At 70.8% G+C, this 56,338-nt stretch carries 52 protein-coding genes and 1 tRNA gene (2 of these 53 only partly in view); 34 read left to right on the top strand and 19 right to left on the bottom strand.

The genetic code is table 11. The features are described 5' to 3' along the window. A protein-coding gene (locus tag F0Q34_RS11655; protein ID WP_149812380.1) for a GntR family transcriptional regulator crosses the window boundary here: on the bottom strand, positions 1–384 show its 5' portion. Its footprint begins 315 nt before the window's first position; only the first 384 of its 699 coding nucleotides appear in the window; the start codon lies at positions 382–384; the stop codon falls past the left edge of the window. Positions 385–488: 104 nt separating this feature from the next. On the opposite strand from F0Q34_RS11655, the gene F0Q34_RS11650 reads away from it, so the two are divergent. The 5 genes from F0Q34_RS11650 to F0Q34_RS11630 all read left to right on the top strand — a co-directional run bounded on the left by F0Q34_RS11650 (position 489) and on the right by F0Q34_RS11630 (position 7,160). Beyond that, entirely contained in the window at positions 489–1,727 is a 1,239-nt protein-coding gene (locus F0Q34_RS11650) for an ABC transporter substrate-binding protein (RefSeq protein ID WP_149812379.1), read from the top strand. A gap of 165 nt (positions 1,728–1,892) precedes the next feature. Then, a complete protein-coding gene (locus tag F0Q34_RS11645; RefSeq protein ID WP_241665455.1) occupies positions 1,893–2,759 on the top strand; it encodes a branched-chain amino acid ABC transporter permease in 867 nt (288 codons plus the stop codon). Positions 2,760–2,764: 5 nt separating this feature from the next. Next, positions 2,765–5,275 (top strand): branched-chain amino acid ABC transporter ATP-binding protein/permease, encoded by a 2,511-nt coding sequence (locus F0Q34_RS11640; protein ID WP_149812377.1) that lies wholly within the window; start codon positions 2,765–2,767, stop codon positions 5,273–5,275. Between the two features lie 27 nt (positions 5,276–5,302). Next, a complete protein-coding gene (locus tag F0Q34_RS11635; protein WP_149812376.1) occupies positions 5,303–6,229 on the top strand; it encodes a 3-hydroxyacyl-CoA dehydrogenase in 927 nt (308 codons plus the stop codon). 4 nt (positions 6,230–6,233) lie between these two features. Beyond that, positions 6,234–7,160, top strand: coding sequence for a BKACE family enzyme (locus F0Q34_RS11630; RefSeq protein WP_149812375.1), 927 nt, complete (start codon positions 6,234–6,236; stop codon positions 7,158–7,160). Between the two features lie 46 nt (positions 7,161–7,206). On the opposite strand, the gene F0Q34_RS11625 is transcribed toward F0Q34_RS11630, so the two are convergent. From F0Q34_RS11625 to F0Q34_RS11610, 4 genes are all read right to left on the bottom strand, one after another. Continuing rightward, entirely contained in the window at positions 7,207–7,920 is a 714-nt protein-coding gene (locus F0Q34_RS11625; RefSeq protein ID WP_149812374.1) for a DsbA family protein, read from the bottom strand. Between the two features lie 83 nt (positions 7,921–8,003). After that, complete coding sequence (locus tag F0Q34_RS11620) at positions 8,004–9,395, bottom strand: FAD/NAD(P)-dependent oxidoreductase (protein WP_241665445.1); 1,392 nt, start codon at positions 9,393–9,395, stop codon at positions 8,004–8,006. Further along, positions 9,385–9,702, bottom strand: coding sequence for a (2Fe-2S)-binding protein (locus tag F0Q34_RS11615; protein WP_149812373.1), 318 nt, complete (start codon positions 9,700–9,702; stop codon positions 9,385–9,387). The genes F0Q34_RS11620 and F0Q34_RS11615 overlap by 11 nt, the downstream gene beginning before the upstream one ends. Further along, on the bottom strand, positions 9,683–10,804 hold the full coding sequence (locus F0Q34_RS11610) for an NAD(P)/FAD-dependent oxidoreductase (protein WP_149812372.1): 1,122 nt from the start codon (positions 10,802–10,804) through the stop codon (positions 9,683–9,685). The genes F0Q34_RS11615 and F0Q34_RS11610 overlap by 20 nt, the downstream gene beginning before the upstream one ends. Positions 10,805–11,110: 306 nt before the next feature. On the opposite strand from F0Q34_RS11610, the gene F0Q34_RS11605 reads away from it, so the two are divergent. The 12 genes from F0Q34_RS11605 (at position 11,111) to F0Q34_RS11550 (ending at position 24,504) form a co-directional block, all read left to right on the top strand. Next, the gene (locus F0Q34_RS11605) at positions 11,111–12,334 is read left to right on the top strand and encodes a threonine synthase (protein WP_149812371.1); all 1,224 of its coding nucleotides are present in this window, start codon (positions 11,111–11,113) and stop codon (positions 12,332–12,334) included. 8 nt (positions 12,335–12,342) lie between these two features. Next, the gene (locus F0Q34_RS11600) at positions 12,343–13,587 is read left to right on the top strand and encodes a D-amino acid dehydrogenase (RefSeq protein ID WP_149812370.1); all 1,245 of its coding nucleotides are present in this window, start codon (positions 12,343–12,345) and stop codon (positions 13,585–13,587) included. A gap of 101 nt (positions 13,588–13,688) precedes the next feature. Continuing rightward, positions 13,689–14,582 (top strand): transporter substrate-binding domain-containing protein, encoded by an 894-nt coding sequence (locus F0Q34_RS11595; RefSeq protein ID WP_149812369.1) that lies wholly within the window; start codon positions 13,689–13,691, stop codon positions 14,580–14,582. Between the two features lie 69 nt (positions 14,583–14,651). Then, positions 14,652–15,320, top strand: coding sequence for an amino acid ABC transporter permease (locus tag F0Q34_RS11590; RefSeq protein WP_149812368.1), 669 nt, complete (start codon positions 14,652–14,654; stop codon positions 15,318–15,320). A gap of 27 nt (positions 15,321–15,347) precedes the next feature. Continuing rightward, positions 15,348–16,013, top strand: a complete 666-nt coding sequence (locus F0Q34_RS11585; protein ID WP_174242037.1) for an amino acid ABC transporter permease — start codon at positions 15,348–15,350, stop codon at positions 16,011–16,013. Between the two features lie 16 nt (positions 16,014–16,029). Continuing rightward, positions 16,030–16,818: an amino acid ABC transporter ATP-binding protein gene (locus tag F0Q34_RS11580; protein ID WP_149812366.1), complete on the top strand. Its 789-nt coding sequence runs from the start codon at positions 16,030–16,032 to the stop codon at positions 16,816–16,818. 77 nt (positions 16,819–16,895) lie between these two features. Further along, positions 16,896–17,486 (top strand): deoxycytidylate deaminase, encoded by a 591-nt coding sequence (locus F0Q34_RS11575; RefSeq protein WP_149812365.1) that lies wholly within the window; start codon positions 16,896–16,898, stop codon positions 17,484–17,486. A 148-nt stretch (positions 17,487–17,634) separates the two neighbouring features. After that, a complete protein-coding gene (locus tag F0Q34_RS11570) occupies positions 17,635–18,891 on the top strand; it encodes an MFS transporter (RefSeq protein ID WP_206668000.1) in 1,257 nt (418 codons plus the stop codon). 92 nt (positions 18,892–18,983) lie between these two features. Next, complete coding sequence (locus F0Q34_RS11565; protein ID WP_456316242.1) at positions 18,984–20,633, top strand: peptide chain release factor 3; 1,650 nt, start codon at positions 18,984–18,986, stop codon at positions 20,631–20,633. A gap of 128 nt (positions 20,634–20,761) precedes the next feature. After that, positions 20,762–21,793, top strand: coding sequence for a site-specific DNA-methyltransferase (locus F0Q34_RS11560; protein ID WP_174242039.1), 1,032 nt, complete (start codon positions 20,762–20,764; stop codon positions 21,791–21,793). A 434-nt stretch (positions 21,794–22,227) separates the two neighbouring features. Then, positions 22,228–23,136, top strand: a complete 909-nt coding sequence (locus F0Q34_RS11555) for a hypothetical protein (protein ID WP_149812362.1) — start codon at positions 22,228–22,230, stop codon at positions 23,134–23,136. A gap of 321 nt (positions 23,137–23,457) precedes the next feature. Further along, a complete protein-coding gene (locus tag F0Q34_RS11550; protein WP_149812361.1) occupies positions 23,458–24,504 on the top strand; it encodes a hypothetical protein in 1,047 nt (348 codons plus the stop codon). Positions 24,505–24,558: 54 nt separating this feature from the next. On the opposite strand, the gene F0Q34_RS11545 is transcribed toward F0Q34_RS11550, so the two are convergent. Both F0Q34_RS11545 and F0Q34_RS11540 read right to left on the bottom strand, forming a co-directional pair. Further along, positions 24,559–25,080 carry a biotin transporter BioY gene (locus tag F0Q34_RS11545; protein WP_149812360.1) on the bottom strand — a complete coding sequence of 174 codons (522 nt, stop codon included), beginning with the start codon at positions 25,078–25,080 and terminating at the stop codon, positions 24,559–24,561. Positions 25,081–25,115: 35 nt separating this feature from the next. Continuing rightward, a complete protein-coding gene (locus tag F0Q34_RS11540) occupies positions 25,116–26,204 on the bottom strand; it encodes an A/G-specific adenine glycosylase (RefSeq protein WP_241665444.1) in 1,089 nt (362 codons plus the stop codon). A 2-nt stretch (positions 26,205–26,206) separates the two neighbouring features. Between F0Q34_RS11540 and F0Q34_RS11535 the strand changes: the two genes are divergently transcribed. The 12 genes from F0Q34_RS11535 to F0Q34_RS11480 all read left to right on the top strand — a co-directional run bounded on the left by F0Q34_RS11535 (position 26,207) and on the right by F0Q34_RS11480 (position 39,290). Then, positions 26,207–26,740 carry a DUF721 domain-containing protein gene (locus F0Q34_RS11535; RefSeq protein ID WP_149812359.1) on the top strand — a complete coding sequence of 178 codons (534 nt, stop codon included), beginning with the start codon at positions 26,207–26,209 and terminating at the stop codon, positions 26,738–26,740. A gap of 318 nt (positions 26,741–27,058) precedes the next feature. Further along, positions 27,059–27,676 (top strand): DsbA family protein, encoded by a 618-nt coding sequence (locus F0Q34_RS11530; RefSeq protein ID WP_149812358.1) that lies wholly within the window; start codon positions 27,059–27,061, stop codon positions 27,674–27,676. Positions 27,677–27,846: 170 nt separating this feature from the next. After that, positions 27,847–31,845 carry an AAA family ATPase gene (locus F0Q34_RS11525; protein ID WP_194163322.1) on the top strand — a complete coding sequence of 1,333 codons (3,999 nt, stop codon included), beginning with the start codon at positions 27,847–27,849 and terminating at the stop codon, positions 31,843–31,845. 30 nt (positions 31,846–31,875) lie between these two features. Then, on the top strand, positions 31,876–32,406 hold the full coding sequence (locus tag F0Q34_RS11520; protein WP_149812357.1) for a molybdopterin-dependent oxidoreductase: 531 nt from the start codon (positions 31,876–31,878) through the stop codon (positions 32,404–32,406). A gap of 2 nt (positions 32,407–32,408) precedes the next feature. Then, entirely contained in the window at positions 32,409–34,808 is a 2,400-nt protein-coding gene (locus F0Q34_RS11515) for a putative bifunctional diguanylate cyclase/phosphodiesterase (RefSeq protein WP_241665454.1), read from the top strand. Positions 34,809–34,872: 64 nt separating this feature from the next. Further along, on the top strand, positions 34,873–35,178 hold the full coding sequence (locus F0Q34_RS11510; protein ID WP_149812355.1) for an AtpZ/AtpI family protein: 306 nt from the start codon (positions 34,873–34,875) through the stop codon (positions 35,176–35,178). Between the two features lie 163 nt (positions 35,179–35,341). After that, a complete protein-coding gene (locus F0Q34_RS11505) occupies positions 35,342–36,097 on the top strand; it encodes a F0F1 ATP synthase subunit A (protein ID WP_149812354.1) in 756 nt (251 codons plus the stop codon). 85 nt (positions 36,098–36,182) lie between these two features. Continuing rightward, positions 36,183–36,410 carry an ATP synthase subunit C family protein gene (locus F0Q34_RS11500; protein WP_076959667.1) on the top strand — a complete coding sequence of 76 codons (228 nt, stop codon included), beginning with the start codon at positions 36,183–36,185 and terminating at the stop codon, positions 36,408–36,410. Positions 36,411–36,481: 71 nt separating this feature from the next. Further along, on the top strand, positions 36,482–37,108 hold the full coding sequence (locus tag F0Q34_RS11495; protein WP_241665442.1) for a F0F1 ATP synthase subunit B family protein: 627 nt from the start codon (positions 36,482–36,484) through the stop codon (positions 37,106–37,108). 12 nt (positions 37,109–37,120) lie between these two features. Then, positions 37,121–37,627 carry a F0F1 ATP synthase subunit B family protein gene (locus F0Q34_RS11490; RefSeq protein WP_149812352.1) on the top strand — a complete coding sequence of 169 codons (507 nt, stop codon included), beginning with the start codon at positions 37,121–37,123 and terminating at the stop codon, positions 37,625–37,627. 166 nt (positions 37,628–37,793) lie between these two features. Next, a complete protein-coding gene (metW, locus tag F0Q34_RS11485; RefSeq protein ID WP_149812431.1) occupies positions 37,794–38,396 on the top strand; it encodes a methionine biosynthesis protein MetW in 603 nt (200 codons plus the stop codon). An 87-nt stretch (positions 38,397–38,483) separates the two neighbouring features. After that, a complete protein-coding gene (locus F0Q34_RS11480) occupies positions 38,484–39,290 on the top strand; it encodes a hypothetical protein (RefSeq protein WP_149812351.1) in 807 nt (268 codons plus the stop codon). A 45-nt stretch (positions 39,291–39,335) separates the two neighbouring features. Here the strand turns inward: F0Q34_RS11480 and F0Q34_RS11475 are convergent, their stop codons facing one another. Further along, entirely contained in the window at positions 39,336–40,442 is a 1,107-nt protein-coding gene (locus F0Q34_RS11475; RefSeq protein WP_174242036.1) for a DSD1 family PLP-dependent enzyme, read from the bottom strand. Positions 40,443–40,613: 171 nt separating this feature from the next. Between F0Q34_RS11475 and F0Q34_RS11470 the strand changes: the two genes are divergently transcribed. Beyond that, positions 40,614–41,513, top strand: coding sequence for a DMT family transporter (locus F0Q34_RS11470; protein WP_206667999.1), 900 nt, complete (start codon positions 40,614–40,616; stop codon positions 41,511–41,513). Between the two features lie 28 nt (positions 41,514–41,541). On the opposite strand, the gene F0Q34_RS11465 is transcribed toward F0Q34_RS11470, so the two are convergent. The 8 genes from F0Q34_RS11465 to F0Q34_RS11430 form a co-directional block, all read right to left on the bottom strand. Beyond that, positions 41,542–41,988: a GFA family protein gene (locus tag F0Q34_RS11465; RefSeq protein WP_206667998.1), complete on the bottom strand. Its 447-nt coding sequence runs from the start codon at positions 41,986–41,988 to the stop codon at positions 41,542–41,544. Positions 41,989–42,087: 99 nt separating this feature from the next. Beyond that, entirely contained in the window at positions 42,088–43,500 is a 1,413-nt protein-coding gene (pgmG, locus tag F0Q34_RS11460; RefSeq protein ID WP_149812350.1) for a phosphoglucomutase/phosphomannomutase PgmG, read from the bottom strand. A 14-nt stretch (positions 43,501–43,514) separates the two neighbouring features. Further along, a complete protein-coding gene (locus F0Q34_RS11455; protein ID WP_149812349.1) occupies positions 43,515–44,819 on the bottom strand; it encodes a UDP-glucose dehydrogenase family protein in 1,305 nt (434 codons plus the stop codon). Between the two features lie 9 nt (positions 44,820–44,828). Next, positions 44,829–45,698: a UTP--glucose-1-phosphate uridylyltransferase GalU gene (gene galU, locus F0Q34_RS11450; protein WP_149812348.1), complete on the bottom strand. Its 870-nt coding sequence runs from the start codon at positions 45,696–45,698 to the stop codon at positions 44,829–44,831. Between the two features lie 124 nt (positions 45,699–45,822). Next, positions 45,823–46,515: a J domain-containing protein gene (locus F0Q34_RS11445; protein ID WP_149812347.1), complete on the bottom strand. Its 693-nt coding sequence runs from the start codon at positions 46,513–46,515 to the stop codon at positions 45,823–45,825. A gap of 5 nt (positions 46,516–46,520) precedes the next feature. Beyond that, complete coding sequence (locus tag F0Q34_RS11440) at positions 46,521–47,225, bottom strand: vWA domain-containing protein (RefSeq protein ID WP_149812346.1); 705 nt, start codon at positions 47,223–47,225, stop codon at positions 46,521–46,523. 110 nt (positions 47,226–47,335) lie between these two features. After that, positions 47,336–49,597 (bottom strand): NADP-dependent malic enzyme, encoded by a 2,262-nt coding sequence (locus F0Q34_RS11435; RefSeq protein ID WP_149812345.1) that lies wholly within the window; start codon positions 49,595–49,597, stop codon positions 47,336–47,338. Positions 49,598–49,688: 91 nt separating this feature from the next. Next, positions 49,689–49,771, bottom strand: a tRNA-Leu gene (locus F0Q34_RS11430). A gap of 36 nt (positions 49,772–49,807) precedes the next feature. Here F0Q34_RS11430 and lipB point away from each other — a divergent pair. From lipB to F0Q34_RS11410, 4 genes are all read left to right on the top strand, one after another. Continuing rightward, a complete protein-coding gene (lipB, locus tag F0Q34_RS11425; protein WP_370751215.1) occupies positions 49,808–50,521 on the top strand; it encodes a lipoyl(octanoyl) transferase LipB in 714 nt (237 codons plus the stop codon). A 167-nt stretch (positions 50,522–50,688) separates the two neighbouring features. Then, complete coding sequence (locus tag F0Q34_RS11420; RefSeq protein ID WP_149812344.1) at positions 50,689–51,045, top strand: antibiotic biosynthesis monooxygenase family protein; 357 nt, start codon at positions 50,689–50,691, stop codon at positions 51,043–51,045. Between the two features lie 129 nt (positions 51,046–51,174). Beyond that, the gene (locus F0Q34_RS11415) at positions 51,175–52,233 is read left to right on the top strand and encodes an Ldh family oxidoreductase (protein ID WP_149812343.1); all 1,059 of its coding nucleotides are present in this window, start codon (positions 51,175–51,177) and stop codon (positions 52,231–52,233) included. A gap of 88 nt (positions 52,234–52,321) precedes the next feature. Continuing rightward, complete coding sequence (locus F0Q34_RS11410; RefSeq protein WP_206667997.1) at positions 52,322–53,875, top strand: UxaA family hydrolase; 1,554 nt, start codon at positions 52,322–52,324, stop codon at positions 53,873–53,875. Between the two features lie 52 nt (positions 53,876–53,927). Here the strand turns inward: F0Q34_RS11410 and F0Q34_RS11405 are convergent, their stop codons facing one another. The 3 genes in view from F0Q34_RS11405 to F0Q34_RS11395 are tightly spaced (at most 11 nt apart) and all read right to left on the bottom strand, a layout consistent with a single transcriptional unit that may run on beyond the window. Next, on the bottom strand, positions 53,928–54,461 hold the full coding sequence (locus F0Q34_RS11405; RefSeq protein ID WP_149812342.1) for a hypothetical protein: 534 nt from the start codon (positions 54,459–54,461) through the stop codon (positions 53,928–53,930). Further along, entirely contained in the window at positions 54,454–55,221 is a 768-nt protein-coding gene (locus F0Q34_RS11400) for an alpha/beta hydrolase (protein ID WP_149812341.1), read from the bottom strand. The genes F0Q34_RS11405 and F0Q34_RS11400 overlap by 8 nt, the downstream gene beginning before the upstream one ends. A gap of 11 nt (positions 55,222–55,232) precedes the next feature. Continuing rightward, positions 55,233–56,338 carry the 3' portion of a fumarylacetoacetate hydrolase family protein gene (locus F0Q34_RS11395; protein WP_149812340.1) on the bottom strand. Its footprint extends 19 nt past the window's final position, so 1,106 of the gene's 1,125 nt are visible here — the last part of the coding sequence; its start codon lies off the right edge, out of view; the stop codon is at positions 55,233–55,235.

Below are 56,338 nucleotides of genomic sequence, written 5' to 3'. Positions count from 1 at the left end.
GGGCTGGGCCAGCCGCATCGCTTCTTCCGCCGCCGCGATCCGCTCCAGCTGCGCCGGGCTGCGTGCCTCGGCCGCCAGCGCCGCCGCCCAGCCCTCGATCCCCGCCCGCGCCCGCGCCAGCTCGCGCACCTGCCGGCGGGTCATGACCGGCACGCGAACCGCGCGGTTCGGCGCCACCTCCAGCGCGTGGTCGGCGATCAGCCGGCTCACCGCTTCCCGCACCGGCATCACCGACACGCCCAGCGCTTCCGACAGGTCGCGCAGGGACAGGCGCTCGCCGGGGGCGACGCGGCCGGACACCAGCAGCTCCCGCAGATGGGCATAGGCCGCTTCCGCCAGGGTCCGGCGTTCCAGCAGGGGCAGGGTGGTGATGGCGTGGTTCACGCATTCGCCTCTGGACAATTCGGCGCGGCTGCGCAAGCCTGACTGTGATCACAGATCACGGCAAGGGCGAAAACGCTTGCCGGATAAGAACAGGGAACACCAGGATGACACCACTTCCGCGCATAACGCGGCGGGCCGGGCTGCTGGGCGCCGCCGCGCTGCTCGCCGCCCCCGCCATCTCCTATGGCCAGTCCGAAGCCCTGCGCATCGGCCACCTGACGCCGCGCACCGGCTTCCTGGGCCCCTTGGGCGAGTTCGCCGTGCAGGCGGCGCAGCTCGCGGCCGATGAGATCAACGCCGCCGGCGGCATCAACGGGCGCAAGCTGGAGATGCTGTTCGAGGACAGCGTCAATCCGCAAACCGCGTCGGCCAAGGCGGAGCGCTACATCCAGCGCGACAAGGTCGCCTGCATCGTGGGCGAGATCAACTCGGCCTCGGCGCTGGCCATCGGCCAGGTGGTGCAGCGCGAGCGCGCCTTGTTCATCAACACCGGCGCCAATTCCGACGCGCTGCGCGGCAGCGATTGCCGCCGCATGATGTTCCACATCGAGGGGCAGAACTCGATGTATGTGAAGGCGGTGGGCCGCGCCCTGGTCGAGAAGGGGCTGATCAAGGGCAAGAAGACCTATGCCCTGACCGCCGACTACGCCTTCGGCCATGACCTGCTGCATGTGGCGAAGCGCTTCCTGGCGCAGAACGGGGGCAGCGTCGCCAATGAGGACCTGATCCCCACCGACCTGACCGATTTCTCGCCCTTCCTGCTGAAGCTGCGCCAGGCGCGGCCGGATGTGGTGGTGGCCAACCTGGCCGGCGCGCAGATCACCAACTTCCTGAAGCAGTACACGGAATACGGGCTGCGCTTCCCCGTGGCGGGCTTCGGCTTCGACACGGCGCTGGCCTGGGGCGCGGGCTCGGGCAACTTCCTGGGCACCTGGCCGACCATGTGGCACCACCGGCTGGAGAACGCGGCGGCGAAGAAGTTCACCGCCGATTTCCGCGCCCGTTTCGGCCGCCCCCCGGAGAACCAGGCCTGGGGCGACTACAACGCGGTGAAGATCATCGCGCAGTCGATGAACGAGCTGAAGAGCGTGGACGCCGTGCAGGTGATGCAGCACCTGGAGAAGGGCGCCAAGTTCAACGTGCTGAAGGACCGCGAAAGCTATTTCCGCGCCTCCGACCACCAGATCATGACGGAGATGTACGCCATCACCGCCATGCCGCCAGCCGAGCAGAAGGATCGCTTCGACATCTTCACCTCCTCCGCCGGCATCCCGGGCGCGGGCGAGCCGCTGGAGGCCATCGCCTCCACGCCGGACGAGGCGAGCTGCACCTTCCCGAGCTGAAGCATGATCGCTTGAGGCGAAATCGCCGAAGAGCGTGAATCATGCGGGCAAGCAAGGACATGGAGCATGATCCGTTCACGGATCATGTTCTGAGGGACTGACCGCGCGGGCCGGCGCCGTCCGGCCCGCTTCCTCCGCGCCGCAGGAGAGATGAAGTTGGAAATCGTGTTTCTGCTGGAGCAGGTCCTCAACGGCCTGCTGATCGGCGCCTATTACCTGCTGATCGCGCTGGGGTTGTCGCTGATCTTCAGCCTGGGCGGCATCGTCAACCTGGCGCATGGCGCCTTCTACGCCATCGGCGCCTATCTGGCGGTGGCGCTGGCGCCGCATATCGGCTTCGGCGGCGCCTTCGTGGCCGCCCCCGTGCTGGTCGCCATCCTGGGCCTGCTGATCGAGCGCTTCCTGCTGCGCCGCTTCTATCGCGCCGACCCGATCCTGTCGCTGCTGCTGACCTTCGGCCTCGCCATGGTGGCGGAGCAGACGCTGCGCATGGTCTTCGGCGCGCCGCCGCTGCCCTTTTCCATCCCGCCGATGTTCCGCGGGCAGGTGATCATCGGCGAGTTCATCTTCTCCCAGTACCGGCTGATGATCCTGGCCGTCGCCGTGCTCTGCGTGGCGGGGCTGTGGTTCCTGCTGCAACGGACGCATTTCGGCCGCGTGGTGCGCGCGGGCGTGCAGAACCCGGACATGGTGGGCGCGCTCGGCATCTCGCTGCGGCCCTACATGTCGGCGGTGGTGGCGATCGCCGTCGGCCTCGCCGCGCTGGCGGGCGTCATGCTGGCGCCGGTCATCGGCGTGCATCCGGCCATGGGGGCCGAGATCCTGACCTTCGCCTTCGTGGTCGTGGTGATCGGCGGCCTCGGCTCCTTCTGGGGCGTGGTGCTGGCGGCGCTGATCGTCGGCGTGGTGCGCGGCATCGCCGCCTTCTACTTCCCGCCCGCCACCGAGGCTTCCGTTTACCTCCTCATGCTGCTCGTCCTGCTGCTGCGCCCGCGCGGCCTGTTCGGCGAACGCATCGCGAAGTTCGAGTGAGCATCATGACCCTCCGCGACATCCGCCCGCTGCTGATCGCGCTCGCCGCGCTGGTCATCCTGCCCTTCATCCTGCCCGCCCTTGGCCTGACCATGCTGTCGGCCACCGATGTGGTGATCTACGCCATCGCGGTGATGGGGCTGAACATCCTGGTCGGGCATACCGGCCTGGTATCCTTCGGCCATGGCGCCTGGTTCGGCATCGGCGCCTATGCCACCGGCATCATCCAGCGCAGCTTCTTTCCCGGCGACATGGTGCTGCCGGCGATCGGCGCGCTGCTGGTGGTGGTTGTGCTGGCGACGATCGCCGGCTCCCTGATCCTGCGCCGCCGCGGCGTGTATTTCTCGCTGCTGACCCTGGCGCTGACGGCGATGCTGTTCACCGTGGCCTTCCGCTGGACGGCGCTGACCGGCGGCGAGAACGGCTTCGGCGGCATCACCCGCTACGAGGCGCTGGCCGATTCCGGCACCTACTACATCGTCGCCGCCGCGGTGGGCATGGCGGTGCTGGTCGGGCTGTGGCGCTTCCACCACGCCCCCGCCGGCACCGTTCTGGTGGCCATCCGCGAGAACGAGCAGCGCGCCCGCTTCATCGGCTACAGCACCAACCGCTACAAGCTGATGGCCTTCGTGCTGTCCGCCAGCGTGACGGCGCTGGCCGGCGTGCTGTCGGCCTACAACCACCGCTTCGCCTCGGCCGAGCCGATGGCCATCGCCTTCTCGGGCGAGTTGCTGGCGATGGTGGTGATCGGCGGCATGCGCTCCTTCCTCGGCCCGGCGCTGGGGGCGCTGTTCTACATCCTGTTCCGCGAGTTCCTGTCGATCTACACGGCCAACTGGCTGCTGTTCTTCGGCCTGCTGTTCGTCGGCTTCATCGTGTTCTCGCCGGACGGGCTGGTGGGCGTGGGCAAGCGGCTGCTGGCGCCGTTCCGCAAGAAAACAACGGAGGATGCGGCGATGTCGGCGCGGCGGGCCGTGGCGCCCGAGCCGGTGCCGCCCCGCTTCATCCGCCCCGGCACGGCCGCCGGCCCGGTGCTGGCGGCGGAAGGGCTGAAGAAGAGCTTCGGCCGCATCCAGGCGGTGAGGAAGGCCGAGTTCGCCGTCGCCGACCGCACCCTGCACGCGCTGATCGGGCCGAACGGCGCCGGCAAGACCTCCGCCTTCAACCTGATCTCGGGCATGTTCCCGCCCGATGCGGGGCGCGTGACGCTAGATGGGCATGACGTCACCGGCTTCTCGCCGGAACGCATCACCCGCGCCGGCATCGGCCGGTCCTTCCAGATCACCAACCTGTTCCCGGGCCTGTCGATCGAGGAGAATCTGCGCCTCGCCGTGCAGGCGCGGCATCCCGCGCGGTTCGGCCTGTGGCGCCGCGCGGAATCCTATGCCGACATGGCGGAGGACACCACCGTTCTGCTGCGCTGGATGGGCCTGGCGGGGATCGAGAAGGCGGAAGCCGGCGCGCTGTCCTATGGCGGGCAGCGGCTGGTGGACATGGCCGTGGCGGTGGCGACCAGGCCGCGCATCCTGCTGCTGGACGAGCCTTTGGCCGGCCTCGCCACCGCCGAGCGCGTGCGCGTGGGCGAGCTGATCAAGCGTGTTTCCACCGACATCCCCGTGCTTCTGGTGGAGCACGACATCGACCGCGTCTTCGCCCTCGCCGACCACGTGACGGTGATGAACGATGGCGAGGTGCTGGTGGACGGCACGGTGGAGGATGCGCGCTCCGACGCGCGGGTGCAGGCCGTGTATCTCGGCTCCGGGGCCTCGGCCATCGCCGCGAAGCCGCGCCAATCCGCCGTGGTGGACCAGCAATTGCTGAAGCTCGACGGCATCAACACCTTCTACGGCAAGAGCCACATCCTGCAGGGCGTCACCATGGAGGTGAAGCAGGGCGAGATCCTGGCGCTGCTCGGCCGCAACGGCGCCGGCAAGTCCACCCTGCTGAAATCCATCATGGGCATCGCGCGCCCCGCTTCCGGCAGCATGACGCTGGCGGGGGAGGAGGTGGCGGGCCTGCCCTCCGACCGCATCGCGCAGCGCGGCGTCGGCTTCGTGCCGCAGGGGCGTGGCCTGTTCGCCGGCATGAGCGTGGCGGAGAACCTGATGCTCGGCCGGCTGAAGCGCCGCACCGGCGCCGGCCAGCACTGGGAGGAGGAGAAGGTGCTGGAAGTCTTCCCGCGCCTGAAGCAGCGCTGGCGCACCCCTGCCGACGCGCTGTCGGGCGGCGAGCAGCAGATGGTGGCGGTGGCGCGCGCCCTGTCGGGCGACACGCGGCTGCTGCTGCTGGACGAGCCGTTCGAGGGCCTGTCCCCGGCGGTGACGGAAGAATTGTTCGAGGCCTTCGACCGGCTGCGCCAGGAGATCTCCATCATCATCGTCGATCACAACCTGGATCTCGCCTTGGCGCTGTCGGACAGCACCGTGGCGCTGGAACGCGGCGCGGTGACCTGGACGGGCGAAAGCCGGCTGCTGCGGGAGGATCTCGGCCTGCGGCGCAAGGTGCTGTGGCTGTGACGGCCGGCTGGAAGGAAGCGCGACATCATGACTGACAAGGTGGCCATTGTTGGCACGGGCCTGATCGGCCGCGCCTGGGCGATGATCTTCGCCCGCGCCGGGTGGGAGGTGGCGCTGCACGACCCGGCGGAAGGCGTGGCGGAGGAGGCCGTGCGGCTTTGCGCCCTGGGCCTGCAGGACCTCGCGCAGCAGGGACTGTGCGACGATCCGGCGGTGGCGGCGACGCGCATCCGCGCCGCCGCTTCCCTGGCCGAGGCCGTGCGGGACGTGGCGCTGGTGCAGGAGAACGGCCCGGAGCGGCTGGAGGTCAAGACCGCCCTGTTCGCGGAGCTGGACCGGCTGGCGCCGCCGGAGGCGATCCTCGCCTCCTCCTCCTCGGCGATCCGGAGTTCGACCTTCACCGAGGGGCTGGCGGGGCGGGCGCGCTGCCTGGTGGCGCATCCGGTGAACCCGCCGCACCTGATCCCGCTGGTGGAGCTCTCCGGCGCGCCCTGGACGGCGCCGGAGGTGATCGCCCGCGCCCGCGCCATCTATGCAGGGATCGGCCAGGTGCCGGTCGCGGTGCTGAAGGAGATCGAGGGCTTCGTCCTGAACCGGTTGCAGGGCGCGCTGCTGGCCGAGGCGTTCAAGCTGGTCAGCGAAGGCTATGTGACGCCGCAGGACCTCGACCACACGGTGAAGGACGGGCTCGGCCTGCGCTGGAGCTTCATGGGCCCGTTCGAGACGATCGAGCTGAACGCGCCGGGCGGCATCCCGGATTATTGCGCGCGCTACACCGGCTTCTACAAGCGCCTTGCCGCCGATCCGGCGCCGCCCGCGGTGTATGAGCCGGAAGCGGTGGCGCGGCTGATGGCGGCGTGGCAGCCTGCGGCGGACCCGGCCGGGAAGATGCGCTGGCGCGACCAAAGGCTGGCCGCGCTGCGCGCGCACAAGATGCAACAAGGGGAGAACTGAGGCCATGGCAAAGCGGAAGGTCATCATCACCTGCGCCGTGACGGGCGCCATCCACACGCCGAGCATGTCGCCGCACCTGCCGGTCACGGCGGAGCAGATCGCCGATGCCGCCATCGGCGCCGCGGAAGCCGGCGCCGCCATTGTCCACCTGCATGCGCGCAACCCGCAGGATGGCCGCCCGGACCAGACGCCGGAAGGCTTCACGCCCTTCCTGCGCGTCATCAAGCAGCGCACGGACGCGGTGCTGAACATCACCACCGGCGGCGCGCCGACCATGACCATCGAGGAGCGCGTGCGCCCCGCCGCGACGCACAAGCCCGAGGTCGCCAGCCTGAACATGGGCAGCATGAATTTCGGCCTGTTCGGCATGCTGAACCGGTTCAAGGAATTCCAGCACCCGTGGGAAAAGGAATACCTGTCCGACAAGGGCATCATCTTCCGCAACAGCTTCGCGGATATCGAGTACATCCTGACGACCTGCGCGGAGAACAACACGCGCTTCGAGTTCGAGTGCTACGACACCGCGCATCTCTACAACCTGAAATACTTCCTGGATCAGGGCATCGTGAAGGCGCCGCTGTTCGTGCAGACGGTGTTCGGGCTGCAGGGCGGCATCGGCGCGCATCCGGATGACGTGCTGCACATGAAGCGCACCGCCGACCGGCTGTTCGGCGACCAGTACCAGTGGTCCGTGCTGGGTGCCGGGCGCAACCAGTTGCCGATCGCGGCCATGGCGGCGGCGATGGGCGGCAATGTGCGCGTGGGGCTGGAGGATTCGCTCTGGGCCGGGCCCGGCAAGTTCGCGGAATCCAACGCGCAGCAGGTGCGGCTGGCGCGGCAGATCATCGAGGGGCTGGGGCTGGAAGTCGCGACGCCTGACGAGGCGCGCGAGATCCTGTCGCTGAAGGGCGCCGACAAGGTCGCCTTCTGAGCGGCTCCCCTCGCGGCCGGATGGCATCATCCGGCCGCGACAACCCTCAGCCGCGGGCGAAGGAAACGAAGCGCTCGAAGGACAGGGCGCCGGCGGCCTTGCGGCCGTTGAAGAAGAAGGTCGGCGTCTTGGTCACGCCCAGGTCGCGCTCGCCTTCCAGCCGGCTGCGCAGCACGGCGCGGCGCAGGTCGTCATTGTCCAGCGCCGCCTCCACCTGCCAGCGCTGCATCCCGGCCAGGGCGGCCAGCTTCGCCAGCTCGTCGAACTTGTCGGTATCCCGGTCGAAGGCCCAGCGCTCCTGCGAGGCGAACAGGGCGCGGATGAAGGGCTCATAGGCTTCCTCCGGCAGGGCGCGGGCGATCTGCGCCGCTTCCAGCGCCAGTTCGTCCAGCGGGAAGTCGCGCCAGACCATCCGGACCTCGCCGCTGTCCACCAGCTCCCGCTGCAGGCGGGGCCAGGTGTTCAGGTGGAAATGGGCGCAATGATTGCAGGTCAGCGAGAAATACTCGGTCACCACCATGGGTGCGTCGGCGCGCCCGGCGCCGCGCGGAGGCAGGGGCGGGCCTTCCGGCGGGGAAGCGGGCTGCGCCTGCGCCGCCAGCGGCAGCAGCGCCGGGGCCAGCAGCAGGCCGCGCCGGCCCAGCGCGACATCCAGCGGGCTGTTCGTGGAGCGGCCCAGGGAGCGGCCCAGGGAGCGGCCTGGGGAGCGGCCCGGGGAGCGGCCCAGGGGACGGCCCGGGGAACGAGGTGGCTGAGGCATGGCGGGCTCCTTCCGGCGTGGCGGACAGGATGCCGCCGCGGTGCCGGAAGGGAAAGCCCGCCATGGAAGCCGGGAGCGGGCGATCAGAGTTCCGCCAGCTCGCCCACCGTGATCGGCTTGTAGGGCGCGCGTGGCCGCAGGGCGCCGGCCTGCTCGACCGGGATGCCGCGCGTTTCGGCGATCAGCGAGGCGACGGTGGTGCCGCACATGCGGCCCTGGCAAGGGCCCATGCCGGCGCGGAGATAGGCCTTGGCCTGGTTCGGCCCGGTGGCGCCAAGCCGCGCCGCCTGCCGCACCTCGCCCGCCGTGATCTCCTCGCAGCGGCAGACAATGGTGCTGTCATCCCTCGGCGCCAGCACCTCGGGCGCCGGGGCGTAGAGCCGGTCGAGGAAGGGGCGCAGCGCCAGGGCGGCCGACAGGGCGTGGCGGTGGTCGGCGGCGCGGCGGTCGCGCTCGCCCGCCGTGATCCGGCCGAGGCGGTGGGCGGCGTCCAGCGCCGCCAGCGCGCCGCCCCGCACCGCCGCCTGCCAGCCGCCGATGCCGCCGCCATCGCCCGCCACCGCGACCAGGCCGTGGCTGGTGGCGCCCCATCCGTCCAGCGCCGGCCGCCAGCAAAGCTGCGCCGCGTCCCATTGATGGTCGAGCCCCATGGCGCGGGTGATGTGGGTGGAGGGGATCACCCCCTCATGCAGCAGCAGCAGGTCGCAATCGGTGCTGCCGCCTTCCCAGGACACGCCGCGCAGGCGGGCGCCATCGGCCGAGGCCTGGGCGCGCAGCCGGCGCGCGCCGCGCACGATTTTCATGCCGGCGCGGCGCGCTTCCAGCATCATCAGCGCGCCCTTGCCCAGCATGGCCCGCCCGTTCCAGAGCTGCCGCCCCATGGGGCCGCCCGCCCGCAGCGCGCGGCCCAGCGCGCCCGGCGCGGATGTTTCCAGCAACAGGGCGGGCGGCGCGCCGGCGCGGGCCAGCTGCACCGCCAGCAGCCACAGCAGCGGCCCCTGGCCGGCCAGCACGACGCGGCCCTTCGGCACGGCGCCGGCCTGCTTCAGCAGGATCTGCGCCGCCCCCGCGCCCATCACCCCGGGAAGGGTCCAGCCGGGCACCGGCACCGGGCGTTCCTGCGCGCCGGTGGCCAGCAGGAGGCGCTTCGCCCGCAACAGGGCGGTGCCATGCGGGCCGCGCAGGGACAGCGCGCCACTTTCCAGATCGGCGTGCCACAGCGTGGTGTCGGGGCGGTAGTCGATGCCGGGCATGGCGCGGAAGCGGCGGGCCAGGGCGGCGCCTTCCGCAGCGTATTCGCCGGTCAGGGCGGGGTCGGCGGCGGCGGCCTCCACGGCGCGGAAGACCTGGCCGCCGGGCGCCGGCTGCTCGTCGATCACGGCGACGGACAGGCCGAGGCCTGCCGCCTCCAGCGCCGCGCTCATGCCGGCGGGGCCGGCGCCGATGATGGCGAGGTCGGCCATGTCAGCCCTCATGGACGGCGCCCTCCCGCCAGGCGGGGCGGGCGCCGCGCTGCGGCTCGATCCGCATGCCGGGCCGCACGGCGACGGTGCAGGATTGCCGGTTGGCGATGCCGTCGATCTCGGCCAGGCAGTCGAAGCAGACGCCCATCATGCAATAGGGCAGGCGGGGGCTGCCGGTGACGGGGGTTTCCCGGATGGCGGGCAGGCCGGCCAGCAGCACGGCGGCGGCGGCCGTGGCACCTTCCGGCACGCGCACGGGCTGGCCGGCGACAAACACGTCCACCGTGGCCGGGCGGATGTCAGGCCGCTGAGCGAACATCGAAGCGTTCCGCGCTGAAGGGGGCCATGTCGGGCTCCAGTTGCCCGGCGGCGATCATCGGCGCCAGGCGGTTGGCATGGATTCCGGCGAGCGTCACGCCGGAATGGCAATTGGCGGTGAAGGCGCCGGGGTAGCGGAGCGACTGGTCGTAGATGGGCAGCCCGTCCGGCGCCATGACGCGCAGCGCCGACCAGGCGCGGACGATGTTGAGGTCGGCCACCCAGGGAAAGGCGCGCACGGCGCGGTTCGCGATCATCTTCATCGCTTCGGGTGTCTGGCCGAGATCGAAGCCCACCTCCTCCTTGCTGTCGCCCAGCATCAGCGAGCCTTCCTCGGTCTGCCGGATGGTGGTGGTCGGCATGAGCATCAGGTTGCGCGCGCGCTCGGTGACCAGGATCTGCCCGCGCTGCGGCCGCACCGGCGCATGCAGCCCAAATTGCGGCGCGAGATCGGCATTGCCAAGCCCTGCCGCCAGCACCACGCGGGGGCTGCGGAAGGACTGGCCGGCGGCGTCGATGCGGAAGTCATGCGGCGCGCAGGCCGCGCCGTCGACCCGCGCATCGGGGCGGTAGGTGCCGCCCGCGCCGGTGAAGCCCGTGTGCAGCGCCCGCAGCAGGTAGAGCGGGCTGGCATGGCCGTCATAGGGCGTCCAGCTGACGCCGGCCACGCCGGGGCCGAGGCCGGGCAGCATGTCGCGCGCCTCCGCGCCGCGGATCATGCGGTATTCCAGGCCCAGATTGCCGGCTTCCCGGCGCAGCTGGGCCATGTACGCGTCCCGCTGCGCGAACTCCTCCTCGTCCAGGCAGATATGCACGCCGCCCGGCTGTTGCAGGCCGGTGCCGATGCCGGTCCGCTGTTGCAGCTCCGCCGCCAGCTTCGGCCATTCCTCCGCCGAGCCGCGCGTCCAGCGCTGGTAATGCGGCGCGCCGAGTCCCTTGGACTGCACCCAGACCAGACCGAAATTGCCGCGGGAGGCGCGAAAGGCGATGTCGCCCTCATCCAGCAGCAGCGTGGCGAGGCCCTGGCGTTGCAGCCCATAGGCGATGGCGGCGCCCACCAGGCCGCCGCCGATGACGATGGCGTCGAAACTGCTGCGTATCATGCGCGGCGCTCCCCGATCGGCAGCCGGTTGAGGGGATGGGGCGGCCCGGCGCCACCGCCGTCACGGCGATCGGCGCGGCGGAAGCCCGGGCCACCAGCGGCTCTGTCCCCTGGTCGATAAAGGTGAATGGCCGCACCGGCAACGGCGTGCCTGCGGGGGAGCACGGGAACAGCCTCGCCGCCCGCCCGCCGGAGGGGGGCGATGGAGGCCGGCATCCGCGCCGCCTGGCCTGTTCACGCGGCCGCGCATGGGGTGTGATGCGGCGAAGGAACAGGCGGGGCTTCACCCGCGCGGAGGAGGCCGAGCATGCATCTGCGCTGCGTCGATTGCGGGGAACGACACCCGCCGGCATTGCTTTACGCCTGCGCCCGGTGCGGCGGCGTGCTGGAGGTGGCGGGGGAGAGCGGCCTCGCCGCGCCGGCCGACCCGTCCTTGCGGGATTCCATGTGGCGGGATGCCGCGCGGCTGGGGGTGCTGGAAGCGCGCCACATCGTGTCCATGGGCGAGGGGCAGACGCCGATGCGCCGCGCGCCGCGGCTGGAAGCCGCCTTGCCCGGCTTCCGCGGCGAGATCTGGCTGAAGGACGAAACGCGCAACCCCAGCGGCTCCTTCAAGGACCGGCTGGTCAGCGCCGGGCTGAGCAAGGCGCTGGAGCTGGGGGCGCGGGGGGTGGTCTGCGCCTCCTCCGGCAATGCGGGCGCCTCCACCGCCGCCTATGCGGCGCGGGCCGGGGTGCCGGCGGTGATCGTGGTGCCGGCGCACACACCGGCCGGCAAGGTGACGCAGATTGCGGCGCATGGCGCGGTGCTGCTGCTGGTGGAAGGACATTACAGCCGCTCCTACGACCTGGCGCGCGGCCTGGCGGAGCGGCATGGCTTCGCCAACCTCACCACCACCTTCCTCAATCCCTGGGCGGTGGACGCGCTGAAGCTGGCGGGGCTGGAGATCATGGAGCGGCTGGGCGGGGTGGCGCCGGATGCGGTGCTGGTGCCGACCGGCAGCGGGCCGCTGGTGAAGGGGGTTGCGCAGGGTCTCGGCCTCGCGGGGGCGGCAGCGCGGCTGGTGGCGGTGCAGGCGGCGGGCTGCGCGCCCATCGTGCGCGCCTTCGAGGCGGGGGAGGCGGCGGTGACCGCCTGGGACATGCCGCGCACCATCGCATCCGGCATCAGCGACCCGCTGATCGGCTATGAGCGCGACGGCACCTACACGCTGCGGCTGGTGCGGAACAGCGGCGGGCTGGCCGTGGCGGTGGAGGATGACGCGCTGCGGCGGGCGATGCGCGACCTGGCGCGGCTGGAAGGCGTGTATGCCGAGCCCACGGGGGCCAGCCCGGTGGCGGCGCTGCGCCAGATGCTGGCCGCGGGGCAGCTCGCGCCGGAAGCGCGGGTGGTGTGCATGATCACCGGCCACGGCTTCAAGGATGGCGCGGCCTTCGCCGAGATGCCGGCCCGCACGCATCGCGTGGCCGATCCGGAAGACCTTGCCGCGGTGGCGCGTCTCTGCGACCACGCGCTGGCGGAGAAGGATTGAGGGTTTCCATGCGCATCACCGTTCTGGGCGCCGGCATCATCGGCGTCGCCTCGGCTTACTGGCTGCAACGGGCCGGCCATCAGGTCACGGTGCTGGAACGGCGGGAAGGCGCCGGGCTGGAAACCAGCTGGGGCAATGGCGCCATCATCCATGTGTCCTCGGTGCAGCCCTGGGCGGCGCCGGGCGTGCCGCTGAAGGTGCTGCGGTGGCTGGGGCAGGAGGACGCGCCGATGCTGCTGCGCGCGTCCGCCCTGCCGCGGATGTGGCGCTGGGGCCTGGGCTTCCTCGCCGCCTCGCGCGCCGCCGCGCACAATGAAGGGGCGCTGGCTAACCTGGAGCTGGCGCTCCTGTCGGCGCGCTGCATGGCGGAGATCCGCGCGGAGACCGGCGTGGAATATGATTACGTCGGCCACAGCGTCATCAAGACCTTCGCGACGGAGGCCGAGTGGCTGGCCGCCGCCGCCGCGCATGAGGCGCTGGTGCCGCATGGGCTGGAGGTGGAGCGGCTGACGCGCGAGCAATGCATCGCGCGCGAGCCCGCGCTGGCGGCGCGGGCGGAGAAGATCGCCGGCGGCCTGTTCTTTCCGCAGGACGAGGTGGGCGATTGCAGCAAGTTTAGCCAGGGCCTGGCGCAATGGTGCGCCGCCCGTGGCGCCGCCTTCCACTTCGGCACCGAGGTGCACGACATCATCCTGCGCCAGGGCCGCGTCGCGGCGGTGGCGAGCAGCGCCGGGGAGATCGAGAGCGATGCGGTGGTGGTGGCGCTGGGGTCGCATTCGCCCCGGCTGCTCGGCAAGCATGGCGTCCGGGTGCCGATCTATCCGGTGAAGGGGCTGTCGGTCACCGCGCCCCGGCATGTCTGGCCGGAGGGGCCGCGCCACGCGATCCTGGAGGATGGGCGGAAATTCGCCTTCACGCCGCTGGGCGAGCGCTACCGCATCGTGGGCAGCGCCGAGGTGGCCGATTACGACACCACCCCGTCCCCTTCGCGCATCGGCGCGCTGATGCGCGGCGTCTGCTCCCTGTTCCCCGAGATGGAAGGGGCGGAGAAGGCCGAGGGCGCCGTGCAATGGGCCGGGCTGCGGCCGATGGTGCCGGATGGGCGGCCCTGGATCGGGCCCACGCGGGTTCCCGGCCTGTACCTGAACACCGGGCATGGCCACACCGGCTGGACCATGGGCGCGGGCTCCGGCCGGCGGCTGGCCGACATCGTCGAGGCCCGCGGCAACGCGCCCGTCGCGGCGGTGGCATGAGGAATTGCTGCAACGCCGGGTGACAACCGGCCCGAATCTTGCTCCCCTTCGTTTCGGGGCCGCCATGGCGAGAAGGACAGGCGGCGAAGGGGAGCAAGGCGATGGATCAGAACGACAGGCCGAATGCGGAACGGCGGGGCTTGTTCGGCGCCGGGATGGCCGGCGCGGCGATCGGCGGCGTTTCGGCGCTGCTCGCGCCGAAGGCAGCCTCTGCGCAGGGCCTCGGCAAAAGCAAGCTGCAGGTGATCAAGGAGCGGGGCAAGCTGATCGTCGGCACCGGCTCCACCAACCCGCCCTGGCATTTCCAGGATGCCTCGGGTCAGCTGGTCGGCATGGACATCGACCTGGCGCGGCTGCTGGCCAAGTCGCTGTTCGACGACTTCAACAAGGTCGAGTTCGTGTTGCAGGGCTCCGACGCCCGCATCCCCTCCCTGGTCACCGACAAGGTGGACATCGTGGTGCAGTGGATGACCATCACGCCCGGCCGCGCGCAGCAGGTCGAGTTCACCATCCCCTATTACCGCGAGGGCGTGGGCCTGCTGCTGCTGGCGCGCGGCGGCAAGTACAAGAACTATGAGGAAATGAAGGCGGCGGGCTCCGCCGTCACCGTGGGCGGCATGCAGAACGTGTTCCTGGAGGAATGGATCCGCAAGGCGCTCCCCCAGGCCAAGGTGGATGCCTTCGAAAGCCCCGATGCCGCCATGCAGGCGCTGAACGCGCGGCGCATCGATGCCTCCATGCAGGACCAGTCGGCGATGCGCTGGCTGATGCAGCAGGCACCGGGCCGCTTCGTCGATGCGGGGTATGGCTGGATGCCCAATTCCTATGCCTCGGCCGTGAAGCCGGGCGATCCGGTTTGGCTGAACTGGGTCAACACCGTGTACAAGGAAGCGATGATGGGCGTCGATTTCGACTACTTCGCCGCGTCCTACAAGAAATGGTTCGGCATCGAGCTGCCGGTGCCGAAGGTGGGCTTCCCGACCGAGTTCGCCTGACCGTCGCGAAGGCCGCGGGGATTTCGTTCCCGCGGCCCTTTCCCAGAGGCCACGCGGAACGGGCTTTCCATGATCCAATATTATTTCGACTGGTCGGTCATCACCCGCAATGCCGGCGCGCTGGGGGAAGCATTGCTGCTTGGCCTCGGACTGGCGGTGGTGTCGCTGTTGATCGGCTCGGTGATCGGGCTGGCCGCCGCCTATGCGCGGCTGTCGGGGCGGAAATGGCTCGCCTGGCCGGTCTGGGCCTATGTTGAGTTCATCCGCTGCATGCCGTTGCTGCTGCTGATCTTCTTCGTTTATTTCGGGCTGCCGGAGTTCAACATCTCCTGGTTCGACAAGACAGAGAGCTTCGTTCTCACCCTGTCGCTCTATGCCGGCGCCTACATGTCGGAGGTGTTCCGCGCGGGCCTGGGCTCGATCCCGAAGCAATATGTGGAGGCGGCCAAGGCGATCGGGCTGCGGCCCTGGCAGCGGCAACGATACGTGGTGCTGCCGGTGATGTTCCGCATCACCCTGCCGGCGATCAGCAACAACCTGATCTCGCTGTTCAAGGACACCTCGCTCGCCGCCGCCATCGCCGTGCCGGAACTGACCTTCGTGGCGCGGCGCATCAATGCCGACACCTTCCGGGTGATGGAGGTCTGGCTTTCCGTGTCGGCGATGTATCTCGTCACCGCCTACACCATCGCGACGCTGCTGCGCCTGGTCGAGCGCCGCTACGCCTCGATCCGCTGAAGGGCCTGGATCATGCTGGATTTCTCCATGACTCCGGGCGCCTTCGGCTTCGAGGCGTGGCAGTCGCGCTGGTCGATCCTGAGCGGGGTGGGCGTCACCATGGCGTCCTCCGGGCTGACCATCGTCTTCGCCACCATCCTCGGCATCCTGTTCGGCGTGGCGCTGACCTATGGGTGGTGGTGGCTGCGCCTCGTCATCCGCCTTTATGTGGACGTGATGCGCGGCATTCCCGTGCTGGTGCTGATCCTGTTCACCTATTACGGGCTGGCGCTGTTCGGCATCAACGTGCCGGCCTTCTGGGCGGGCGTGATCGCGTTGTCGGGCTTCGCCACGGCGCATATCGCCGAGACGCTGCGTGGCGCCGTGCAGTCCGTGCCACAGGGGCAGATGGAGGCGGGCAAGGCGATCGGGCTGCGCTTCGCGCAGCGGCTGCGCTACGTGATCCTGCCGCAGGCGGTGCGGCGGATGCTGCCGCCCTGGGTCAACACCTGCCTTGAGATCGTCAAGGGCACCACGCTGCTGTCCGTGATCGGGGTGGTGGAGCTGTTGCTGGCTTCGCAGCAGATCATGGCGCGGAACTACCTGATCGTCGATTTCTACCTGCTGGCCACGGTGCTGTACCTCGTCATCAACTTCACCATCGCGCAGATCGGCGGCGTGCTGGAACGCCGCTTCTCCTATCTGCGCTATTGACCGGAGCCATTCACGGATGAGCGACCAAGCGCTGCTGCGCGCCACCGGCGTGCGCAAGAGTTTCGGCTCCATCGAGGTGCTGAAGGGGATCGACCTGACGGTGCGGCAGGGGCAGGTGGTGTCGCTGATCGGCGCCTCGGGCTCCGGCAAGACCACCTTCCTGCGCTGCGTCAACCTGCTGGAGGAGCATGATTCGGGCGAGATCCTGCTGGATGGCGACCCGATCGGCTACCGCGTCGAGGGCGGCAAGAGGCGCCGGCTGAGCGAGGCGCGGGTTTCCGCGCAGCGGGCGCGGATCGGCATGGTGTTCCAGCAGTTCAACCTGTTCCCGCACCTGACCGCGGAGGAGAACGTCATGCTCGGCCTGACCAAGGTGCTGGGCAGGACCCGGGCCGAGGCGCGCGACATCGCTGGGCAGTGGCTGGCCCGCGTCGGGCTGGAGGCGCGGCGGGAACATTATCCCTACCAGCTTTCCGGCGGGCAGCAGCAGCGCGTGGCGATCGCCCGGGCGGTGGCGATGGAGCCGCGCCTGCTGCTGTTCGACGAGGTGACCTCCGCCCTCGACCCCGAGTTGGTGGCCGAGGTGCTGGGGGTGATGCAGCAGCTCGCCGAAAGCGGCATGACCATGCTGGTGGTCAGCCATGAGATGCTGTTCGTGCGCGACGTTTCCCACCATGTGGTGTTCATGGATGGGGGACGCGTGGCGCAGGCGGGAACACCGGACCAGGTGTTTCACCACCCGGAAAGCGAGCGGCTGCGGAGCTTCCTCGGGCGGTTCCACGGGATGTTCGGCAACGCCTTGTAGCCGGCGGCGGGCAACGGGCCGCGGCAGGCCTCATCCGGCTTGCCTCCCGAGGGTGGATTCGACGTAGAATCAACCCCATGACCAACCCCAACACCTTCGAGAACCGCCCCGACAAGCAGGCCAAATGGGATGGCCGCTATATCGGCCTCGCGCACCACATCGCGCAGTGGTCGAAGGACCCGCGGGCCAAGGTGGGGGCGGTGCTGGTGAACCAGGCCTATGCGCGGATCGTCGCCACCGGCTTCAACGGCTTCCCCTCCAATGTGGAGGACAGCGCGGAGCGGCTGGAGAACAAGGCGCGCAAGCTGGAGATGATCCTGCATGCCGAGCAGAACGCGCTGCTGCATGCCGGGCGGGATGCGCGGCATTGCGACGTTTATGTGGTGGGCAAGCCGGTGTGCAATGTGTGCGCCACGCTGCTGATCCAGTCCGGCGTGCGGCGCGTGGTGGCAGCGGCGCCGCGCGCGGGGACGGAAAGCTACTGGGACAAGGTGGGCCTGCTGGCGATCGAGATGATGCGCGAAGCGGGGGTGGAGTTCGTGCCGATCTCCGGCGCGCAGCTCGATGCCATCGGCCTGAACCGGGACGATGCCCGCCGCGCCGAGGACCCCTTCGCCACCCACCAGGCGGAATTCGATTTCGGCGTGTTCGGCGGGAGCGCCGGCTGAGGCACCGCCCCCGGCCCACGGCAAGGGGCCGTTCCGCGCTTCCCGACGCCAGGATGCAAGCCGAGGCGCAGCCTTTGCCGTGACATGCGCGTTACACGGGGGACGGCCAGCCATCACCGGCCGGCCCCTGGAGAGGTTTTCGAGTCTCGTGTCACCCCGCCGCCACCTGGTTCTCATCACCTTTTTCACCGGCAACATCCAGGGCGGGCTGGGGCCCTTCCTGGCGACCTGGCTGGCGCAGACGCGAAGCTGGGGGCCGGAATCGATCGGCTGGCTCAACACGCTGGTTGGCCTCGGCGGGCTCGCGCTCAGCGGCCCGGCGGGCGCGCTGGTGGACAGGCTGAAGCTGCCGCGCCTGCTGCTGGCGCTGGCCTGCGGCGCCATCCTGGCGGGCACGATGCTGCTGCTGGTGGCGCATGGCTTCCTCGGCGTGCTGGCGGCGCATGGCATGGCGACGATCGGCGGCATCCTGGTGCTGCCGGCGGTCACCGCCTTCACCCTGGGCATCGTCGGCAAGAAGGACTTCCCGCGCCAGCATGGCCGCAACGAGGCCTTCAACCATGCCGGCATCCTGTTCTCGGCGCTGATGATCGTGGGCGGCGCAACGCTGATCGGGCCGGACATCGCGCTGTTCGTGATGGCCGCCATGGCGCTGGGCGCGATCGTGGCGGTCGCGGTCGCGCCCGGGAAGGCCTGGAGCGCGGCGCGCGCCAGCGGCGAGGAAGACGCGGATGACGAAGCGGAGACGGGCAAGGCCGGGGAAAAGCAGGAGGGCAGCGAGGATCAGGTTTCCCCCCTGAAGGCCGTGCTGACCGACCGCCGCCTGCTCACTCTGGCGGTGGTGCTGGCGCTGTTCTCGCTGGGCAACGGGGCGATGCTGTCGCTGGTCGGGCAGCGTGTGGCGGCGGCGGGCGGCAGCGCCACGGCCTGGACCGCCGGCTATGTCATGGCGGCACAGCTGACCATGATCCCGGTGGCGCTGTGGGGCGGCGCCTGGGCGGAGAAGCATGGCGGGCGGCCGCTGATGCTGGTGGCCTGCGCCGCGCTGGGCGCGCGGGCGCTGCTGGCGGCCTGGATCACCGACCCGCTCTGGCTGGTGCCGGTGCAGGTGCTGGACGGCATCGCTTCCGGCCTGATCGGGGTGGCGGTGCCGGTGGTGGTGGCCGATGCCTCCTGGGGCAGCGGCCGGACCCAGACGGCGCTGGGCGCGGTGTATTCGGTGCAGGGGCTGGGCGGGCAGCTTTCGCACGTGGTGGGCGGCACGCTGGTCGCCTGGGTGGGGTGGCACGCGGCATTCCTGGCGCTGGCCCTGCCGGTCGGGGGCGCGCTTCTGCTGTCCCTCGGCCTTGGCGGGCACGGGCGGCAAGGCGCCGAAGGGGAGGAAAGCACCGCCCAGCCGGCCTGATGGCGGCCGCCCGCGCCGCAGGGTCGAAACCCCGGCGCGTCCGCGCTATATCCCCGCCGCCCCCAGAGACAGCGCCCCCGGAGTGTGAGCCCTTGCAGAACCTTGATGCCCCCGCCTTGGGCCACAACCAGCCGCCCCTGAGCGAAACCGCGGCCGAGGCGGGGCGCCGGCGCACCTTCGCCATCATCGCCCACCCCGATGCCGGCAAGACGACGCTGACGGAGCAATTGCTGCTGCTGGGCGGCGCCATCCAGATCGCCGGCGCCGTGCGCGCCAAGGGCGAGCGGCGCCGCACGCGCTCGGATTGGATGAAGATCGAGCAGGACCGCGGCATTTCCGTCGCGACCTCGGTCATGACCTTCGAATATGCCGGGCAGATCTTCAACCTGCTCGACACGCCGGGCCATGAGGATTTCTCGGAGGACACCTATCGGACGCTGTCCGCCGTGGACGCGGCGGTGATGGTGATCGACGCCGCCAAGGGCATCGAGGCGCAGACCCGCAAGCTGTTCGAGGTCTGCCGACTGCGCGACATCCCCATCGTCACCTTCATCAACAAGATGGACCGCGAGGCGCGGGAGCCGCTGGAGCTGCTCGACGAGATCGAGAAGACCCTCGCCCTCGACGTGACGCCGGCCACCTGGCCGATCGGCTCCGGCCGGCAGTTCGCGGGCGTGTATGACCGCGCCCATGAGACGCTGCGGCTGCTGCGCGAAGGGGGGGAACAGGACGAGAAGGTGTCCGGCCCGGACGATGCGCGCATCGACACGCTGCTGCCGCATGGCCAGGGCGACGTGCTGCGCGAAGGGATCGAGCTGGCCTCGGTGTATCCGGAGTTCGAGCTGGCCTCCTTCCGCGAAGGCCATCTGACGCCGGTGTATTTCGGCTCCGCGCTGCGCGGCTTCGGGGTGAGGCACCTGCTGGACGGGCTGGCCGCCTATGCGCCGCCGCCCTCGGCGCGTGCCGCCGATGCGCGGGTGGTGGAGCCGGAGGAGGAGAAGCTCACCGGATTCGTCTTCAAGATCCAGGCCAATACCGACTTGAACCACCGCGACCGCGTGGCCTTTCTCCGCGTCTGCTCGGGGCGGCTGCGGAAAGGCGCGCGGCTGAAGCAGGTGCGCACCGGCAAGTCGATTCCGGTCAACGCGCCGCTGTTCTTCTTCGCCAAGGAGCGCCAGGTGGCCGAGGAAGCCTGGCCGGGCGACGTGGTCGGCATCGCCAACCATGGCGTGCTGCGCATCGGCGACACGCTGACCGACGGGGAGGAGCTGAACTTCCGCGGCGTGCCGAGCTTCGCGCCCGAGATCCTGCGCCGCGTGCGGCTCGATGATCCGATGCTGGCCAAGAAGCTGCGCAAGGCGCTGGACCAGCTGGCCGATGAGGGCGTGGTGCAGGTTTTCCGCCCGCTGGACGGTTCCCAGCCCGTGGTGGGCGTGGTCGGGCAATTGCAGCTCGACGTGCTGTCGAGCCGCATCCAGGCGGAATACGGCGTCCACATCACCTTCGAGGGCACGTCCTGGTCCACCATGCGCTGGGTGGCGCCGCGGGAGGACGGCCCGCAGGGCCGGGAAACGCTGGACCGTTTCCTGCGCTCGGCGCCCAGCCAGATGGCCGAGGACCATGACAACGAGCCGGTCGCCTTCTTCACTTCCGACTGGGGGCGGCGCCGGTCGGAGGAGGAATGGCCGGCGCTGCGCTTCCTGAGCCTGCGCGAGCAGCATGGGGTGGGCGAGGCCGCCTGATTTCCCTCGCTTGACGACGCGACTCGGGTCAACGCATTGTCTTGCCTCGAGTCGCAAGGGGTTTCGCGGGCGTGGGAACAGGGTTGGATCTGCCGCTGGATTGCATCCTCCAGGGGGATTGCATCGAGATGCTGCGGCGGCTGCCCCCGGCCTCGGTGCATGCCATCTTCGCCGACCCGCCCTACAACCTGCAGCTCCGGGGCGAGCTGCGGCGGCCGGATGAGAGCGTGGTGGATGGCGTCGACGATGCCTGGGACCGCTTCGCCGACCTCGCCACCTATGACGCCTTCACCCGCGCCTGGCTGACCGAGGCGCGGCGCGTGCTGCGCAAGGACGGCACGATCTGGGTGATCGGCTCCTACCACAATGTGTTCCGCCTCGGCGCCGCGTTGCAGGACCTCGACTTCTGGATCCTGAACGACGTGATCTGGCGCAAGGCCAACCCGATGCCGAACTTCCGCGGCCGTCGCTTCACCAACGCGCACGAGACCATGATCTGGGCGGCGCGGGGTCAGGAAAGCCGCTACAAGTTCAACTACACCGCCATGAAGTCGCTGAATGACGACGTGCAGATGCGCTCGGACTGGTTCATCCCGCTCTGCACTGGCAATGAGCGGCTGCGGGACGCCGAAGGCAAGAAGCTGCATCCGACGCAGAAGCCGGAAGCGCTGCTGCACCGCGTGATCCTGTCCTGCACCGCGCCGGGGGAGGTGGTGCTGGACCCGTTCCTCGGCTCCGGCACCACGGCCGCCGTCGCGAAGCGCCTCGGCCGCCGCTACATCGGCATCGAGCGCGACGCGGATTATGCCGCCGCTGCGCAGGCCCGCATCGACGCGGTGGAAGCCCTGTCGGAATCCGCAGCCCTGGTGATGCCGACGCGGCGGGAACAGCCGCGCATTCCCTTCGGCACGCTGGTGGAACGCGGGCTGGTGCCGCCGGGCGCGCGGCTGACCGACCGGCACCGGCGCTTCGCCGCCGATGTGGGCGCCGATGGCTCGATCCGCTGCGGGCAGGCGCAGGGCTCCATCCATCAGGTCGGCGCGGCGGTGCAGGAAGCGCCATCCTGCAATGGCTGGCTGTTCTGGCATGTGGAGCGGCGGGATGGCTCGCTGCGCCTTCTGGACGAGTTGCGGGCCGAAATCGCGCGGGAGCGGGGCTGAACCAAAGGCGAGATTTTAGCCGATTTCGTCCCGCCTAGGTGGCAAAATAAGGAACTATCGCGCCTTATGGGCGAATTGCTTCCAGCGAAATATTCTTCCGCTTCAATGGGAATTCACGAGGGCGGGAACTCGCTTTTTGGTCCCCTGACAGAATGGCCTTTTGCCGTCACCCACCCGGCGGCATGCCGGGCACCAGCCGCGTGACGCAGCCAGGGGGGCATGTGGCGCTGGTGGCATCCCGGCCATGCGACGGGAGAATCCTTGGTGACCAGCCAGCGCTACATCCTTGACGCCGGGATGCCCATAGCTGGGCGTTCCAGACCCTGATCCATGGCGATGACGGCCTGCTGCGGCAGCGCGATGTCCGCTATGACGACGGCACGCTGGCAATCCGCCTTTACGACCCCGCCAAACTGTCGGACGCCGATATTTCCGTGCGCTGGTATGATGCCGCGGGGCGCGAAACGCGGGGCGAGACGCGCTATGATGACGGCCAGCGCGAAACCTATGTGCTGGATGCCGGCAACACCGCCAGCTGGTCGCGGGTCGGGCATGATTACGATGCCTCCGGCGCGCTGCTGCGCAAATCCGTGCAGTATGATGACGGCCGCAGCGTCACCACCGATTACCAGCCGGGCAGCACGGCCTTCACCCGCACCACGCAGGGCACGGCGGACGGCGTCTACAAGATGGAGTTCGTCGCGGAGGATGGCTCCCGGGACGTGCTGCGCTACCGCGACGACAGCGATGGCGGCTGGAACACCGACAGCCGCCACTACAATGCGGATGGAGAGGTGACCCTCATCTACAACCGCTTCGGCCTGGACAGCTTCACCCAGCATTTCGATGCGGGCGACCATCTCGCCTGGTCGCGCTACGCCTTTAACGACACCTACCGCGATGACGGTGTGCAGACCACGACGCTGAGCTTCGATGAAGGCGGCCGGCTGGTTACCGGCATCGACCGCCCCGGCTGGGGCGCGCCGGAAGGCTTCCCGACCCCCAATCCCTGGGCGGCGCAGGGCCGCGTCACCGATGCGCGGGACGAGCTGGCCTGGCGCTATGTGGTGAATGACGATGGCACGGTGCGGGAGCAGCTCGGCCAGCTGGACTGGCAGGTGCGGCACGATGCCTGCGGCTGCGTGACGGAGCGCTCCGCCGATCTTGGCAATGGCGTGACGCTGCTGGTGGATTACGACACCGCCCGGACGGAAAACTGGTCCGCCCAGGTCACGCTGCGCGATGCCGCGAAGGGCGCCGATTTCTATGCCGCGGCCTTTACCGATGATGGCGGGTTGCAGGTGCTGCTGAGCCCGTCGCAGCCGGCCGACTGGATCGCCTGATCACGGAGGAGGAGGGGGCGGGGCCGGACGGCGGGCCTCGCCCCCGGCATGTCCCGCGATTGTCATCGATGATTGGTTTGGCACCCGAATGATCAACCGGTAGTATTACTGGCTGAAGCGTGGCCATGGCTCGCTTCTCCAATTCCGGTAGAATAATCGTGACTATAGCTCAACCTTTAGTGTTTTTACTTAACGCTTGATTTTCACCATGGTCTGCATCGCGTAACGGTTGAGACCTTCGGGTTTGCCGACGTCGGCGCGCGGCACCGGGCCGCGTCCGCCGTGCCATTCAAGCCCGCAGAAGCGGGCGGGAGCCGTTTGATGACGAAACGCGTGATCGTGGACCAGGCCGGCACGGAATACTGGGCCGCCCAGACCCTAACCTATGATGCCCAGGGGCGCCTTTCCATCCGCGACATTCTGAACGACGATGCCAGCCGCACCGTCACCTTCTACGACGCCGCCAATGCCGAGAGCTGGGCGCGCGTGGTGGAGAACTACGACCAGTCCGGCCGGATGCTCAACCGCGCCACCACCTATGATGACGGCGGGCGCGGCGTGTCCCAGTACGACATCGCCGGCACGCAGAACTGGTCGGAGTTCCTGACGTCCTACAACGCTTCCGGCGCGCGCTACCGCACCGACATCACCTATGACGCGGGCGGCAAGCTGACCACCTATTACGACGCGGATTCGTCGAAGGACTGGACCAAGCAGGCCTTCACCTACAACATCTCGGGCGACATCGTTTCGCAGGCCACCAACTTCGACGATGGCTCGCGCTCGGTGATCTCCTATGACGTGGACGGCACGCAGCCCTGGACCTGGTATTCCGGGACCTATGACGCCACCGGCACGCTGATGGTGCAGGGCCAGCTCCTGGATGACGGCTCCACGCTGCAGGTGCTGCGCGACGGGCATGACATGGCGGGCTGGAGCAAGGTGTCGAGCCTGTTCAACACCTCGGGCGAGGTGGCGGCGCGCAGCATGTACACGGACAGCGGCGTCCATGCCGGCATCCAGTACGATGTCGCGAACACGGAAGCCTATGCCGTGCAGGCGCGCATCTACTTCGCCGACGGCACGCTGGCCTATGGCGCGCAGTTCAAGGATGACGGCAGCTATCTCGAGAACACCGATGCCGCGAACTGGCAGGTCCTCGAGGAGATCGGCGGCGTGGTCGCGCACCGCTCGGCCGATCTGGGCGATGGCCTGCGGCTGACCATCGACTACGACCTGGCCAATGCCCAGGACTGGATGGCCTATGCCAAGCTGGAGGATGGCAGCGGGGCGACGCTGTACAGCTTCACCCTGAGCGACGACGGCAGCTTCCAGGAGCAGACCGCCATCTCCGACTGGCTGGCCTGATCCACAACCGCCGGCCGGCCGGCCAGGGAAGGCAGCGCCTTCCCTGGCCCGTCATCAGTTGCGGCGCAGGGCGCGAAGCGCGGCCAGCGCCAGCCCGGTCTTGACCAGCGTGCCGGGGATGAAGGGCAGGAAGCCGGCGATCAGCGCGCCTTCCAGCCCGGTGAAGCGCGACAGCCACAGCACGCCGGGGACGAACAGCAGCAGGTGGGCCGCGGTCAGCACCCCGGCCTGGCGCAGCAGCCCGCCGCGCGCGAAGCCCGCCAGCCAGGCGGCCGCCACGAAGCCCAGCAGGAAGCCGCCGGTCGGCCCCATCAGCGCCATCGGGCCGGCGGCGCCATTGGCGAACACCGGCAGGCCCAGCGCCCCTTCAGCGAGATAAGCCAGCACCGAGGCGACGCCGAGGCGGGCGCCGCCCAGCGCGCCCAGCAGCAGCACCACCAGCGTCTGCATGGTGGCGGGCACCGGCCACATCGGCAGCGCGATCTGCGCCGAGGCGGCCAGCGCCGCCGAGCCCAGCAGCGTCAGGCCGGCGAAGGCCAGCGCCGGATGGGCGCGAAGGGCGGTGATCCGAGTCATGCGAGGTATGTCCCCATTCCGTGAGTCGTGCGCCATCAGGCGCCTCCGGCCGGGCTTGCCACGGCGCCGGCGGCCTCGGCAAGCGCCAGCAGCCGCAGCATGGCGCCGGGCAGGATGCGGGCGGCCTCCGCCGGCGCCCACCATTCGCCCTCGGCTGCCATGCCCGGCGGCAGGGTGGCGGCCAGCAGCGTCATGCGCAGCTCGAAATGGGTGAAGCCGTGCCGTGCCTCCCCGGGCAGGGCGTGCCAGTCGAGGCCGGGGGCCGGGGCATGCGCCAGGGCTTCCGCGTGGTCCCAGCCTTCGGCGCGCCAGGGCGTGCCGGGCAGGCCGGGCATGCCGCCCAGCAATCCCTTTGGCGGCCGGCGTTGCAGCAGCAGGCGGCCCTGCGCGTCGCGCAGCAGGAAATGCACGCCCATCCGGGTGGGCCGCGCCCGCTTTGGCGCCTTGCGCGGCAGGGTGTCGGCGATGCCGGCGCGGCGCCCGGCGCATTCCGCTTGCCATGGGCAAAGGGCGCAGGCCGGGTTGCGCGGCGTGCAGATCGTGGCGCCCAGGTCGAACAGCGCCTGCACGAAATCCGCCGGGCGCCCGGCGGCCTCGGGCTGCGCCATCCAGTGCTGCGCCAGGGCGGCGAGGCGGGGACGCGCGCCGGGCAGCGCTTCTTCGACCGCGTGGACCCGGCTGGTGACGCGCTCCACATTGCCGTCCAGCGGCACCACCGGGCGGTCGAAGGCGATGGCGGCGATGGCGGCGGCGGTGTAGGCGCCGATGCCGGGCAGGGCGCGCAATTCCTCCACCGTGTCGGGAAAGCCGTTGCGCGCCGCCACCGCCCGGGCGCAGGCATGCAGGTTGCGCGCCCGGGCGTAATAGCCGAGACCGGCCCATTCGGCGGCCACGTCCTCCCACGGCGCGGCGGCCAGCGCCTGCACGGAAGGGAAGCGGTCCAGGAAGCGGCGCCAGCGCGGCGCGACGGCGGCCACCGTGGTCTGTTGCAGCATGACCTCGGACAGCCAGATACGGTACGGGTCGCGCAGCGTTTCGCGCCAGGGCAGGGCGCGGCGGTGGCGGTCGTACCAGTGGAGCAGGGCGGAAGCCGGCGGAGCGGCCGCGGGAATGAAAGGCAGCACGGATGCAGCAAGAGGACGAAGCGCGGCGCCGCGCAAGCCCCGCCGGGGAAACAAAGGGCGGCGCGCCCAAGAAGGAGGAGGACCTGCCCGGCTGGCGCCCCGATCGCGGCCTGCGCCCGGTGGGCAGCCTGATCCCGCGGCTGACCAAGCCGGTGTTCCGCAAGCGCAGCCCCGCCGCCGCGCATCTGATGACCGACTGGCCGGAGATCGTGGGACCGGCCCTGGCGGCGCAAAGCATGCCGCAGAAGCTGGTCGCCGGCACGCTGGTGCTGCGTTGTTCCGGCCCGGTGGCGATGGAACTGCAACACCTGGCGCCGCTGCTGATCGGCAAGATCAACGCCATGCTGGGGCCGGGGCTGGTCCAGCGGCTGCGCTTCGTGCAGGGGGCGGTGACGCCGCCCGCCGCCGCGCCCAGGCGCCCGCCCCGCCCGGTGGTGCCGGAAACGGTGAAGGCCGCGCTGGAGGAGGTGCCGGACCCGGAGCTGCGCGCCGCCCTGGCCCGGCTGGCCCAGGGCGTCTACCGCCGGCGCGGCTGAGGCGCGGGCCGGCCACGGCATCGCGCGGTTCCGCGCGGGGTGACATGGCGTCGCGGTTTTCGCGCATGGCGAAATGCAACGCTGCCCCCCGCCGCATGGCCGGCTGGATGGACAGCCGGCTGGGGAGCGGCCATTCGCGGCGCTCCCCAGGGCGCTCCCCAGGGCGCTCCCCAGGGCGCTTCCACCTTTCCGGCAAGGCAGCGTTTCAGTTCAGGCCGGTTCTGCGATAAAGATCGCGCCGGCCGGATCACCCGGCTGTGTTCCGCCGGCTGCCGGTCCCCTGGGGCCTCGCCATTGCCAAGCCTGAAGGAGGCTGCCTTGCCGCTTTCCCGCCGTATCCTGATGCTGGCCCCGGCCGCCCTGTTGCCGTGGTCGGCCAACCGCCCCGCCGCCGCCCAGGGTGGCGACCCCCGGCTGACCGAGCGCAGCGCCGGCAAGCGGGACGCCCCGGTGACGGTGATCGAGTATTTCTCGCTCACCTGCTCGCATTGCGCCGCCTTCCACCGCGACACCTGGCCGCGCGTGAAGAAGGAGCTGGTGGACGCCGGCAAGATGCGGATGGTGTGGCGCGACTTCCCGCTGGACCAGCTCGCCCTGGCCGCCGCGCAGGTGGCCCGCACCCTGCCGCCCGCCGCCTATGAGGGCTTCATCGGCGCGCTGCTGTCCACCCAGGACCGCTGGGCCTTCAACCGCGGCGCCGATCCGGTGGCCGAGATCGCCCGCGTGGCCGCCCTGGCCGGGCTGAGCCGCCCGCAGGTCGATGCCGCCATCGGCGACGAGGCGCTGCGCAAGGCCCTGCTGGAATCCCGGCTCAAGGGAGAGCAGGAGCACAAGGTCAGCTCCACCCCCACCTTTGTCTTCGGCAGCAAGACGGTGCCGGGCGCCCTGAGCTTTGACCGCTTCGCCGAACTGGTCGGCGAAGCCGCCGGCGCTTGAGCGCGGAACTGAGGCAGGGCGGCTCCGCGATGGAGGATGCCGCCGCGGCGCCACAGGCCGGACCGGCCGTGGAATTGCCGCAGGCTGACGCGGCCGACGCGCCGGCGCGCGATCTGGCCGACGCGCCGCCGCGCGATGCGGCGGCGACGGAGGCCGCGCGTGCCGCGGCGCTGCGCGCGGTGCTGACGCGGCTGCGCATCGCGGGCTTCAAATCCTTCGCCGAGCCCACCACGGTGGAGGTGATGCCGGGCCTGACCGGCATTGTCGGCCCGAATGGCTGCGGCAAATCCAACGTGGTCGAGGCGCTGCGCTGGGCAATGGGCGAAACCAATGCCCGCGCCATGCGCGGTGGCGAGATGGATGATGTCATCTTCGCCGGCACCGCCACCCGGAGCGGGCGCAACCAGGCCGAGGTGACGCTGCTGCTGGAGGATGCCTCCGGCCTCGCCCCGCCGCCCAACCAGGAATCCGCCGAGCTGGAGATCACCCGCCGCATCGTGCGCGGGGAAGGCACCGGCTTCCGCATCAATGGCCGCGAGGCGCGCGGCCGGGACGTGCAGACGCTGTTCGCCGATATCGGCTCCGGCGCGCGCTCCTCCGCCATGGTCAGCCAGGGCAAGGTGGCGGCGCTGATCGCCGCCAAGCCCGAGGAACGCCGGCAGGTGCTGGAGGAGGCCGCCGGCATCGCCGGGCTGCGCGCCCGCCGGCACGAGGCGGAGCTCAAGCTGCGCCAGGCCGAAACCAACCTGACCCGCGCCGACGACCTGAAGGGCCAGCTCGACGTGCAGCGCATCGGGCTGCAGCGCCAGGCGCGGCAGGCGGCGCGCTACCGCAACCTGTCCGGCCTGACCCGGCAGGCCGAGGCGGAATATTTCGCCCTGCTGGTGGCGCGCGCCGAGAAGGCATTGGCCGGCGGCCGCGCCGCCCATGCCGCCGCCCGCGCCGCCACCCGCGCCGCCGAACAGGCCGCCGCCGACGCCGCCACCCGCGCCTTCACCGCCGAGCGCGCCCTGCCGGCCCCGCGCGAGGCCGAGGCCGAGGCCCGGACCGCGCTGGAGCGACGCCGGGTCGAGCAGGAAGGGCTGGAGGCCGCCGAACGCCGCGCCCGCGCCGCCTTCGAGGCCGCCGCCGCGCTGCTGGCGCAGATCCAGGACGATCTCGGCCACGCCGCGCGCACGGCCGAGGATGCCGAGGCCGCCGAAGCCCGCCTCGCCGCCGAGGCCGGGGCGCTGGAAGGGGTGCTGACCGCGCTGCCGGCGCGGCAGGGGGCCGCGCAGGCCGAGCAGGCGGAGGCCGAGGCCGCCGTCGCCGCCGCCGAGGCCGAGGCCGACCGGGCCGCGCAGCAGGCGGCCGAGGCCGCCGCCAGCCACGCCAAGGCGTCCGGGGATGCGGTGGCGGCGCAGCAGCGCGAACAACGCCTGCGGCAACAGCGCGATGCCCTGGCCGCCGAGGCGCGGGACGCCGAGGCCGCCCGCGTTTCCACCGCCGAGACCGAGGCCGCCGCGGCCGCCCGCGCCGCCGCCGAGGCCGCCCTGGCCGAGGCCCGCGCCGCTCTGGAACAGGCCGAAGCGCGCCGTATCGCCGCGCAGGAAGCGCATGCCGCCGCCCGCCGCGCCGCCAGCGAGGCCGAGGCCGCGCGCGGCCGCGCCACCGCCGAGCGGGACGGCGCCGCAGCCCGCGCCCGGCAGGTGGCCGAGCAGCGCGACCGGATGCGGCGCGAACATGCCGCCGCCGCCGCCGAGCGCCCCGCCGCCGAGGCGCTGGCCGCCGCCCATGCCGCCACCGCCGAGGCCGAGGCAGCGCTCGCCAAGGCCCGGGAGAGGTTGGCCAAGGCCGAGGCGGAACGCTCCGCCGCCGCCGGCGCTCACGCCCTGGCGCGTGGCCAGGCCGGCGCCGCCGAAGCCGCCCGCGCCCGCGCCGAGGCCGAGCGCCAGGGCCTGGCGGATTTGCTGCGGTCCCGCGAATCCGGCGGCGCCGCGCCGATCCTCGACAGCATCACCGTGCCGCCCGGGCTGGAAGCCGCGCTGGGCGCCGCGCTGGGGGAAGGGCTGGAAAGCCCGGCCGATGCCGCGGCGCCGCGCCATTGGCGCCGCCTGCCGCCGCTGGCCACTCCCGCCCCGCTGCCGCCCGGCGCCACGGCGCTCGATTCGCTGGTGCAGGCGCCGCCGGAACTGGCGCGCGCCCTGTCGCAGATCGGCCTGCTGGACGATGCCGGCCAGGGCGCGGCGTTGCAGCAGGACCTGGCGCCGGGCCAGAGCCTGGTGACGCGGGACGGCGCGTTGTGGCGCTGGGATGGCCATGGCGCGCGGGCCGGCGCGCCCAGCCCCGGCGCCGTCCGGCTGACCCAGCGCAACCGGCTGCGCACCGCGGAGGCGGCGCTGGAACAGGCGGCACGGGCCGCGCGGGAGGCGATGGCCGAGGCCGAGGCGGCCAAGGCGGCCGAAACCCGGGCCGCCGCCGCCGAAGCCGCGGCCCGCGCCGGCCGCGGCCAGGCCGAGGCCGCGCTGGGCCGCGCGCGGGACTCGGACGCCAAGCTCGCCGCCGCCGCCGCCCGCGCCGAAAGCCGCATCGCCGCGCTGGAACCGCAGCTTGAACGGCTCGATGCCGAGCTGGCATCGGCCGAGGCGCTGCGCGATGCCGCCGCCGCCACGCTGTCGGGCCTGCCCGACCTCGCGAGGGGGCGGGCCGCGCGCGACGAGGCGGCGCGGGCCGAGGCTGCCGCGCAATCCGCCGAGGCGGCCGCGCGCGAGGCGCGCCGCAAAACGGAAGCAGGACTGGAAGCGGCGCGGGCCGCCGAGGCGCGGCTGGCTTCCCGTGCCGCCAGCGCCGAAAGCCGGCTCGCCGCGCTGGCGCCGCAGCTTAGCCGGGTTTCCGGGGAACATGAGGAAGCCCAGGCCGCGCTGCGGGCGGCGCGGGAGGTCCTGGCGGGCCTGCCGGACCTGGACCGCCTGCGCGGCGCGGTTGAGGCGGCGCGCCAGCAACTGGCCGCCGCCCGCGCGCGGGCCGGGGCGGCGCGGGATGCCGCCGCCGCGCTGGCCGCGGAGGCGGACCGCGCACAGGCCCGGCTCGCCGCCATCGCCGAGGAGCGGGCGTCCTGGACCGGCCGGCGCGAGGCCGCCGCCGGGCGGCTGGCCGAGCTGACCCGCCGCGCCGCCGAGGCCGAGGCGGCGCGGGATGCCGCCGCCGCCGCGCCGGAGGAAGCCGCCGCCACCCGCGCCGCCGCCGGCCGGGTGCTGGCGGAGGCGGCAGCGCGCCATGCGGACGCCGCCGCCCGGCTGAAGGCCGCCGAAGCCGAGGACCGCGAGGCGGCGGAAAACCGCCGCGCCGCCGATGCCGCCTTCGCTTCGGCGCGTGAGGCGCAGCTTCGCGCCGAGGCCGCCGTCAGCCAGGCCGAGGCGCTGGCCGCCAGCGTCGCCGAGCGCCTGGGCGAGCGGCTGGGCGAGAATCCCGTCCTGCCGGAGCCGCCCGAGGATATCTCCGAGGCGGCCGAGGAGCGGGCGCGGCGCAAGGCCGAGCGGCTGGCGCGCGAGCGGGAGGAGATGGGGCCGGTCAACCTGCGCGCCGAGCAGGAGATGGCCGAGGTGGAGGAGCGCATCGGCGCCATCGACCGCGACCGCGACGAGATCGGCGCGGCCATCGCCAAGCTGCGTGGCTCCATCGGCCATCTGAACCGGGAAGGGCGGGAAAGGCTGCGCGCCGTGTTCCAGCGCGTCGATGGCGAGTTCCGGGCGCTGTTCGGGCGGCTGTTCGGCGGCGGGCGGGCGCATCTGGCGCTGGTCGGTTCCGATGACCCGCTGGAAGCCGGCCTCGAGATCTATGCCGAGCCGCCGGGCAAGAAGCTGGCCACCCTGTCGCTGTTGTCGGGCGGCGAGCAGGCGCTGACCGCGCTGTCGCTGATCTTCGCCGTGTTCCGCTGCCAGCCCGCCCCCGTTTGCGTGCTGGACGAGGTGGACGCGCCGTTGGATGATGCGAATGTTGAAAGGCTCTGCGGCCTGCTGGAAGCCATGGCGGCGGAGGCCGGCACACGTTTCCTCGTTGTCACGCACCATCCATTGACGATGGCCCGGATGCACCGGCTCTATGGCGTGACCATGCAGGAGCGGGGCGTGAGCCGGCTGCTGTCGGTTGATCTCGGCCTGGCGACCGAGATGGTGGAAGCGGGCCATTAACATTTTGGCCGCATTGCTGTGATAGGAGCCATGGCCCTGGTGTGCGAGGGAATGCGCGGGCGGATGCTGCGGCGGCGGGCGGCGATCGGGCTTGGCTGCGGGATGCTTGCGGCGCCGGCCGCGCGGGCCACTGAGGCGCCGCGCCCGACCCTGGTGGTCAGCGGCCGCATCGGCGCCCCGGACCCCGGCAGCACCGAGCGCCGTTTTTCCCTGGAGGCGCTGGAAGCCCTGGGCATGGCGGAGTTCACCACCGTGACGCCCTGGACGCCCAATCCGCGGCGCTTCAGCGGCGTGCCGCTGCGGAAGCTGCTGGAAGCGGTGCGGGCGCAGGGGCGGGAGTTGCACGTCACCGCGCTCAATGACTACCGCTCGGTCATCCCGGTGGCGGATGGGGTGGCGGCCGGCGCGCTGCTGGCCACCCGCATGGAAGGCAGCCCCATCCGCATCCGCGATTTTGGTCCGGTCTGGATCGTGTTCCCCTGGTCCGACAGGCCGGAGCTGGACCGGCCGGCGCTGCATCATTACGCCGTTTGGCAGCTCGCCCGGATCGAGGTTCGTTGAGGATGGGCCGGCTGCTCGGCTTCCGGCGCCCTGGCGCCCTGGGCCGGGCGCCGCGCCTGCCCCGCAAGCTGTGGCTGGGACTCGCGGCCCTGTTGTGCCTTGTTTCGGCGGTGGGATCGGCTGGCCTCATCGCCGCGCAATACCGGCGCGAGGTGGCGATCGAGCGCACCGGCATGTGGATGGCGGCCCAGGCCAGCATCGAGGGCGCCCGCTTCAACACCATCCTGGCGCAGTTCCAGGCCGGCCAGACGCCGGGCTGGCGGCTTTCGGAGCGCTTCGAGATCCTTTACAGCCGCGTCCGGCTGCTGGATTCGGTGCGGCCCGATGTTGAATCGCCGCAGATCCAGCTGCTGCGCGAGGTCCAGCCCCGGATGATGGCGCGGCTGGCCGTGCTGGAGGAGGACCTTTCCGCCCTGCTGGAGGGCGACGGCACCGCCGTTCCGCGCCTCAACGCGACCTTCGCCGCGCTGGAAACGCAGCTGAACGACACCGCGCGGCAGCTGCACAACCAGGCGCGTTATGGCCAGCGCCGCGCTTCCACGGAGATGCGCGCCCCGCAATGGGTGCTGCTGGCGTCCCTGCTGGGGTTGCTGTTGTCCACCATGTCGCTGGTGGCGCTGCTGTCGGCGCAGGAAAGGCGGGCGCGCCAGATGCTGCGGCGGGCCACGGCCGCGGCCGCCAGCCAGGCGGAGGCCGAGCGCATGTTGCGGGCGCTGGTTGGCGCCGTGCCGGCGATGATCTCCGCCTTTGATCGCGGCGGGCGCTTCCTGTTCCTGAACGACGCCCTGGCCCGCTTCCATGGCGTGCGGCCCGAGCAGGTGATCGGCCGCACCCCGGCCGAGCTGGGGCTGGACACTGGCGGGCGGGACCTGCTGGACTGGGCCCTGGGCAGCTCCGGCCCCACCCCCTATGCCGAGCGGCGGGCGCGCAACCATGAGGGCGCCCTGCGCACCCTGCTGATCACCGGCATGGCCGTGGAAGGGGAAGGCGAGAATCGCGGCCGGGTGGTGCTGGCGGCGCTCGACATCACCGACCGGAAGGAAGCGGAAGACCGCATCCGCCACCTGGCCGAGCATGACCCGCTGACCAACCTGCCCAACCGCCTGCTTTACGCCGCGCGGCTGCGGGCCCGGCTGCGCCAGGCGCGGGACGGGCAGGGGGGCGATTTCGCGCTGCACCTGATCGATCTCGACCACTTCAAGTCCATCAATGACAGCCTTGGCCATCCCACCGGCGACAAGCTGCTGCTGGCGGCTGTGGAGCGGATGCGGGCCTGCCTGCGGGCGGACGACCTGCTGGCGCGCATCGGCGGCGACGAGTTCGCGGTGATCCAGGCGGAGGCCCGCAGCGCGGCCGATGCCGTCCGCCTGGCCAACCGGCTGGCGCGGATCATGAACGAGCCCTTCCAGATCGATGGCTGCACCATCCGCTCCGGCGCCAGCATCGGCAGCGCGCTGGGCCTGCGGGACGGCACCACGGTGGAGGCGCTGCAGCAGCGCAGCGACATGGCGCTGTACCGCGCCAAGGCGGAGGGCCGGGGCCGCGCGGTGCTGTTCGAGCCGGCGATGGAGGAACTGCGCCGCAGCCAGCGCATGCTGGAGGAGGACCTCCGTGCCGCGGTGGAGCGCAACCAGCTCTACCTCGCCTACCAGCCGAAATACGGCTTGCTGGCCGACCGGGTGATCGGTTGTGAGGCGCTGCTGCGCTGGGACCACCCGGTGCATGGCGCCATGAACCCCGCCCGCTTCGTGCCGGCGGCGGAGGAGGCGGGCTTCGCCCCGCTGCTGACCCGCAACGTGCTGGACATGGTGTGCGCGCAGATCCGCGCCTGGATGGCGGAAGGCATGGAGATCCGCGTGGCGGTCAACATTTCCGCCACCCTGTTCGCCACCAACCAGGCGGTGCAGCTGGTGCGGGAGGCGCTGGCCGGCAGCGGCGTGCCGCCGAACCTGTTGCAGGTCGAGCTGACCGAGCAGGTGTTCATCGGCAACCCGGCCGCCGCGGGGGAAGCGCTGCGGGCGTTGCACGACCTCGGCGTCACCACGGCGCTGGACGATTTCGGCACCGGCTATTCCTCGCTCGGATATTTGCAGCACCTGTCCTTCGACGTGCTGAAGGTGGACCGCACCTTTGTGCAGAGCCTCAACCGCGCCGACGGCAACAACAGCTCCTGGATCATCGAGACCATTGTGCGGCTGGCGCATGGCCTCGGCGCCGAGGTGGTGGCGGAAGGCGTCGAAACCCCGGAACAGCTTTCCCTGCTACGGGACCTCGGCTGCGACGCCGCGCAGGGCTTCCTGCTGGGCCGGCCGATGACGGCGGCGGCGGTGGCGGCGGCCTTCCGCGCGCCCCCCGGCGATCCGGCCGCGCTGCCGATCGTGGATGCGGCCGCGCGTCCTTGACACCTCATGACCGACGCCTTACGAGCCGGACAGCCTTCCGGCGGGGGGACCGCGGGAGCAAGGGTTGACCGAACGCGACGAATTCGACGAGCGCCTGAAGCAGGCCCGGCAACGCCGTGGACTGGAGAAGGATGCCTCTGACCCGAAGGCGGGCCAGGATGGGCTGCCGGCCGGGGCGTTGCAGATCGGCCTGCGGGCGGGGATCGAGGTTGTCTCGGCCCTGATCGCGGGGGCGGGGCTCGGGTGGTTGCTTGACCACTGGCTCGGCAGCTTTCCCTGGCTCTTTCTGGTGTTCTTCGTGGTGGGCGGCGTTGCCGGGGTGATGAACGTTTATCGGCTGTTCAGCCCCCGCCGCGGCGCCGGGAAATAAGGGTTGGGGCGCCAATCGGCGCCGCCGGGCCATTGGCCCGGAGCGATCGGCGCCGCGCGCCGCTTCGCGCCAGCAAGAGGACCGGGCACGGTCGGCGGCGGCCAGGCATGGCCATCGCCGCGAACCGCGCCCGGGGGATGACCGGGAACACGGGAGAGCCGCAGTGGCCGCCGAAGGCAAGACGATCGACGCCCTGAGCCAGTTCGAGCTGACCCACGCCCTCGGGCCGATCGGCGCGGCGGTCAACTTCACCCAGTCCAACGCGCATATGCTGCTGGCCGTGGTGATCATCACGGCGATCATGATGTGGGGCATGGCGCCGCGCGCCATCGTGCCGGGCCGCTTCCAGGCGGTGGCCGAGACCTTCTATGAATTCGTCGAGAACCTCGTGGTCGGGCAGATCGGCCATGAGGGGAAGCGCTACTTCCCCTTCGTTTTCGCCCTGTTCATGTTCGTGCTGTTCGGCAACGTGCTGGGGCTGTTCCCCTTCGCCTTCACCTACACCAGCCACATCGCGGTCACCTTCGGGCTGGCCTTCCTGGTGTTCGTGGTGATCACCGCCGTGGCGCTGGCGCTGCACGGCAAGAAGTTCTTCGGTTATTTCTTCCCCGAGGGCGCGCCGCTCTGGCTCGCGCCCATCATCGTGCCGGTCGAGGTGGTGTCCTACCTTTCGCGGCCGATCAGCCTTTCCGTCCGTTTGTTCGCCAACATGGTCGCCGGCCACGTGCTGCTGAAGGTGTTCGCCACCTTCGTGGTGCTGCTGGGCGGCCTCGGCGTGGTCGGCCCGTTCCTCGCGGTGCTGCCGCTTTCGGTCAACGTGCTCCTGGTCGGGTTTGAGCTCCTGGTGGCCTTCCTGCAGGCCTATGTGTTCGCCATCCTCACCAGCATCTACCTGCATGACGCGGTGCACCTGCACTGACGGGGTCAGTCCTCACAAAGGGACCACGTCTTTTCAGGGCCGCGTCCGGCGGACCTAACATCAGATCAGCGAAGGGATACCTCTGATGGAAATCGTGCTTGCTGCGAAGGCGATCGGTGCCGGCATCGCCGTCCTCGCCCTGTTCGGCGTCGGTCTGGCGCTGGGCAACATCTTCTCGACGCTGATCGCGTCCGTCGCCCGCAACCCGGCCTCGCGCGACACCGTGTTCCCGATCGGCATCCTGGGCTTCGCCCTGACGGAAGCCGTGGCGCTGTTCGCGCTGCTGATCGCCTTCCTGATCCTGTTCACCTGATACCGGCCTGGGCGCGGCGGCATGTCGCCGCGCCCCTTCACTTCAGGGCGCGAATTGCAGGGATGCAGATGATGAAGCGGTTCACTCTCGCCGGCGCGACAGCCTGGCTGTTCACGGCCAGCGCCCAGGCGGCAACCACGGTGCTCGACGGGGTCGAGGCGCAGTCGGTCGCGAGCGCCGAGGCTTCCGGCGGCGGCATGCCACAGCTCGACTTCGGCAACCCGCTGATGCTGGCGCAGGTGGTCTGGCTGCTGATCATCTTCGGCGTCTTCTATTACATCCTGTCGCAGATCGCGCTGCCGCGCGTCGCCTCCGTGCTGGAGGAGCGCCGCAACCGCATCGACGGTGACCTGGAAGCCGCCCGTGCCGCAAAGGCCGAGGCCGATGCGGCGATGGCCGCGCACCAGGAGGCCACCGCCCGCGCCCGGCAGGAAAGCCACGCCGCCATCACCGCCGCGACCCAGTCGGCCCAGGCCGAGGCCGCCGAGCAGGCCGCCGCGCTGAACGCCCGGCTGAACCAGCAGATCGAGGCGGCCGAGAGCCGCATCAACACCGCCCGCGACGCCGCCATGGGCGCGCTGCGCGAGGTGGCCACCGACACCGCCAACGCGCTGGTGACGCGCCTGACCGGGCTGAAGAACGAGCCCGCCGTCGCCGCCGCCGTGCAGCGTGAGCTGGCCGTCCAGGGCCGGGCATAAGGAAGCGCCACGATGCACCATTACGAGCATTTCTGGCTCAACCCGACCTTCTGGGTCGCGGTCTCCTTTGTCATCTTCGTGGTGCTGCTGGGCCGCACCATGTGGAACAAGGGCACGGAAGCGCTGGACGCCCGCGCCGCCAAGATCCGCGCCGAGCTGGATGAGGCCGCGCGCCTGCGCGCCGAGGCCGAGGCGATGCGCCGCCAGGCCGATGCCGACCGCAAGGCCGCGCTGGCCGAGGCCGAGACGCTGATCGCCCGCGCCAAGCTGGAGGCCGAGCGCCTCGCGGCCGCCACCGCCGCCGAGGCGGAGGCCGCCGCCAAGCGCCGCGAGCGCATGGCGATGGACCGCATCCATGCGGCCGAGGCTTCCGCCCTGACCGAGGTGCGCCAGGCCGCGGCCAGCATCGCCACCGCCGCCGCGCGCGAGGTGATCGCCCAGAACCTGGACGCCGCCGCCGATGCCCGGCTGATCGACGCCGCCGTGGCCGACCTGCCCAAGGTTCTGCGCGCCGCCTGATCCCGGCGCAGCGTCCGAGACCATGCATGGGGGCCATACGGCCCCCATTTGCATTTGCGGCGTTTGCCATGCGGGTCCACCGGGTCTATCGAACGGCCTCCGCAACCGGCCAGGATCACCCGCCTTGCCCGATACACCGGCCCCGGTCCGCTACGTCGCCAAGAACATGCGGCTCGACCTGCGGCTGATCGCCGAGATGATCAAGCCGGGCGCCCGCGTGCTCGATATCGGCTGCGGCGATGGCGCGCTGCTGGAGCATCTGGAGCGCGAGAAGGACGCCGATGCCCGCGGCATCGAGATCGACATGGCGCAGGCCACCGCCGCCGTGGCGCAGGGCCTCGCCGTGATCCATGGCGATGCCGACAACGACCTCGCCTTCTATCCCGATGACGCCTTCGACTACGTGGTGCTGTCCCGCACCATCCATGCCGTTGAGAAGCCGCGCGAGGTGCTGCGGCAGATGCTGCGCATCGGCCGCCGCGCCGTGGTGTCCTTTCCCAATTTCGGCCATTGGGAAGTGCGCATGAAACTGCTGCTGACCGGCCGCATGCCCATGACCCAGACCTGGGGCCGGCCCTGGCACGAGACCCCCAACATCCATCCCTGCACCATTCTCGACTTCCTCGATTTGTGCGAGCAGGATGGCTACGCGGTGCAGGAATGGCTGGCGGTGGATGAGCACGGGCTGCGCGCGCCCTGGAAGCGCTCGGTGCGGCTGGCCAACCTGTTCGGCGAGCAGGCGCTGTTCCTGCTCTCCCGCAAGGGGTAGGCGGCCGCCGCGCCGATTTGACCGGGCAGCCGCTTCCGCCGCCGCGATCCGCGCTCCAGGATGATGCCGTTGTCGCGGAGTGAAGGGATGCGGGGCGTTTTCCCGGGGCGGGACCGGCGGGCGCTGGCCGCCCTGCTGATCCTGCTGATCCTGCTGGGGCTTGCGGGCGCCGGCATGATGCTGTGGTCACGCTCGATGCCGGCCTTCACCGATCCCGCCGCTGCGGAATGGATGCTGGCTGAGGAGCCGCCATCCCCCGGGTCGGGGGAGGCCGGCCGCCGCGCCCATGCGGAATTCAAGGCCGAATGGTTCCGGCGCTGGCATGCGCTGCAAGGCTGGCGATGGCCCTTGCTCGATGGCGGGCGCGCCCTGCTGCTGTTCTCCGTGTGCGGCCTTCTGGGCCTCGCCTGGCTCAGCGGCCGCTCATGGCGGGATCTGCGCACCCCGTCCAGCAGGCGGGCGTTGCTCCTGTTGGCGGCCTCTGTCTGGTGCCTCCAATTGCCGGCCGCCTTCTGGCATCACCTGGAACGGTTGTCGCGGCGCCTGATGCCGCGCTGGGCCGATGCGGCCGCGCTGGAAGTTCTTCTGGCCGTGGTGGTGGTGCTGGGCCTGCTGATCCTGCTGGGCATGGGCTGGCTGTTGCTGCGCCGCGCGGTGCTGCCGGTGGGGCTATGGGCCTGGGACGGCACCCGCCCATTGCGGAGCGGCCTGCTGACCGCCGGCTTCGCGATGCTTGGCCTTCTGGTGCTGCACGATCTTCTCGCGCAACTGGTGAGCGGCCTGTACCTGAAGGTGCCGCTGGGCATGGCGGGATTCTACCTGGTGCTGGCGGGCCGCGCGGTGCTGGTGGCACCGCGTCCCGCCAGCCTGGCCAGTCCGCCGCCCATGCGATGATCAGGGGCAGTTCCGCCGTGACGGGACGGCGGAGAAAGGACTGCCTTAATGCATCGCCCCGCGCGCCGCGATCGGCCACAGGCATTCCACCCGGCCGCCGCGCACGCCCACGAACCAGTCGAAGCGGTCGATGGTGGGATCGCAATGGCCGGGAACGAGGCGCAGCTTCTCCCCCAGCTTCGGCGCCGCGCCGCCTTCGACCCGCAGGTTGCCATGCTCGTCCGAGGCGCCGGCATAGGTGAGGCCCGGGCGCTGCCACGGCTTGGCGAAGCCGGAATCGGTGGGCAGCGCCTTGTGCCCGGCATCCACCACGGCGAGTCCCTGCTTCGGCACGCTCATCACCTGGGCCAGCACGAACAGCGCGTGGCGGAAGGGCGGCGCCGCCTCATTGGCCGCGTAATCGGCATCCATGAAGGCGTAGGAGCCGGCCTGCACCTCGTTGAACACGCCGCTCGCCGCTTCCAGCGGAAAGGTGCCGGTGCCGGCGCCGCCGACGATGCCGCATTCCAGCCCCTGCTGGCGCAGTTGCTCCACCGTGCGGCGGGTCTGGTCGATGGCCGCGCCGATGGCCTTGGCGCGCCCCTCCGGGCTGCGGATGTGCTGGGCGCTGCCGTGATAGGCCTGCAGCCCGCCGAAGCGCAGATGCGGGCTGCCGGCGATGCGCCGCGCCAGCACCACCGCTTCCGGCCCCGGCGTCACGCCGCAGCGGCCGGCGCCGACATCGATCTCCACCAGCACGGACAGGCGGATGCCGGCGGCCTCGGCGGCCTGCTCGGCCAGTGCCACGGCGTCGGCATCATCGGCGCACAGGGCGACGTTGCTGATGCGCGACAGCGCCGCCAGCCGGGCCAGCTTGCGCGGCGACACCACCTCGTTCGAGACCAGGATGTCCGGCACGCCGCCCCAGGCCAGGCATTCGGCTTCCGCCACCTTCTGCACGCATTGGCCCACGGCGCCGCGGCGGATCTGCTGCAGGGCCACCACCGGGGATTTGTGCGTCTTGGCATGGGCCCGCAGCTTCGCGCCGGTGGGCGCCAGATAGCCGGCCATGGCGTCCAGATTGGCTTCGAACGCATCGAGGTCGAGGATCAGGGCGGGGGTGTCCACCTCATCCTCGGGCATTCCGGGCTGGGCGGGGGGCGGTTGCAGCATGGGATGGGCACTCCGGCGGTGAAAAGCGGAGCCTAGGCGTGGCGCGGGCGCCGCAAAAGGCCGGGAGCGCCGGCGCGAGGCGAAATGTCACTTCAACCCGCGGCGCCGGACGCGCTTTAGATCACCTCCCGGCGCGCCGGGCGAATCGGCGCCGCCTTTCTGGACACCACAATGGACCGAACCGTGCTGAAGGGCGTGCTGCTCGCCTTTCTCGCCTATGCCGTCTTTGCCATCAGCGACGCCTCGGTGAAGCTGCTGAAGGGCGGGTTGAACGCCTATGAGATCATCTTCTGGGGCGCGCTGATGGGCTTCACCATCCTGCCCCTGGTGCGGCGACCGGGGGAGCGGTACCGGGACGTGTTCTCCGCCTCCGACTGGCGGCTCTGGATCATGCGGGCGGTGGCAGCGCTGGCCGGCAGCCTGGGCAGCGTCATGGCCTTCACCTGGCTGCCCATGGCCGAGGCCTTCGCGCTGCTGTTCCTGTTGCCGGCCTTTGTCACCATCCTGTCGGTGGTGCTCCTGAAGGAGCATGTCGGCTGGCGCCGCTGGGGCGCGGTGGCGATGGGCTTCATCGGCGTGCTGGTGGTGCTGCGGCCCGGCTTCCGCGAGCTCAATCCGGGCCATGCCGGCGCGCTGATGGGGGCGCTGGCCTCGGCCGTCACCATCGTGATGCTGCGGGCGCTGGGCGCGAGGGAGAAGCGCGTTTCCCTTTACGGCGCGGGTCTGGTCGGCCCGCTGCTGGGCGGCTTCATCATGATGCTGCCCGGCTTCCTCTGGCCCAGCCTGGAGCAATGGGTGTTCCTGCTGGGCTATGGGATGCTGGCGGCGGCGGGGAACGCGCTGCTGATGCTGGCTTCCGCCCTGGCGCCGGCCAGCCTGGTGGCGCCGCCGCAATACAGCCAGATGATCTGGGCGATCGGCTTCGGCCACTGGGTGTTCCATGACCGGCTGGACGCGCCGATGATCCTGGGCGTCGCCATCATCATCGGTGCCGGCGCCATCACCTTCCTGCGGGAAAAGAAGCGCGAGCCAAAAGGCTGGCGGCGCACACCGCTGATCCACCCGCAATAAGCGGGCGGTCTCCGCGGCGGCATGGCTCTCACCCGGCGGCCGAGGGGGACGGCGGCACCGGCGGGATCGCGGGCTGGCCCTCGCAATGCGGAACGGCCGGGTCCAGTTCCGCCCAGCCTGGGGCGGAGCCGGTCCAGATGATGCTGGCGGGCCGCCCCACCTCCCGGTCATCGAGGGTGCCGACGCGCACCACCACGGTTTCTGGGCGGGCTTCCGCCTCGCTGAACAGATGGGTGCCGCAATGGGGGCAGAAGCTGCGCCGCATGGTGTTGCCGCTGGCGGCGTGGCTGACATAAACGGCCGGCGCGCCTTCCATGGACAGCCCGGCGCGGCGGAAAAAGGCGTTCACCGAGGCATTGCCGCAGGCAAGGTACTGGCAATCCCGGCACCAGCAGCTGCGCACGGCCAGCGGCGCATGGTCGAAGCGGAAGCGCATGGCGCCGCAGAAGCAGCGCCCGGAAGCCTGTTCGGTCATTCAGAGTCTTCCCCCTGGAACATATTTTCCCAGGGGGAAGGCTACACAGCGGCGCGGCGGGCTGGCCAGGGCCAGCCACCGCAATCGATAAGGCTGGGATCAGTGCCCGGCGTTTTCCCCGGAAAAGTCCGGCGCGGCGAGGCCGGACGCTTCGAGCTGCTCGGCCAGCAGGGCCTTCAGGCGCTCCAGCCCTTCCTCCGTCTTGGCCTCGGCGCGGGCCACCAGCACCGCCTGGGTGTTGGAGGCGCGCAGCAGCCACCAGCCATCCTCGGTCAGCACGCGCACGCCATCCACGTCCTGCACATTGGCGCCGGAGGTGGCGAGGCGGCCCTTCACCTCCTGGATCACGCCGAACTTGCGCTCATCCGGGCAGTTGAAGCGCAGCTCGGGGGTGTTGATGACCTTGGGCAGCGCGTCCCGCATCTGCGCCAGGCTCTCGCCCGCGCGCGCCACGATGCCGAGCAGGCGCACGGCGGAATAGGGCGCGTCGTCGAAGCCGTACCACTTGTCGGCGAAGAAGATGTGGCCCGACATCTCGCCGGCCAGCGGCGCCTTGGTTTCGGCCATCTTGGCCTTGATCAGCGAGTGGCCGGTCTTCCACATCAGCGGCGTGCCGCCGGCCTTCGCCACCTCGTCGAACAGCACCTGGGATGCCTTGACGTCGGCGATGATGGTGCCGCCCGGATGCTGCTTCAGCACGTCCCGCGCCAGCACCACCAGGAGCTGGTCGCCGAACAGCATGTTGCCCTCGCCATCCACCGCGCCGATGCGGTCGGCGTCGCCATCGAAGGCGATGCCGAGATCGGCCTTCGTCTCGCGCACCCTGGCGATGATCTGCTCCAGGTTCTTCAGAACCGTGGGGTCGGGATGGTGGTTGGGGAAGTTGCCGTCGATCTCGCCATTGATGACGATGTGCTCGCCCGGCAGCTTGGCGGCCAGGCGCTTGGTGATCTCGGCGCCGGAGCCGTTGCCCGGGTCCCACACCACCTTCAGCGCGCGGTCGCCGCCATCGTAATCCTTCAGCAGGCGGGCGACATAGGCATCCGACACGTCGATCTGGGTGGAGGAGCCGGAAGCCTCCGGCACCACGTCGCCGGCGGCGGCCATCTGGCCGATCTGCTGGATCTGCGCGCCGAAGAACGGCTTCTTGCCCAGCATCATCTTGAAGCCGTTGTAGTTCGGCGGGTTGTGGCTGCCGGTGACCATGACGGCGCCATCGGCCTTCAGCTCGTAGGAGGCGAAATAGAGCATCGGCGTCGGGCCGCAGCCGATGCGCGCCACCTCCAGCCCGCAGGCGACGAGGCCGGCGACAAGCTGCTCCTCCAGCTCGGGGGAGGAGAGGCGGCCGTCATAGCCGACGGCGACCTTCTTGCCGCCCTCGCGCGCGACGATGCTGCCGAAGCAGCGGCCGATGGCGAAGGCGTCCTTGCCCGACAGGGTTTGGCCGATGATGCCGCGGATGTCGTATTCGCGCAGCGACGTGGGATGGAACTGGTGAGTGAAGGCAGTCATCGGAGGCTTCCCTTTTACGGACGGCCGATGGAGGAATAATCAAGCCCGGCCTCGCGCATGGCGACGGGGTCCCAGACATTGCGCAGGTCGCAGATGACGCGGCCGGCCAGGGCGGCCTTGAGCTTGCGGGGTGCGATGGCGCGGAACTCGTTCCATTCCGTCAGCACCACCAGCGCATCGGCGCCCCGCGCCGCGTCCATCGCCGAGGAGGCGAATTCCACGGCGGCTGGAAGGGCCTGCCGCGCATGCGCCGGCTGCGGGTCATAGGCGGTGACGGAGGCGCCGGCCGCCACCAGCGCCGGCAGGATCACCAGCGACGGCGCGTCGCGCATGTCGTCGGTTTCCGGCTTGAAGGTGACGCCCAGCACCGCGATGCGCTTGCCCTGCACGCTGCCGCCGCAGGCGGCGATCACGCGCTCGGCCATCTGCGCCTTGCGGGCCTCGTTGGCGGCGATGGTCTGCTCGACAATGGTGGCCGGCGCGCCCAGCTCCTGCGCGGTGCGGGCGAGCGCCAGCGTGTCCTTGGGGAAGCAGGAGCCGCCATAGCCCGGCCCGGCATGGAGGAACTTGCGGCCGATACGCCCGTCGAGGCCCATGCCGCGCGCCACGTCATGCACGTTGGCGCCGGCCTTCTCGCAGATATCGGCCATCTGGTTGATGAAGGTGATCTTCACCGCCAGGAAGGCGTTGGCGGCGTATTTGATCAGCTCGGCCGTTTCGATCGAGGTTTGCACTACCGGCGTCTCGATCAGGTAGAGCGGGCGGTAGAGCCGCTTCAGCACCTTGGCCGCGCGCTCGCTCTCGACGCCGATCACCACGCGGTCGGGCCGCATGAAGTCGCCGATGGCGTTGCCCTCGCGCAGGAATTCCGGGTTGGAGGCGACGTCGATCTCAAGGTCCGGCCGGGCGGCCTGGACGATCTCCCTGACCCGCCGCCCCGTGCCCACCGGCACGGTGGATTTGGTGACCAGCACCAGAGGGCCCTCGGCCGCCCTGGCCACCTGCTCTGCGGCGGCGAAGACATAGGTGAGGTCGGCATGGCCGTCGCCGCGGCGGGTCGGCGTGCCGACGGCCAGGAACACCGCCTCGGCGCCGTGCAGCGCTTCCCGCAGGTCGGTGGTGAAGCTCAGCCGGCCATCGGCGGCGTTGTCCGCCACCAGCCGGTCGAGGCCCGGCTCATAGATCGGGATGCGGCCCTGGCGCAGCGCCTCGACCTTGTCCGCGTCGGTGTCGACGATGCACACATCGACGCCGAACTCGGCAAAGCACGCACCCGAGACAAGGCCAACATAGCCCGCCCCGATCATGGCGATCCGCATGGCGCGGCCTCAGACGTATTTCGGCAGGAAGTCGTGCACGGCCTGGGCGATGTCGGGCCGCTGCAGGGCAAAGGCGATCTGCGCCTCCAGGTAGCCGACCTTGTCGCCGCAATCGAAGCGGCGGCCCTCATAGCGCAGGCCATGGAAGGGCTGGGTGCCGATCAGCTTGGCCATCGCGTCGGTCAGCTGCACCTCGCCGCCGGCACCCTTCTCCATCTTGGCGAGATAGGCCAGCACCTCGGGCATCAGCACATAGCGGCCGATCACGGTGAGGTTGGAGGGGGCGTCCTCCGGCTTCGGCTTCTCCACCAGGCCCTTGACGGAAACCAGCTTGCCCTTGTCCTCGGCCACGTCCAGCACGCCATACTTGTTGACGCGCTCCATCGGCACTTCCTCGATGGCCACGACGTTGCCGCCGGTCTCGTAATAGGCCTCGGCCAGCTGCTGCGTGCAGGCGGTCTTGCACAGCATCAGGTCGTCCGGCAGCAGGATGGCGAAGGGGTCGTCGCCGATAAAGGAGCGGGCGCACCAGATGGCGTGGCCAAGGCCCATCGGCACCTGCTGGCGCACGGTGGTGATCGAGCCGGGCAACTGCGACTGGGCGCGCAGCTCGGCCAGGATGTCTTCCTTGCCGCGCTCCTGCAGGGTGCGCTCCAGCTCATAGGCCACGTCGAAATGCTCGACGATGGCCGTCTTGCCGCGGCCGGTGACAAAGCAGAACTGGTCGATGCCGGCGGCCCGCGCTTCCTCCACCGCGTATTGGATCAGTGGCTTGTCAACCACCGGCAGCATCTCCTTGGCCAAAGCCTTGGTGGCCGGCAGGAAGCGCGTGCCCAGCCCGGCGACGGGAAGAACGGCTTTCTTCAGGGGTTTGGTCACGCGGCTAGTCCTCCGAAGACACGATGATCGGCAATACGCGCATGGGAACGCAGAGACGCGGCAGAAGTAAGGCCGGCCCTTTCAAGAATTGCCACGCACACCGGAAATCGGCAATTCGCCGGCGTCAGCGGGGCGGTTTCTTGCGCGCGAGGAGCATATCACGCGCCGCGTTCAACCGCGCGGCTTCATTGGGGCTGCCGCCACGATCGGGATGCGCCTGGCGCATCAACCTTCGGTGGGCGGCGCGGATCTCCTCCTCGCCCGCGCCTTCGCCCAGGCCCAGGACCGCGAGGGCGGCCCCGTGATCCATGGCCGGCCCCTCCGGCGGGGCCGCGGCGGCGCGCCAGTTGGGCCGGGCCCGGTCCAGCCAAGCCTCCAGCAGCGGCACGCTTTCGGCGTCATGGGCGGCGCAATCGGCCAGCAGCGCCAGGATGTCATGCAAGCTCAACTCGCCCAGTTCCCGCCCGGCGAAGCCGCCGCGCTTCACCCGGCCCGAGAACAGCCCCGTGCCATGGTCGAGCCGCATCGCCAGCGTCGCCGTTTCCACTTGGCTTTCCGTTGTGCCAGGGGCGGCGAAGCGCCCGGCATCCCGCCAATGGCGCCACAACCGCCAGCCGAGCGGCGCCACCGCCAGCAGCATCGGCAGGGCCTGCGCGATGCGGCCGGTCACCAGCAGCACAACAAAGGCCCCGGCGCCGATGCCGGCCAGCAGCCACACCCCGGCGCGCCGGATCTGCCCCGGGGAGGCCAGCAGGAAGCCGCGCAGCAGCAGCCCCAGAAGCAGCAACAGCCCCAACGCGCCGAGCAGCCATGGCATCGCGCTCAGCTCCTCCCGGGCGGGGGCAGCTGCGCCACCAGCCCGCGCGCCGCGGCGCCGGGCAGGCGGGACAGCGCCGCATGGCCGCCGGCCGCATACACCGCCACGGCCCGCAGCAGGTCGCGCAAGGTGCCGGCGCTGCCCTCATCCAGCGCGTGATGCGCGCCGCCCGACAGCTTCGCCACCTGCCGCAGAACCTCCCGCGCCGTTGCGTCATGGCCTTCCTGGAAGGCGAAGACCGGGGTGCCGCGCAGCCCCAGCTCGCCGGCGCTGTGGCAGAGCGGATCGGGCGGCTCCTCCACCGCGTCGCCCACGAACACCAGGGCGGCGACGCGATCCCGCGCGGTTTCGCGCAAGGCATGCGACAGCACCTTGCCGATCTGGGTCCGGCCGCCGAGGCAGGCGAGGCCGGTCATGCGCCGCTTCAGGTCGCCGCCATCGGTCAGGAAGGGGGTGGCCGCGAACTCGCCATGGCCGCGGTAATAGGCCAGCTGGATGGCCAGGCCGCCATGCGCGGCGGCGGCGGTGAACATCTCGGCCTGGAGGTGGCAGGCGCGGTCCCAGCTGGGCTGCCGGCTGGCGGTGGCGTCGATGGCGAAGACCAGCCGCGCCAGCCGCCGCGTGCCGGCATGCACGGCCGGCATCCTGCCGAGCTGGTCGAGAAAGGTTGCCACGGCGCCGGAGGCCGGGCGGGCGGGAAGCTGGGCCATGCGGGAAACATGGCGCCGCGCCGTGCCCGCCGCCAGGGGCTTTGCCCGCCACCAGGGCTTTGGCTGGCGTCAAGGCCTTCCGGCCGGCGGGGCAGGGCGCCGGCGCGGCCTCAGGCCTGGGTGGTGGCCACCGCCGTGAGGTTGGCGATGCCGCGCGCCGTGACGCTGGGTACCAGCACATGCACCGGCTTGCGCATGCCGAGCAGCATCGGGCCGATCTGCAGCCCGTCCGCCGCCGCCTTCACCAGGTTGTAGGCGATGTTGGCGGAATCGAGGTTGGGCAGCACCAGCAGGTTGGCGGCCTCGGTCAGCGGACTGTCGCTCACCGCCTTTTCGCGGATCGCCTGCACCAGGGCGGCATCGGCGTGCATCTCGCCATCCACCTCAAGGTCGGGGGCCTGGGCTTTGATCAGCGCCAGCGCCTCCCGCATCTTGCGGGCGGAAGGCGCGTTGCTGGCGCCGAAGGAGGAATGCGACAGCAGCGCCGCCTTGGGATGCAGGCCGAAGGCACGCACCTGCTCGGCGGCGAGCAGCGTCATCTCAGCCACCTGGGAGGCGGTGGGCTCCACCAGCAGGTGGGTGTCCACGAAGAACAGCGTACCGGCGGGCAGGATCACGCCGGTCATGGCGTAAACGCGGCTGACATCGTCGCGCTTGCCGATCACGTCGAAGGCCTGGTGCCATTGCCGCATCCATTCGCCCTGGCCGCCAACCAGCGCGGCATCCACCTGCCCGGTCTCCAGCAGCAGGGCGGTGGCGGTGGCGGGGCGGGTGCGGACCACGCGCTCGCAGCTATCGGCCGGCACGCCGCGGCGCGCGACCTTGGCGCGGTACACATCCACCAGCGGGCCGAACACCGCGTCGTCCTCCGCCGGGTCGAGCACCCGCACGCTTTCGTCGAGATCCATGCGCAGGCCCATGGCACGGACCTTGGCCTCGATCACGGCGCGGCGGCCCACCAGCACCGGCTCGGCGAGACCGTCATCCAGCACGGTCTGCACGGCGCGCAGCACGCGCTCATCCTCGCCCTCGGAATAGGCGATGCGCTTGGGCTGCTTGCGGGCGGCGAAGATCACCGGCCGCATCAGGTCGCCCGAGCGGTAGACGAAGCGCTCCAGCGTTTCCTTGTAGGCGGCGAAATCGGCGATCGGGCGCGTCGCCACGCCGCTGTCCATCGCCGCGCGGGCCACGGCGGGCGCGATCTCCAGGATCAGCCGGGGGTCGAAGGGCTTGGGGATGATGTATTGCGGGCCGAACACCGGCGCGTTGCCGCCATAGGCCGCCGCCACCACCTCCGACGCCTCGATCCGGGCGAGGCGGGCGATGGCCTCCACGGCGGCCACCTTCATCGCCTCGTTGATGGTGGTGGCCCCGGCATCCAGCGCGCCGCGGAAGATGAAGGGGAAGCAGAGGACGTTGTTGACCTGGTTCGGGTAGTCCGACCGGCCGGTCGCCACGATGGCGTCGGGGCGCGCGGCGCGCACCGCCTCGGGCAGGATTTCCGGTTCGGGGTTGGCCAGCGCCAGCACCAGCGGGCGGGGGGCCAGCTTGGGCAGCCATTCCGGCCGCAGCACACGCGGCGCCGACAGGCCCAGGAACACATCGGCGCCGGCCAGCGCCTGCTCCAGGGTCCGCTCATCGGTTTCGCGGGCGTAGCGGTCCTTGTAGGGGTCCATCAGCTCGTTGCGGCCGACATGAACCACGCCCTTGATGTCGGTGACGGTGATGTTGTCGCGGCTGGCGCCCATCGCCACCAGCAGGTCGAGGCAGGCCAGCGCCGCGGCGCCGCCGCCGGAGGTGACGATCTTCGCCTCGGCGAGGCTCTTGCCCTGCAGCAGCAGCCCGTTGCGCACGGCGGCGGCGACAATGATGGCGGTGCCGTGCTGGTCGTCGTGGAAAACCGGGATCTTCATCCGCTCCCGCAGCGCTCGCTCGATCTCGAAGCATTCGGGGGCTTTGATGTCCTCGAGGTTGATGGCGCCGAAGGAGGGCTCCAGCACCGCGACCGCCTCGATGAATTTCTGCGGGTCGAGCTCGTCCACCTCCAGGTCGATGGAGTCGATGCCGGCGAACTTCTTGAAAAGAACCGCCTTGCCTTCCATCACCGGCTTCGAGGCCAGGGCGCCGATGGCGCCGAGGCCGAGCACGGCGGTGCCGTTGGTGATCACCGCGACCATGTTGCCGCGGGCGGTCATCTCATGCGCGCAGGCCGGGTCGGCGGCGATGGCTTCGCAGGCGGCGGCGACGCCGGGGGAATAGGCCAGCGCGAGGTCACGCTGCGTCGCCATGCGCTTGGTCGGCTCGACGCTCAGTTTTCCCGGGCGGGGCAGCCGGTGGTAATCCAGCGCGGCCTTGCGAAAATCCTCGTCCATCGGCACCTCCGAGCCCCGGACGATGACGGAGCCGGCGACGGGCCGCAAGGGACCTGGGACCGGATGGCAAGCGGGGCGATTAGGGGATAAATGCGGCCAAGAAGATTCGAACTTCCACGGGGTTGCCCCCACCAGCACCTCAAGCTGGCGCGTCTACCATTCCGCCATGGCCGCATAGTTCAATAACAGGCAGGGCCGGGCGTATAACCGATGATCATGGAAACAACAACTCCCTCCACCGCAACCGTCGCGGATATTTCTCCATCCGCTTCCGCGCCAGCCTGCCCCCGGCCCGAATGGCGGGTCGCGGACGGCTTCACCGATTATCCCGTGGCGCTGGAGGCGATGCGCGCCCATGCCGCCGCCATCCGCAAGGAAGGCGCGGCCGAGCGGGTCTGGCTGGTGGAGCACCCGCCCACCTACACCGCCGGCACCTCCTCCACGCCCGAGGGGCTGCTGGACCCGCGCTTCCCGGTGTTCGAGGCCGGGCGCGGCGGGCAATGGACCTATCACGGCCCCGGCCAGCGCACCGCCTATGTGATGCTGGACCTCGAAAGGCCGCATGGCACCGTGCCGCCGCGCGACATCCGCGCCTATGTCCACGGGCTGGAGGAATGGATCATCCGGGCGCTGGACCGCTTCAACGTGAAGGGCGAGCGGCGCGAAGGGCGGGTCGGCATCTGGGTCGACGAGGGCGGCGGGCGGGAAAACAAGATCGCCGCCATCGGGGTGCGCGTGACGCGCTGGGTGAGCTGGCACGGCATCGCGATGAATGTGGAGCCGGACCTGACGCATTTCGGCGGCATCGTGCCCTGCGGCATCCGCCAGCATGGCGTCACCAGCCTGTGGGCGCTGGGCCTGACGCCCACCATGGAGGAGGTGGATTCGGCGCTGAAGGCGGCCTGGGCCGAGGTGTTCGGCTGAGGCTTCGGCCGGCGCCGCGACATCGGCGCCGGGCGGGATGGCATGAACCCCTGGCCGGAATGGGCCGCCGCCGCCGGCGTGGCTTATCATGCCAAGGCGCCTTCGCTGGGCGGAAAGCGTTGCCCGCCCGGGCCGGCCATGACGACGCAGGAGGGAAGGAACCATCCATGATCGCGGTGATCTTTGAACTGAAGCCGGCGCCGGGGCGGGAGGCGCGCTATCTCGACCTCGCCGCCGCCCTGCGGCCGGAGCTGGACGAGATGGACGGCTTCATCTCCATCGAGCGCTTCCGCAGCCTGTCCGATCCCGACAAGCTGCTTTCCGTGTCCTTCTGGCGGGACGAGGCGGCGGTGGCCGCCTGGCGCAACCGCATCCACCACCGGGAAGCGCAGGCGGAAGGGCGGGACGGGGTGCTGTCCTTCTACCGGCTACGGGTCGCCGCCGTGCTGCGCGACTACGGGCTGGAGGAGCGGGCGGAAGCGCCGGCCGACAGCCGCGCCCGGCATGACGGGAATCATGGCTGAACCCGCACCGCCCCGCGTTGCGGCCCCCCCGGTCCTCATGCGATCATCCGATGATTGGGATGAAACTGCGAAGGGTCCGGGAATGGACAAGGGATTGAACCGCGCCGCCGGCGTGGCCGGACAGGCGGCATGAGCGCCGCGCCGCGCTTCGAGGCCGCCGCGCTGGTGACGGCCACCGCCGGCATTTTTGCCGCCGCCGGCGTCGAGGCCGACAAGGCCCGCGTCATGGCCGAGGTGCTGGTCGAGTCCGACCTGATGGGCCATGTGACCCACGGCCTCGGGCTGATGCCGAAATACATGGAGGAGATCGCCGCTGGGAACATGCGCCTGTCGGGCGATCCGGAGGTGCTGTCCGACCATGGCGCCGCCCTCACCTGGGATGGGCGCGCCCTGCCGGGCGGCTGGCTGACGGTGAAGGCGCTGGACCTCGCCGCCGAGCGGGCGAAGCAATACGGCACCTGCTCGGTCGCCATCGCGCGGTCGCAGCATATCGGCTGCCTTGCCGTGTATCCGGCGCGTGCCGCCGAGCGCGGACTGGTCTGCCTGTTGTTCTCCTCCGCGCCCGGCACGGCCAGCGTGGCGCCGTTCGGCGCGAAGCAGGGGGTGTATTCCCCCAATCCCTTCGCCGCCGGCTACCCGACGGACGGGACGCCGGTGGTCACCGACATCAGCGCCTCCATCACCACCAACAACATGAGCCTGCGCCTGGCCGGGCGCGGCGAGCGCTTCCCCGAGAAGTGGCTGCTGGATGCCGAGGGCAACCCCACGGACGATCCCAACGCCATCAAGCAGGGTGGCACCATCCTGCCGGCGGGCGGGCTCGACCACGGCCAGAAGGGCTATGGCTGGGCGCTGGTGACCGAGGCGCTGACCCAGGGCCTGTCCGGTTATGGCCGCATCGACAAGCCGAGCGGCATGATGGCCAGCGTGTTCCTGCAGGTGATCGACCCCGCGGCGTTTTCCGGCCTCGATGCCTTTACCCGGCAGACCGGCCACACCGCCGCCGCCTGCCGCGCCGCGGCGCCGCGCCCCGGCATGCCGCCGGTGCGCCTGCCCGGCCAGAAGGGGCTGAAGCTGCGCGAGGCGGCGCTGGCGCAGGGTGTCGAGCTGGCGCCCGGCATCCTGGAGGCGCTGCGCCCGATCGCCGCGCAATATTCCGTGGAGCTGCCGGCCCCCCTGGCCGCCTGAGTCCATGACCGCCTGAGCCCGTGACCGGGGCCGGGACCCGCATCCCGGCCCGCCAGAAAACAAGATGAATAAGAGGGACGTCCCGCCCATGTCCGTGATCGATCTGTCCGCCAAGCGCCTGAACGGCCCGGTGATCCGCCTGCACCCGAACGACAATGTCGTGGTGGCGCGCATTCCGGTGGAAGCCGGCACCTCCATCCCCGGCGAGAACGTCCTGGCGCGCGAGCCGGTCCAGGCCGGCTACAAGATCGCCACGCGGCACCTGCGCAAGGGCGAGCCGATCCTGAAGTACAATGTCACCATCGGCTTCGCCGCCGAGGACATGCCGGCCGGCACCATGCTGCACGGCCACAACATCGCCTTCACCGAGTTTGACCGCGACTACGCCATCGGCGCCGACTACCAGCCGCTGGAGATGGTGCCGGAAGCCGAGCGCGCGACCTTCCAGGGCATCGTCCGGGAGGATGGGCGGGTCGGCACGCGCAACTATATCGGCATCGTGTCCACAGTGAACTGCTCCGCCACCGTGGTGCAGGCCATCTCCGACCATTTCACGGCGGAGCGGCTGGCGGAATTCCCGAACGTGGATGGCGTGGCCGCCTTCACCCACCAGACCGGCTGCGGCATGGAATTGTCGGGCGAGCCGATGCAGCTGCTGCGCCGGACGCTGGCCGGCTATATCCGCCACCCCAATGTCGCCGCCGTGCTGGTGATCGGCCTGGGCTGCGAGCGCAACCAGATCGACGGGCTGATGCGGGAACACGGGCTCTCGGCCGGGCCGAAGCTGCGCCACTTCACAATGCAGGACACCGGCGGCACCCGCAAAAGCATCGAAACCGGCATCGCCGCCGTGCGCGAGATGCTGGCCGAGGCCAACAACGTCCAGCGCCAGACCGTGCCGGCCAGCCACATCATGGTCGGGCTGCAATGCGGCGGGTCGGACGGGTTCTCCTCGATTACGGCGAACCCGGCGCTGGGGCACGCCATGGACATCCTGACCCGGCATGGCGGCACCGCCATCCTGTCGGAAACGCCCGAGATCTATGGCGTCGAGCACACGCTGACGCGCCGCGCCGCCAGCCGGGAGGTCGGTGAGAAGCTGATCGAGCGCATCCGCTGGTGGAAGGACGAATACGCCATCGGCCGCGACACGCAGATCAACGGCGTGGTCAGCCCCGGCAACCAGGCCGGCGGGCTGGCCAACATCTTCGAGAAGTCGCTCGGCTCCTCCATGAAGGGCGGCACCGGGCCGCTGGTGGAGGTGTACAAATACGCCGAGCCGGTGACGAAATCCGGCTTCGTGTTCATGGACAGCCCCGGCTTCGACCCAGTCTCGGCCACCGGTCAGGTGGCGGGCGGCGCCAACGTGATCTGCTTCACCACCGGGCGCGGCTCCATGTTCGGCTGCCGCCCGGCGCCCTCGGTGAAGCTGGCCACCAACACGCCGATGTTCCGCCGGCTGGAGGAGGACATGGACATCAATTGCGGCGAGGTGCTGGACGGCACGAAAAGCCTGCAGGAGATGGGCCAGGCGATCTTCGAGCACATCCTGCGCGTCGCGTCCGGCGAGCGGACCAAGAGCGAGGACCTGGGCGTCGGCAAGCACGAATTCGCGCCCTGGCAGATCGGCATCACGGGGTAACACTCCGGCGCGCGGCGGTGCATCCCGGAAGGGAGGGTCGCTGCCGGCCGCTTCAGTGGCAGATGGCGGCGGAGGAAACGGAGGCCTCCCCGTCAGGGGCGATGATTCTCGGCTGGTCGCTGCCGATCTCCCACGCGGTGACGATCCCGTGGCGCGTGCGGAGCATCCCAGTGCCTTCGCAGGACAGGGCGCGCAAGCGGGCGTTGCGGAAAAAGCCGCCCTGACTGAAGACGATCGATGGGCCGGAGCATTGCGCAGCTGCCTGTGCCATGGCGGGCGTGATCCGGGAAATGACCAGCTTGCGCTCCCTGTCACACAGGATCAGGCCTGGCTGCGGCGTGCCGCCATGCCCGGCGCGGCGGGTGTCGATTGTCACGGAGTGGATGGCGGAGCCCCATGCGATCTCGACATGAGCGCTTGGCGGCCGGAACTCGCGCAGGACGACAAGGCCGATCAAGATGGGCGCGATCACGTAAAAGGCCACGCCGCCCCACCCCAGCACACGGTCCAGCCGGGTTTCGCCAAAAAGGCTGGTAGGCTGGGCGATCGGGGCCTTCCGGCCAGCGGCCCCTTCGCCCTTATCCATCGCCGCCGGAAGGCGGGCCCGACACCTCCGCCACCGCCGCCTCGATCAAGGCCAGGTCCTGCGGGCGGGACAGGCGGTGGTCGCCATCCTTGACCAGGATGACCCGCACATCCTCCGAGGTCACGCGGGCGGCGATGTCGGGCGCGAAATGCCACGGCACCTCGGCATCCCGCATGCCCTGCAACAGCCGCACCGGCCGGTCGAGCGGGATGGGCGCGTCCAGCAGCAGGTGGTTGCGGCCTTCCTCGATCAGCCGGCGGGTCAGCGGCACGGGCGGGCCATAGGGGCTCGGCGCCATCAGCACGCCGTCGCGCTCCAGAATGGCCCGGTGCTCGGGCGTGAAGCCCGGCCACATCAGCTTCTCGGTGAAGTCCGGCGCGGCGGCGATGCCGACCAGGGCGTGGACGCGCTCCGGCATGCGGCGGGCCAGCAGCAGCGCGATCCAGCCGCCCATGGAGGAGCCGACCAGCACCTGCGGCCCCTCCGTCAGCCGCTCCACCAGGGCGGCGGCGTCCTCCGCCCAGTCGCCGATCGCGCCATCCTCGAAGCGGCCGCCGCTGGTGCCGTGGCCCGCATAATCGAAGCGCAGGAAGGCCTGGCCCTGCGCCGCGCACCAGTCGCGCAGCGCGATCGCCTTGGTGCCCTCCATGTCGGAGCGGAAGCCGCCCAGGAACACCACGCCGGGGCCGGTCCCGGGCAGCCGCGCCCAGGCCAGCCCGATGCCGTTGCCACGGTCGAGCCGCCCGGTCTCCTCGTTCATGCCCCCGGGGTTCATGCCTTGGGCAGCCCCCGCTTCGCCAGGTTCTGCATCAGCGCGCCGATGCCGAAGCGCCAGGGCGGGCAGGCATCGGTGCGGTCGGTCACGTTCTCCAGCACGCCGAGGCGCGGGCTGGCGATGCGCACCGTGTCGCCGACATGGTGGGTGAAGCCCATTCCCGCCGCGTCACGGTCCTTGGAGGGGGAGAAGGGCGTGCCCAGGAACAGCGCCGCGCCATCCGGGTATTGGTGGTGCGGGTTGATCATCTGCGCCACCAGATCCGTCGGATCGCGGGAGATGATGCCGACCGCGCCGGATTCCTCCAGGCTGAAGCCGTCCTTGCCGGTGATGGCGAGCGTGATCTCGGCCTGGCGGATGTCCTCCAGCGTGAAGCCTTCGTCGAACAGGCGGATGGCGGGGCCGAGGGCGCAGGCGGCGTTGTTGTCCTTGGCCTTGCCCAGAAGCAGCGCCGAGCGCCCCTCCACGTCGCGCAGGTTGACGTCATTGCCCAGCGTCGCGCCCAGGATGTCGCCGCGCGCATTCACCGCCAGCACCACCTCCGGCTCCGGATTGTTCCAGGCGGAGCCGGGATGGATGCCGATCTTCGCGCCGATGCCGACGGCGGACAGCGGCTGGCCCTTGGTGAACACCTCGGCATCGGGGCCGATGCCCACCTCGAGGTACTGGCTCCACCAGCCGCGCTCCACGAGGTTGCGCTTCAGCGCCATGGCCTCGGCGCTGCCGGGCACCAGGCTGGCCAGGTCCTCGCCGATGATGCCGCGGATCTCGGCGCGGATGCTTTCCGCCTGCCGGGCGTCGCCGCGGCAGCGTTCCTCGATCACGCGCTCCAGCATGGACCGGGCATAGGTGACGCCGCAGGCCTTCAGCGCCTGCAGGTCAAAGGGCGCCAGCGGCCGGGCGGCGCCGAGGTCCAGCGAAAGCCTGACGCCGCGCGCGGCGATGGCGCCGACCGGATCGGGCGCGTTCAGCCAGGCGCTGACGGTGCCGAAGGCCGGCGTCATGTCGAAGGCCTCCCCGCGCGACAGGGCGATGGCCTGCGGGCCTTCGGCGCCCTCGACGCGCAGCGCGAAATGGCCATCCCGCCAATCGGCGGGCAGGG

The organism is Teichococcus oryzae, assembly GCF_008386565.1.
GTDB lineage: Bacteria > Pseudomonadota > Alphaproteobacteria > Acetobacterales > Acetobacteraceae > Pseudoroseomonas > Pseudoroseomonas oryzae.
The sequence above is the reverse complement of the archived record's forward strand: the minus strand, read 5'-3'. Positions and strand labels throughout refer to the sequence as shown.

Bases quoted from the DNA above. Each gene is read 5' to 3' on its own strand.
- F0Q34_RS11545 (WP_149812360.1), bottom strand. From the start codon at position 25,080: ATGACTCGGATCACCGCCCTTCGCGCCCATCCGGCGCTGGCCTTCGCC.
- F0Q34_RS11610 (WP_149812372.1), bottom strand. From the start codon at position 10,804: ATGATACGCAGCAGTTTCGACGCCATCGTCATCGGCGGCGGCCTGGTG.
- F0Q34_RS11535 (WP_149812359.1), top strand. From the start codon at position 26,207: ATGCAGCAAGAGGACGAAGCGCGGCGCCGCGCAAGCCCCGCCGGGGAA.
- metW (WP_149812431.1), top strand. From the start codon at position 37,794: ATGCGGCTCGACCTGCGGCTGATCGCCGAGATGATCAAGCCGGGCGCC.
- F0Q34_RS11405 (WP_149812342.1), bottom strand. From the start codon at position 54,461: ATGGATAAGGGCGAAGGGGCCGCTGGCCGGAAGGCCCCGATCGCCCAG.
- F0Q34_RS11595 (WP_149812369.1), top strand. From the start codon at position 13,689: ATGGATCAGAACGACAGGCCGAATGCGGAACGGCGGGGCTTGTTCGGC.
- F0Q34_RS11495 (WP_241665442.1), top strand. From the start codon at position 36,482: ATGAAGCGGTTCACTCTCGCCGGCGCGACAGCCTGGCTGTTCACGGCC.
- F0Q34_RS11445 (WP_149812347.1), bottom strand. From the start codon at position 46,515: ATGCCATGGCTGCTCGGCGCGTTGGGGCTGTTGCTGCTTCTGGGGCTG.
- F0Q34_RS11605 (WP_149812371.1), top strand. From the start codon at position 11,111: ATGCATCTGCGCTGCGTCGATTGCGGGGAACGACACCCGCCGGCATTG.
- F0Q34_RS11625 (WP_149812374.1), bottom strand. From the start codon at position 7,920: ATGCCTCAGCCACCTCGTTCCCCGGGCCGTCCCCTGGGCCGCTCCCCG.
- F0Q34_RS11410 (WP_206667997.1), top strand. From the start codon at position 52,322: ATGTCCGTGATCGATCTGTCCGCCAAGCGCCTGAACGGCCCGGTGATC.
- F0Q34_RS11455 (WP_149812349.1), bottom strand. From the start codon at position 44,819: ATGCGGATCGCCATGATCGGGGCGGGCTATGTTGGCCTTGTCTCGGGT.
- F0Q34_RS11420 (WP_149812344.1), top strand. From the start codon at position 50,689: ATGATCGCGGTGATCTTTGAACTGAAGCCGGCGCCGGGGCGGGAGGCG.
- F0Q34_RS11635 (WP_149812376.1), top strand. From the start codon at position 5,303: ATGACTGACAAGGTGGCCATTGTTGGCACGGGCCTGATCGGCCGCGCC.
- F0Q34_RS11440 (WP_149812346.1), bottom strand. From the start codon at position 47,225: ATGGCCCAGCTTCCCGCCCGCCCGGCCTCCGGCGCCGTGGCAACCTTT.
- F0Q34_RS11640 (WP_149812377.1), top strand. From the start codon at position 2,765: ATGACCCTCCGCGACATCCGCCCGCTGCTGATCGCGCTCGCCGCGCTG.
- lipB (WP_370751215.1), top strand. From the start codon at position 49,808: ATGATCATGGAAACAACAACTCCCTCCACCGCAACCGTCGCGGATATT.
- F0Q34_RS11500 (WP_076959667.1), top strand. From the start codon at position 36,183: ATGGAAATCGTGCTTGCTGCGAAGGCGATCGGTGCCGGCATCGCCGTC.
- F0Q34_RS11480 (WP_149812351.1), top strand. From the start codon at position 38,484: ATGCGGGGCGTTTTCCCGGGGCGGGACCGGCGGGCGCTGGCCGCCCTG.
- F0Q34_RS11515 (WP_241665454.1), top strand. From the start codon at position 32,409: ATGGGCCGGCTGCTCGGCTTCCGGCGCCCTGGCGCCCTGGGCCGGGCG.
- F0Q34_RS11630 (WP_149812375.1), top strand. From the start codon at position 6,234: ATGGCAAAGCGGAAGGTCATCATCACCTGCGCCGTGACGGGCGCCATC.
- F0Q34_RS11620 (WP_241665445.1), bottom strand. From the start codon at position 9,395: ATGAGGGCTGACATGGCCGACCTCGCCATCATCGGCGCCGGCCCCGCC.
- F0Q34_RS11475 (WP_174242036.1), bottom strand. From the start codon at position 40,442: ATGCTGCAACCGCCCCCCGCCCAGCCCGGAATGCCCGAGGATGAGGTG.
- pgmG (WP_149812350.1), bottom strand. From the start codon at position 43,500: ATGACTGCCTTCACTCACCAGTTCCATCCCACGTCGCTGCGCGAATAC.
- F0Q34_RS11585 (WP_174242037.1), top strand. From the start codon at position 15,348: ATGACTCCGGGCGCCTTCGGCTTCGAGGCGTGGCAGTCGCGCTGGTCG.
- F0Q34_RS11490 (WP_149812352.1), top strand. From the start codon at position 37,121: ATGCACCATTACGAGCATTTCTGGCTCAACCCGACCTTCTGGGTCGCG.
- F0Q34_RS11465 (WP_206667998.1), bottom strand. From the start codon at position 41,988: ATGACCGAACAGGCTTCCGGGCGCTGCTTCTGCGGCGCCATGCGCTTC.
- F0Q34_RS11470 (WP_206667999.1), top strand. From the start codon at position 40,614: ATGGACCGAACCGTGCTGAAGGGCGTGCTGCTCGCCTTTCTCGCCTAT.
- F0Q34_RS11560 (WP_174242039.1), top strand. From the start codon at position 20,762: ATGCTGCGGCGGCTGCCCCCGGCCTCGGTGCATGCCATCTTCGCCGAC.
- F0Q34_RS11580 (WP_149812366.1), top strand. From the start codon at position 16,030: ATGAGCGACCAAGCGCTGCTGCGCGCCACCGGCGTGCGCAAGAGTTTC.
- F0Q34_RS11550 (WP_149812361.1), top strand. From the start codon at position 23,458: ATGACGAAACGCGTGATCGTGGACCAGGCCGGCACGGAATACTGGGCC.
- F0Q34_RS11415 (WP_149812343.1), top strand. From the start codon at position 51,175: ATGAGCGCCGCGCCGCGCTTCGAGGCCGCCGCGCTGGTGACGGCCACC.
- F0Q34_RS11615 (WP_149812373.1), bottom strand. From the start codon at position 9,702: ATGTTCGCTCAGCGGCCTGACATCCGCCCGGCCACGGTGGACGTGTTT.
- F0Q34_RS11600 (WP_149812370.1), top strand. From the start codon at position 12,343: ATGCGCATCACCGTTCTGGGCGCCGGCATCATCGGCGTCGCCTCGGCT.
- F0Q34_RS11575 (WP_149812365.1), top strand. From the start codon at position 16,896: ATGACCAACCCCAACACCTTCGAGAACCGCCCCGACAAGCAGGCCAAA.
- F0Q34_RS11435 (WP_149812345.1), bottom strand. From the start codon at position 49,597: ATGGACGAGGATTTTCGCAAGGCCGCGCTGGATTACCACCGGCTGCCC.
- F0Q34_RS11650 (WP_149812379.1), top strand. From the start codon at position 489: ATGACACCACTTCCGCGCATAACGCGGCGGGCCGGGCTGCTGGGCGCC.
- F0Q34_RS11400 (WP_149812341.1), bottom strand. From the start codon at position 55,221: ATGAACGAGGAGACCGGGCGGCTCGACCGTGGCAACGGCATCGGGCTG.
- F0Q34_RS11520 (WP_149812357.1), top strand. From the start codon at position 31,876: ATGGCCCTGGTGTGCGAGGGAATGCGCGGGCGGATGCTGCGGCGGCGG.
- F0Q34_RS11590 (WP_149812368.1), top strand. From the start codon at position 14,652: ATGATCCAATATTATTTCGACTGGTCGGTCATCACCCGCAATGCCGGC.